Raw genomic sequence first — 57,671 nt, 5'->3', positions numbered from 1 at the left:
TCGCGCTGCCGCCGTTCTGCGCCCAGTAGTACGAGGCGCTCGCGTCGTCGCTGGAGCGCAGCATCGTGTCGAGCCGGGCACGGTCGTCCGCGGGCAGGCTGTAGTCGGGGCCCCGGTTCCACAGGTGGTCGAGTGCGATGAGCAGTTTGACGACCGACGCGGACCGGAACTGCATCCGCGGATTGAGCTGTTCGGTGAAGGTCGCGGTCTGCCGGTCGAAGACCGCTACCCCCGCGGTCACCCCGGGCGGCACCTCGACCGTCCGCACGGCGCGCGGCGTGTCCCGGGGCGCGGCCGGCGCCGGCCCGGACGCGCGTGCCGGGGCCGCTGCTGCGCCGATCAGGACCGCCGCCAGAAGACACCACCTCAGGAGTCTGCCTCGTACCGACGTGTGCATCAGGATCCCCCGATCCTCGTGTGCCCGTGGAGCTGTTCGCCTGGGAGCAGTGAAGGTCATCACCGCTGCGCGGTGAACCTCGGACATACGAGGGTCACGCTGTGCCGGGGCACGGCCTACAGGGTTCGGGCGATGAGGAGGGCGACGTCGTCGTGGTCGTCGGGGTGGCGCAGGCCGTACAGGAGGAGGTCGCAGATCTCCTCCAGGGGTCGTTCGGGTTCGTCGAGGAAGTTGAGGAGGACGTCGAGGCGGTCGTCGATGGAGTGGTGGCGGGTCTCGACGAGGCCGTCGGTGTAGAGGACCAGCAGATCGCGGGGGACGAGGTCGGTCGTGGTGGTCTCGAAGGGGACGCCGCCGACGCCGAGCGGGGCGCCCGAGGGCAGGTCGAGGAGCCTGGGCGCATGGCCGGGGCCGGCCAGCGCGGGCGGCATGTGGCCCGCGTTGGCCATGCGGCACTGCCTGGTACGGGGGTCGTACACGGCGTACAGGCAGGTGACGATGTAGTGCTCCAGATCGCAGGTGATCTTGTCCAGGTGCTGGAGCACGGCCCCGGGTTCGAGGTCCAGGTCCGCGTAGGCGCAGGTGGCGGTGCGCAGCCGGCCCATGGTGGCGGCGGCGTCGATGCCGTTGCCCATGACGTCTCCCACGACCAGCGCCGTCTTGTCGTCGGTCAGCGGGATCACGTCGTACCAGTCGCCGCCGACCTCGCTGGTGGCCTGCGCGGGCTGGTAGCGGGAGGCGAGGTCGAGGCCGGTGTGGTGGGGGGCGTGGTCGGGCAGCAGACTGCGCTGCAGGGTGAGGGCGGTGTTGCGCACGCTCTGGAACCAGCGGGCGTTGTCGATGGCCACGGCCGCCCGGCCGGCCAGCTCGGAGGCGAGGACGACGTCGTCCTCGTCGAACGGCAGCGGGTTGCTGGTGCGCTTGAGGTCGAGGGCGCCGAGCACCTCGCCGTGGGCGATCAGCGGCACCGCGAGATACGAGTGGACGCCGGCGCGGGCCAGCAGCGAGCCGGCCTCCGCGTCCCGGGCGATGCGGGGAAGGTCCTGGTCGCCGACGTGCCGCACCAGCACCGGCCGGCCGGTGTGCACGCACAGGGTGACCAGCCGGTCGCCGTCGTAGGCCGCGAGGTCGCCGGGCGGGTCGGCGGCACGCAGCGCCACGGTGGGACGGGCCGCCTTGAGCGCGAGGGCGCGGAACAACTCGGGCCCGTTGTCCGGCCGGCGTGCGCGGCGGCAGGCGAGGGCGGAGTCGAGGACGTCCACGGCGACCACGTCGGCGAGTTGGGGGACGGCGATCTCGGCCAGTTCCCGTGCGGTCTCCTCCACCTCCAGCGTGGTGCCGACGCGCACGGAGGCGGCGGCGATGAGGGCGAGACGGCGCCGGGCCCGGTCGGCCTCCGCGGCCGCACGGTGCCGTTCGGTGACGTCGACGACCGAGGCGGCCGCGCCCAGGACCCGGCCGCCGGGGTCCTCGAGCCGGTAGAAGGACAGCGACCAGGCGTGCTCGTGGTCGGGGTCGGTGGGCGGGCGGCCCACGTGGTACTGGTCGAGCAGCGGCGTGCCGGTGGTGAGCACCTGACGCAGCGCGGACTCGATGGTGTCGACGTCGGGCAGCGGCAGGGTCTCCCTGAGGCGACGGCCCACATGCTCGTCGGCGGGGACGCCGTCGATGCGTTCCAGCGCCGGGTTGACGAGGAGGTAGCGCAGGTCGGGGTCGAGGAGGGCCAGACCGATCGGGGACTGGTTGATCAGCCGCTCGCACAGGGCCAGGTCGGTCTCGACGCGCTGGAGCAGGGTGTGGTCGGCGGCGATGCCCAGGGCGTAGACGTCGCCGACGTCGTCCTGCAGCCGCATGTTGCGGAACTCCATCAGACGGCTGCTGCCGTCCTTGTGCCGGATGGGGAAGGTGCCCGCCCAGCTCCGGCCGGTCTCCAGGACCTCCGTGAACAGCCTCACCACGGCCTTGAGGTGTTCCGAGTGGATGAACAGCCGCGCCGCGTACTTGCCGAGGGCCTCGTCGGCGGCGTACCCGAAGAGCTCCTCCGCCTGCGGGGTCCAGAACACGATGCGTCCGTCGGCGTCGAGGACCATGGCGGACACGCTGAGCATGTCCAGCAGACCGGTGGGCGGGGGCGCGGAACGGTAGTCGCCGCCGTCGGACCGGGTGGGTTCGGCTGTCATCGCGGAACCTCCTCCAGCCCTTCCATGCTCCCTCCCGCCCGCCGTGTGCGGTAGCGGAGCGGGCTTCGGCGGACGCCGGAGGCGCCGTGCGGATCCGGCGGACAAGCAGGACCATGGGGGGTGTGGAGGACGGCGCACCCAGGGATTTCGCGCGAGAAGGTTCCGACGCCCCGATGCCCACCGGAGCGCGCGATCTCCTCGACGCGTCCACCGACGCGGCGGCGGTCGTGTCCGCGGACGGCGTCGTGGTCGGCTGGACGCGCGCCGCGGAAGCGCTGCTCGGCCACCCGGCCTCGGAGGTGAGGGGCCGCTCGGCCGCCGTCCTGGTGGCCATGGACCGGGATCCGGCGCGGGTGGCCGGCGTCGCCCAGCGCTGCCGGGAGGGCCTCGGGTGGAGCGGCCGTGTCGTGCTGCGGCACCGCGACGGCCACGCCGTCGACGTCGACCTGCGGGTCTCCGCGTCGTTCCGCGTCGGCGCGCAGGAGTGCTTTCTGCTCTCCGCACGCGGGCAGAGCCGGCAGTGGACGCTGGGCCAGTCCGTCCTCGACGGGTTCCTCACCCGCTCCCCGGTCGGCATGGCGGTGATGGATCTGCACCTGCGCTATGTGTGGCTCAACGACACGCTGGAACGATTCGGCGGTGTGCCCCGCGCCCAGCGGCTGGGGCGCCGGCTGAGCGAGCTGCTGCCCGGGCTGCAGGCGGAGGCCATCGAGGGGCTGATGCGCAAGGTCCTGGAGACCGGAGCCCCGGTCACCGACTACGAGTACCTCGGCTGGAGCTGGGCCGACCCGCACCGTCGGCGCGCCTACTCCACGTCCTTCTTCCCCCTGGTGAGCGCCGACGACTCGGTCTCCGGGGTCTGCTACATGGTCCAGGACGTCACCGAGCGATGGACCGCCCGCCAACTGCTGGCGCTGGTCAACGAGGCCGGTACGAAGGTCGGCACCACGCTGGACGTGATGCGTACGGCGCAGGAGCTCGCCGACTTCGCCGTCCCGCGCTTTGCGGACTTCGTCGTCGTCGACCTCCTGGAGCCGGTGCTCAGCACCGAAGGGCACGGCACGTGGCTGACGGACGCGGGACCCGCGCCCGCCAAGCCGGCGATGCGGCGCGCCGGGATGGCGTCGGTGCGGGAGGGCTGCCCGGAGGCCGTGGTCCGCATCGGCGACCGGGTGGACTTCGTCCCTCCCACGCACGACGCACAGCTGCTCATCGACGGCGAGCCGATCCTCATCCCGGTCCTCGACCCGTCCGACGACGTGTGGCGGTCCGAAGAGCCCGAACGGGCGGCGAACATCCGCCGGTTCGGACTGCACTCCCTCATCTCCGTGCCGATGCGGGCCCGCAACACCGCCCTGGGCCTCGCCACCTTCGTACGGTCGCTCAACCTCGTCTCGTTCCGGCCCGACGACGTCCTGCTGGCCCGGGAACTGGTGGCGCGGGCGGCGCTGTGCGTGGACAACGCCCGCCGGTACACCCGGGAGCACGCGGCGGCGGTCACCCTCCAGCGCAGTCTGCTGCCGCACGCCCTGGCGGGCGGCAGCGCGCTGGAGGTGGCCTCCAGCTACCTGCCGGCGGACCCCACGGACGGGGTGGGCGGCGACTGGTTCGACGTGATCCCGCTGTCCGGGGCCAGGGTGGGGCTCGTCGTCGGGGACGTGGTGGGGCACGGCATCGCCGCCGCGGCGACCATGGGCCGGCTGCGCACCGCGGTGCAGACCCTCGCCGACATGGAGATGCCCCCCGACGAACTGCTGGCCCACCTCGACGACCTGGTGCTCCGGCTGAGCGCCGAGCGGACCGACGGCACGGCGGCCCAGCAGAGCACGACCGCCTTCCTCGGCGCGACCTGCCTGTACGCCGTCTACGACCCGGTCAGCAGGCGGTGCACGATGGCCCGGGCCGGACATCCGCCGCCCGTCGTCGTCGGCTCCGACGGGCAGGTGTCCTTCCCCGAGCCCCCGGCCGGGCCGCCGTTGGGGCTCGGCGGGATGGCGTTCGAGTCCACGGAGATCGAGCTCGCCGAGAACAGCCTGATCGGCCTCTACACCGACGGCCTCATCGCGGGCGCCGACCGTGACATGGAACGGGGCATGACCCGGCTCGGCGAGGTGCTGGCCCGGTCCGGCGCCGATCTGGGGACGATGTGCGCCTCGGCGGTGCGGCAGCTCGTGCCCGTGCCCCAGCCCGACGACATCGCCCTGCTCCTGGCCCGCACGCATGCGCTGGGCGCCGACCATGTCGTCTCCTGGGACGTGCCCGTGGACCCGGCCGCCGTCGCCGAGGTCCGGGCCCGGGCGACGCGCCAGGTGGTGGCCTGGGGGCTGGCGGAGCTGGCCACGACGTCCGAGCTCATCGTGAGCGAGCTGGTCACCAACGCGGTCCGCTACGCCGCGCCTCCCATCCGGCTGCGGCTCCTGCTCGACTCGCGCCTGACCTGCGAGGTCTCCGACGCCAGCAGCACGGCCCCGCGACTGAGACACGCCCGGATCATGGACGAAGGGGGCCGCGGCCTCTTCCTGGTGGCCCAGCTCGCCCATCGGTGGGGAGCCCGGTACACGGCCGCCGGAAAGATCATCTGGGCCGAGCAGGAGATCCCGTGACGAGGCCTGCTGTCAGCCCGCGGGCCGGCTCGCGCGGTCCGGGGGCAGCAGTCCGCCCACCGGAAGGAGGTCGAAGAAGTGGTGTTCGGCGGCGGGCACGTACCGTACGACCGCCGCGAAGCGGGGCGCGCGTACGGTGACCTGCGCGATCGCCTCGGGAGCCGCCTCCTGCAGCGACTCGGACACCGTGCCGTGCCAGTATCCGAGGTCGCCCAGCGGGTCGCCCGTCCACTCCTGCGGCGGCCCGGACGAGGACAGGTTCACCGGCAGGTACAGCCGCGGCACACCCTTGTCCGCGCAGGCCCGCGCCAGCTGCCGGCCCGTGAGCCCGTCCCCGCCCCGCTCGCCCGGCGCGAAGCGCGTCAGCATCACCAGCAGCGGCTCCTCGCCCACGCACGGCCAGCTCTGTGCGAAGGAGAAGAGGCCCGCGTCCTGCGGACGGGACTCACCGCTGTCCCGCGGCCCGTAGGGGCTTTCCGCGGCGCCCTCGGGGGCGGGCCGCCGGGCGCGGGCGAAATAGGCCCAGCGCCAGCCCTCCGCCTGCCCGTCGGCGTTGCCCGCGGCGGCGCCCTGCGCCCATGGCTTCGGGTAGGCGGGGTCGAGGCGGTGGGGCGTCGGCGGCACGTCCGGGGGGGAGCTGATGCCGGCGTCGTAGCCGTCCTGCCAGGCGCCGACCTGGACCGGTATCAGGACGCCGGGCTCGTCCGCGACGGTGTGCGGGTTGTGCCGGGGCATGACATGTCTCCTCCCGTCTTCGCCCGCCGGCTCACCAGCTGGGCTTGGCGACGTTGCCGTAGGCCCAGTGGGAGCCCTTCGACATCTCGAAGTGCAGATGCGGTCCGGTGGAGTTGCCGGTCGTGCCCACCTTTCCGAGCTGCTGCCCGGCGGCGACCTTCTGACCGGCCTTCACCTGACGCTGCGAGAGATGGCAGTAGGTGTAGACGTGACCGTTGTCCGCCGCCAGCCCGATCCACTGGCCGTATGCGTCGCCGGCGCCGTTCGACCAGGCGACGGTGCCGCTGCGCACGGCGACCACGGGGACGCCGGGATTGGCGGCGTAGTCCTGCCCGGTGTGCCGGCCGACACCGTCGGGCCGCCAGTGGTAGGGGCCGCGCTCGTAGAAGGCGAAGGTGACCTTGTGCCCCGGCACGGGCGACGGCACATGTCCCTTGCCGGCCGGCGGTGCGCCGCCGCCGGACGGGGCGCCTTTGCAGTCGACCTTGAAGCCGGCGTGGTGGCCGAGGGCGGTGAGGGAGGTGCAGCCGGGTGCGCCGTCGGCGTCGGTTCCTTTGAAGCCCTGGGCGATCTGTTCGGCGCGGTAGGCGGCTTTGGTCTGTTCGCCGAAGAGGCCGGTGGCGCCGTCGGGGATCTTGCGTCCTCGGGCGATGAGGGCTTTCTGCACGGTGCGTACGTCCTCGTTCTTCATACCGAACCGGACGTTGGACAGGGCGACCATGAGGGGCTCCTAGTACCCGTGGGGAGCCCGGTGCGGATCCGCCTGTTGGACGAGAGCGGCGAAATTCGAGCCGGACCGGTTCACGTGATAGCGGGCGCGTACGTAGTTGATCGTCGCGGACATGCTCGCCACCACGTCGTAGGGCGTGGTGGCGGTGCCCGCCTGGTGGTACGCGGCGAAGGTGGTCGGAATGCACTGCGTGGCGCCGCGGGAGCAGTTCAGCGGGTGACCGTCGGCGGCCTTCTGCCCGTGCGCGTTGACGTCCGTCGTGTTCACCCGGTACTTCGGGCTGTTGTGGGCGGACTCGCGCTTGGTGATGGTCGTGAGCGCCGGAACCCCGAACTTCGGGTCCATGCCGGTCAGTTGACATGCCGTGCGGGCGTAGCGCTGCATGGCGGCCTCCCCGGAGTCGTCGCCGGGGTCGCGGTACGTGACCTGGGCGAGGCTGAGCCGTCCACCGCCGGCCGGCGGTGCGCCGCCGCCGGACGGGGCGCCCTTGCAGTCGACCTTGAAGCCGGCGTGGTGGCCGAGGGCGGTGAGGGAGGTGCAGCCGGGTGCGCCGTCGGCGTCGGTTCCTTTGAAGCCCTGGGCGATCTGTTCGGCGCGGTAGGCGGCTTTGGTCTGTTCGCCGAAGAGGCCGGTGGCGCCGTCGGGGATCTTGCGTCCTCGGGCGATGAGGGCTTTCTGCACGGTGCGTACGTCCTCGTTCTTCATCCCGAACCGGACGTTGGACAGGGCGACCATGAGGGCTGGGCTCCTCTCGTCTCGTCAGTTCCAGCCGGTGACGGTGAGGCGGATCCGCGCGTCGTCACCGAGGATCGGCCGGGTGGTGGCGGGCAGCCGGATGCCGGCCACCCAGGTGCCGGGCCTGGCGTCCTCGTCGACGAGGACCGAACCGGTCTGCGTGTACTGGCCGATGGGGCCCTCGATGGCGGAGTTCCAGGTGGCCCGCAGCGCGGGAGAGCCGTTCTCGCTGCCGACGTCGACGACGAGGATGTCGTCGAAGTCCGCCGTCTGCTCGATGTGGTCCCGGAAGTCCAGGAAACCGTTGTCGCGGGTGCGCAGGGACAGGATCCGCAGATGAAGCGCGTACCGCATGGAGCCGGAACCGCGGGAACTGGCCAGGTTCTCGCACAGGAAGGTGTGCGCCAGCGGGACGGCCCCGTCGGAGCCCGGGCCGGCCCGCCCGGGAACGCTCTCCACGGGCACGCTCTCCGTCCCGTTCTGCAGTTGGATCGGACACCACTGGGCGCTCTTGCGCTCATGCATCACGATCTGCAGCCCGCGCACCGACAGAGCGACCTCCGCCTGCCACGCCGTGTCCTCGCTCCGGGGAATGCGGTGGTCGACGAGGTCGGCCTCGACCTTGAGGTCGCCGAACAGGAAGCGCCGCAGATTCTGGTAGCCCTCCTCGGAGTTGACGAGCCCGTAGCGTCCGCTGTGGCTGCGGTGCACATACGCGCGGTGGGCGCCGGGGACGTACGCGTTGTCGATCTGCACCAGGCCGTCGCTGCGCGGCCCGACCACGGCGGACGACAGACCGTACGCCACGTCGTAGTCGGCGGGATCGGTGCCGATCAGGCAGAAGACCTGACCGAGCGGGAAGGCGTACGCCTCGTCGGCGGGGGTCATCGAGCGGGGATCCCAGTCCTTCTCCGGCTTCTGCTCGGCGGTGGCCCCCGGCGTCAGGTACTGGTACATCCGCTCGCGGCCGAAGATCTCGGCGCCGTTGACGCCGATCGCGTCCCGCGCCCGCTCCAGCATGCCGAAGCCGAAGTCGAAGGTGATGCCGCCGTGCGGGGTGCCGTAGGTGAAGAGCTTGGCGACGACGTCGGTGGGCTTGATCTTTGCTTCCGGGAGGATTTTCTGGATCAGACAGCGGCAGATCAGGCCGCCCATGGAGTGAGCGACCAGATGGACGCGTTGCGCCCCCGATTTCGCCGTGACCTTCTTGATCAGCTCGTACAGATCCTCCGCGGCGTCCTCCATGCGGAATTCCCTGGGCTTTCCTCCCCAGGTGCTCGCCGACGGGTCGTAGAAGCGGTGGATCCAGATGGTGTCCGCCGGAATGGCGGGCTGGGTGTCCAGGTAGTTCGCCTGACTGCCCTCCACGAGGATCTGGTACTCCTCGTCCATGTGCAGGCGCAGCAGCGGGCTTTCGAACTGGTAGAAGTCCGGTTCGTCGTCCGGGCCGACCCGGACGTGCGTGGAGCCCTCGTTGAATCCGTAGAACGGGTCCGCTACGGCGTTGTCGACGCTCGACTGACCGCCGGCGAAGCCGCGGACGTAGATGACGGGGAGTTTCGGGGACTGGGACATGACGGTCCGCCTGGGGTCGGCGTCCGCCGACGTCCGGAAGCCGTGCGTCCGGGTGGTCGGCGAAGACGGGTGAGACAGGGCATCGCGACCTCCTCGTCCGGGCCGGAGCACGGGATCCGCGAGGTCGGCAAGGACGACGTCGTAGCGAAGCAGTGGCCGCGTCCCACGCTACGGAGCCGCCGTCAGCCGGGCGTCAGCTCGGCGTCATCCCGCCGTCACCGGCCACGCGGGCCGACGGAGTTGCACGGCGTGGTCAGCGGACCGAGACTTGAGGACGAAAGGCCTCCTCGACGGACGGCACGCCCTCGGCGTTGCACCAGCGAATCATCACCCGTGACGCGCTGCCGGCGAGGCCGGGCAGCCAGCCTTCGACGGCGCGCTCACGCACCACACTGTGAGCGAGGCGATCAAGGTGGCGTTCCCTCCTCCCCGGTTGCGGTTGCTCGGCCAGTTCCGGCTGGAGATCGGTGCCGAGACCGTCGAACTGTGCCGCAACGGCCAGCGGCTCCTGGCGTTCATGGGGCTGCGCAACCGGGTCTGCCGCACGGTCCTCGCCGGCACGCTGTGGCCCGAGGTCACCGAGGAGCACGCCCGGGGCAGCCTGCGCACCACGCTGTGGAAACTGCCGCGCGGGGAACCGCCGTTGATCGCGTGCTGCGGCGACGCACTGCTCATCGCCCCGGCCCTGCGGGTGGACGTCCACTCCCTCACCCGGACGGCGCTCGGCGTCGTCCGGGGCTGCGGCCCGCCCCTCGACGCCCGGCCGCCGCTGGGGCTCCTGGCCGGCGAGGACCTGCTGCCGGGCTGGGACGAGGACTGGGTCCTGGTGGAGCGTGAACGCCTGCGGCAACTGCGGCTGCACGCGCTCGACGCCCTGGCCGAGGCCCTGGTCCGGCAGGGCAGACCGGCCCTGGCGATGGAGGCGGCGTGGGCGAGCGTACGCGCGGAACCCCTGCGGGAGAGCGCGCACCGGGCCGTCGTGTCGGCGCATCTCGCCGAGGGCAACGTCAGCGAGGCGGTGCGCCACTACCACGCGTTCCGCCGGTTGTTGAACGAGGAACTGGGCGTCGAGCCCTCGCCCCGGTTCGCCCGGATGCTCCCCGAGCGGCTGAGCCGGTCGCGCTGAACCCCGTTCGCGTTGAACCCGTTCGCGTTGAACCCGTTCACGTCTGCGGCGTCCGATGCCGACAACTCGGGCCCATGGGGCGGGAGTTGCCATACTGTGGAGAGATGGCGCTGCATCACCACAGCGAGAACCCGTGGCGGGTGAGGGTGGACGACGAGGGTGGGACTCCCCGTGGTGCGGGGGTGCTGCTCGACGACAGGCACGTGCTGACCTGCGCGCATGTCGTCCGCCATGCCAAGGCGCACCCCCAGGGGATCGCGGACCACGTGCGGATCAGAAGTGTGGCGTGCGGTCCGGAGTGGACGCGCACCGCCCGGGTGGTCCCGGGATCGTGGGTGCACGAGGAGGACACGCGGCGCGGCGACGTGGCGCTGCTCGCGCTCGACGAGCCCGTCGACTGCGGAACCAGGACCGCCCTGTGGAAGGTGCCCCTCTCCGGCGGCAGGGTGCGGGTCTACGGCTTTCCGCAGGCCGAGCCGTACGGCATGGGGACGGACGCGGAGCTGGCGGGTTCCGGCTGGCGTCAGGGCGAGTGGGGGCTGCTGAAGCGGATACGCGCCGTCGATCCCTGGATCCAGCCCGGCTATTCGGGCGCCGGGGTGGTGGCACTGGACGGCGAGTTCGAAGGGAAGGTCATCGGCCTCGTGGTCGCCGACTACGACGACGGCGACGCCAGGGCGGCCTGGATGATGCCGACCGAGACGCTGCTGACCTACCTGCCCGGCATCCAGAAGTTCGCCGGCGGCCACCGAGCCGACGAACTGGGGCCGTCCGACGGCGAGTTGCCCAAGGACGTGCTGGGCGACCCGCTGCGACTCGCCCTGACCCAGGAACTCACCCGGCTGCTCGACGGAGGATGGTCGGGCACCGTCGTCGTCGGCACCGACGCCTCGGTCGGGGCGGGCTCCTCGTGGCTGGTGCGTCTGGTGCGCACGGCCGATCCGGCCGCCCGGGCGGCCGTCTCCGACGCCGAGCTGACCAGCGCGCCCGGCGGCACGGTCCTCGGGCTCGGCTCCATCGACGCGGCCTACGACGCCTGCGGCAAGTCCGTCGCCGAGGTGCGCGGCTATCTGCTGGGCCGGTTCGGGCTGCGCGCGGAGACCGACCGTGAGGCGGTGAACGAGTTGGTGCACCGTCGGCCGCCCGCGTGTCTGGTGGTGGGCCGCGTCGACCAGGCCGCGGACCCCGCCGCGCTCGTCCGGGACCTGCTGGGGCCGTTGGCAGTCCGGGCCCGGTTGCGCGGCCTGCGCCTGGTCCTGGGCTTCGAGGACCGGCCGCCCGCCGATCTCGCCTATGACGTGTCCCTCGACCCCGCGCCGATCGGCGGGCCGGCCTCCCGGAGCGTGACCTCGGCGGAGGTCCAGTCCGTCGTGGGGCGGCTCGCCGCCGAGGAGGAGGCGGCGGCCCGGCTGTGGGCGCGCTGGGAAGGGAAGTTCTTCGCCGCACGACGGTTGCCGCCCAGTGTCGCGCCCCGCCTGCGGGTCCGGCTGGCCGTCGCCCGCACCACCGAGCCGAACCCCGAACTCACCGCCGTCCACGACTGCGCCGTGCAGGCCCGCGCCGAGGCCGCGGGGTTCGACCATGCCCTGCGGCGGCAGATCCAGACCCACGACGACCTCAGCACGACCCTGGAACTGCACCGCGTCCGCGCCGCGCGGTTCTTCGGCGACGAGGACCGGCGGCTCGCCGACCTCCACGCCCCCGCCGCCCGTGCGCTGCAGACCGTACCGATCGACCTCGTCGCCGCCCGCCGGCTGGTCAAGAGCTACACCGACGAGGTCAACCGCCGGATCGACGAAGGGTGACGCCGTGCCGATGTGCAACCGCGCCGACTGCGGCCTGGGCGAGATCGACGAGCAGGGCTTCTGCCCGAGGTGCGACCGGCAGCCGTTGCCGCAGGAGGCCGCCGCCGCTCCCGCCGCCGCGACCGGACCGGCGCCGGCCGTCGGCGTCGGCGTGGCGCAGGTGCGCCCCGACCCCTGGTACGGCCTCGGCCTGATCGACGCCGACCACGCCCCCGAACCTCCGGACGTACCGCCCCCCACGGCGGGCCCGATCCCCGAGGACCACCGCTACTGCGCCAACCCCGTCTGCGGGAAACCGGTCGGCAGGGGCCACGGCGACGAGCCGGGCCGGACCGCGGGATTCTGCCCCCACTGCGGCACGGCCTTCGACTTCGCCCAGCCCCAGCGCCTCACCCTCGCCGGCCGCTACGACGTCGTGCGCGTCCTCGGCTCGGGGGCCTACGGGGCGGCCTATCTCACGCACGACCGCAACCTCGAGACACAGGTGGTCCTCAAGGTCCTGAACAGGTCGGTGGCCAGGACGGCCGAGCACGAGCGGGACATACTGGTCGGACTCCGGCACGACAGCATCGTCCGCATCCTGGGCTACGAGCCCGAGGGGCCGCACCTGGTGCTGGAGTACGTCCCGGGAGATCCGCTCTCGGCCCGGGAGGGCGACCGGCTCGAAATCCTCCTCGCGCACGGTGTGCGCATCCTCCAGGCGCTCGACTACCTGCACGCCAGGGGCCTGCTGCACTGCGACGTCAAGCCCCTGAACATCATCCGGTTCCGGGAGGAGGGCCCCGCGGGCTCCGCCCGGCCGCTCGACCGGGTCCGCCTCATCGACTTCGGCGCGGTGCGGTCCCAGGAGGAACCCGGGCCGATCGTCGCGTACACCGCGCCGTACGCGCCCCCGCAGGGCGACCCGGAGCACCTGCAGCCCACCCCCGGCTTCGACCTGTACGGGCTCGGGAAGACCTTGCGGGAGGTGTGCCGCTCGCACTGCGCCGATCGCGCCGCCCCCGGAGTCGACTCGCTGATGCTGCTCCTCAATCGCGCCACGGACACCTCCGTGCCCGAGCGGAGATTCGTTTCCTCGCGGCAGTTCGGGGAGCAGCTCAGCGGAGTGATCCGGCAGATCGTGGCGGCGCCGCCGACCCGTCGCCAGGTGGCCCGTCCGTCGGCGCTGTTCGGCTCGATCGCCGACCCGCTGCACGGCGGACTGGGCGCGCCGCGGCCGCTCGACCACTGGGTGCGGGCGGCCGCGACCGACGACGCGACGCTGACCATGCCCGCCCCGTTCTCCTGCCCCCGCCCTCAGGACATGGCGGCGGCGCTCCCCACCCCCCTCTCCGATCCCGACGACCCCCGCGTCGGCGACTCGGCCGGGAACGCGCTCGCCGAGAGCAGGCTCGCCCTGCGCCGAGGCGACGCGGCCCGGGCCGCACAGGCCCTCGCCCGCGCGGACCTGCCCGACTGGCACTGGCTGCACGCCTGGTACTCCGGTCTGATCGCGCTGGCACGCGAGAACGTGCCCAGAGCCGTCGGCCACTTCACCGAGGTACGGCGGACCCTGCCGGGCGAGCTGGTCCCGCAGCTCGCGCTCGGCCTGTGCGCCGAGTTCCGCGACGACCGCGACGCCGCCCGCTCGCACTACGGCACCGTCTTCGACACCACCCCGGCGATCGGCCCCGCGGGCTTCGGACTGGCCCGCGTGCTGCTGTCGGCCGACCGGCGCGCGGAAGCGGTGGCCACCGCCGAGCGCCTGACCGAGGAATTCCGCTACGAACGCGAGGCGCGCGTCGCCGCCGTCCGACTGCTCGTCACGGTCCTCGCCGAGCCGGACTGCACCGCGCCCGCCGAGGACGACCTGACCCGGGCCCGGGCGGCGCTGGACGGCCTCCACGCGGACGACGCCGCGGCCGCCGGCCTCGGCGCCGAGATCCAGTACGCCGAGTTCCTGCGCACCCACGACCGGCTGAAGCTGTCCGAGGCGGTCCGCGGGCTCGGCGCCCACGCCCCCACCGAACGCGCCTACGTCGCCCTGGTGGACCTGGCGAACCGGCTGCGCCCGGTCCCGGCCCGGGGCTGGCAGGGCCGCCGCAGCCGAACCCGTCGTACCCGTTTCGGAGTCACACCCGACACGCTAAGCTCCTGACCCGCTACGCAGGGACAAACAGGGGACGCGCAGCGACACTTGAGGACACAGTCGGGTGGTGCCGGTGGGGGACAGCCCGCCCTTAACAGGGCTCGGTTTCGAAGTGGACGTGGACGCGCCGTCCGACCTGGCCTACGACGAGACGCGCGCCGACGCCCTCGTCACCGTCAGGGCCCGGTCCGTCGCCGACGCGGTCCCGCGGACGGAGGCCGCCGAGATCCTGATCATGGACAAGTCGCTGTCCATGCGGGGCCACGGCAAGCTGGACGAAGCCAAACGCGCGATGTGCGCGGCCGTCGACACCCTGCGGGACGGGACGCTCCTGGGCATCGTGGCGGGCAGCCACAAGGCCGAGGTCGTCTACCCGACCACGGGAGGCCTCGCCCTCGTCGACGCCGCGGCCCGGCAGGAGGCCAAGAGCCGGATCGTCGGCCAGTTCGCCGAGGGCGGCACGGCCATCGGGCAGTGGCTGGCCTGCGCCGACCGGCTGTTCGCGTCGGTGACGTCCCCCGGCGCCGTGCGCCACGCGGTGCTCTACACGGACGGCAAGGACGAGCACGAGACGCCCCAGCAACTGGGCAGCGTGCTCGAGGCGTGCACCGACCGCTTCGTGTGCGACGCGCGCGGACTCGGCGAGGACTGGGACTACGCGGAGCTGCTGCGGATCACGGAGGCGCTGCACGGCACCGCCGAGGCCGTCGTCACCGTGTCCGACCTCACCCAGGACTTCACCCGGATCATGGAGCAGGCGCAGCGGATCGTGGTGGCCCGCGTCTACCTGGGCCTGCGCCTCAACGACCGGTTCCAGCTGGGCTTCGTACGCCAGACACGTCCCGTGGAAGCGGAACTGACGGCACGTCAGATGCACGGGGACGAAATCCACGTCCCGCTCGGCTCCTGGTCGCCCGAAACGCGCCAGTACCAAGTGTCGCTGCGCTTCGACCCCGAGAGACTGACCGTCGAGGAGAACCTGCGCGCCGCCCGCATCACCCTGCACGCCGAACAGCCCGACGGCACCCGCCTGCCGTGCTCCGCACCCGCGGCCATGGTCGTACGCCGGCGGGGAACGCCCGGGTTCGGGATCCCGCCGTCCGCCGACCTCACCCGGGTCGAGAACGAGCACGAGCTCGGCATGGCCATGCGGGCCTGCGCCGACGCCCAGCAGCGAAGGGACTTCGACCGCGCCGACCGCGAGCTGCGCATCGCGGTGGGACTCGCCGAGGAGCTGCGGGACGCCACGCGCATGGGGCTGCTGCGCTCGGTGTCGGTCACCGGCCCCGACGGCCTGCTGCGGGTACGCCGCGACGCGCCCCGCGGACAGGTGCAACGACTGGGCCTCGAATCGACCAGGACCGCGGCCCCGCCGGTCGACGCCGTCGAACTCCCGCCCGCCGACGGCCCGTCCACACGCGACTGCCCGCGCTGCGGGGCGACGACCTCGGCGCGCTCCGCCAGGTTCTGCGAGAACTGCGGCCACCGCTTCGACGAAGCGACGACGGACGGCGCCCCGGTGGACGCCGCATGAGCGCAGCGACGGCGGAGCCCCGACGGTCCCTGCGGGCGACGCTGACCGGCTGGGGAACGCGGGCCCGGGCGGTCCATCCGGTGCGGGTGCTGCGCTGGCTCAGAGCGGGCGTGATCACCATGGTGCTGGCCACGGCACTGCTCTATCTGCTGGTGTCGACGCGGGCCGCCGACCAACTGGCCGCCGCGAGGCGCACCGGCGGCGCCATCGAGGACATCGTCCAGGCACGTGACACGGCCGCGTCGGCGGACAAGGCGCTGGCGAAGGCCGCCGACACCGGCCAGGTCACCCTCATCGGCACGGGCACGGAGTTCGCCAACGACACCGCGCGCGTGAACACCCTCGTCACCTCGGCGGCCGAGGGCAACGCCGCCGGAAACCGAGGGCAGGCCCAATTCCAGTTCATCCAGGGCCAGTTGACCACCTGCGTGCAGCTCGCCAACACGGCGGTGCGCGACTACGCGCGCAGCGGCCGGGCCGGCCTGAACTCCGCCCGGCAGGCCCTGACCGCCCCGAACGCGCGGGAACCCGGGACGGACGACCCCATCCCGGGCACCGGCGGCCTCAAGGCATCGCTCACCGACCTCGAGGACATGCAGGTACAGGCGCTCGACGCCCAGCGTGAGTCGCACTGGCTGAGCCCCGCCTACGTCTGGTCCCTGCTCGTGGGACCCGCGGCCGTCATGCTCCTGTGCGTCCTCGCCACCGGCCGGATCGTCGTGCGCCGCTTCCGCCGCCATGTCAGCCCGCAGCTGGTCGTCGCACTGGCGGCCACCGCGGCGGTCGGGATCGTCACCAGCCTGCTGTGCCGGCACGACGCCCAGGCGCTGAGCCGGCATCCGCTGATCGGACACTGGCTGACGACGACGCTCGCCCTCGGCTTCCTCACGGCCGCCGCCGCGCTCGCCTACCTCGGCTACCGTCCCCGCCTCGCCGAGTACAGGTTCCCGCGCTCATGAGCACGGTCAGGGGAACGGCCAGGAGAACGCTGCCGGCACGCCTCGCGCACTGCGTCCTGGTCCTGGGCCTGCTGCTGGCCGCGGCCGGCTGCGGCGGCGGGCCCGGACACGACCGGGTGACGATCATGATCCCCTGGTCCGGCAACGAGTTCCAGGCGTTCTACTCGGTCGTCAAGTCGTTCGAGGACGACACCGGCATCCAGGTGGACGTGCAGGTCACCCGTGCCCTGACGCAACAGCTCGACGCCGCGGTGGCGGCCGGCGCGCCGCCCGACCTCGCCATGCTGCCGAGCGTCGGAGCCATCTACCGGTACGCGGACCAGGAAGCGGAGAAGGACAGGAAGCTGCAACCGCTCCGGGTCCCCACGGACGCCTATCTGGAGCCGTTCCGCGGGCTGGCGAAGGTGCGGGGCGAGGTCTACGCGGTACCCGTGAAAGTGGACGTCAAGAGCCTCGTCTGGTTCGACCCCACGGTGACCGGACGGCCCTCGCCGGCCGGCCTGCGCAAGACCGGGACCTGGTGCCTGGGGCTGGAGTCCGGCCCCACCTCCGGCTGGCCCGGCGCCGACTGGATCGCCGACATCCTGCTCTCCCAGGGCAACGGCGACGCCTACAAGCAGTGGCTCTCGGGCGCCCTGGAATGGAACTCGCCCCCGCTCAAGCAGGCGTGGACCACCTGGCGCAACCTCGTGGGGACCGGTGTCGAAGGCGCCGCCGTCCGCAACTTCGGCGAGGCCGCCGCGGGCATGGCCACCACACCCCGCACCTGCTCCCTCGCGCACGGCGCGCTGTCCGCCATGGGGTTCAAGAAAGGGCAGAGCCACGACTACGTGCCCTCCTCCTCGACGCGCCGGCTGGAGGTCTCGGCGGACTTCGTCGGCATGTTCACCGACGACAACCCGAGCGCCGAGGCCTTCATCGCCTATCTCGCGGAGACGAAGGCCCAGCAGTCCTGGGTGAACCAGGGAGCAGGCTCCGCGTTCTCCGCCGACAGCCAGGTCACCCGCTACGACGACACCGTCCAGCAGCGGATAGCCGGCATGCTCCGGCCGGACTCCGGTTACACCCTGTGCTTCGGCGCGGCCGACACGATGACCCCCGACGTGTCGGCCGCCTTCTACCGGGCCGTCCTCGACTACGCGACCGCCGGCACGAAGGACCCCACCGCTCTCCTCGACGATCTCGACGAAGTCCAGCAGAAGCTGGGGAAGTCCCCCGTCCCCTCCGACAAGCTCTGTGCGACGCTGACGAACTCGGCGTAGCGCGTGGAAAAAAACGCACGGCGATGTCGAGAACCCGCGGCCCCTCCGTCCCTGCCGTGAACGCGGCCACACGGGGTCGCACCAGCACGGAGGAGAACCACGATGGCCAGTGCCTGCTGCTCAAGCACTACCGCGGCGCTGGACGACTCGTTGCCCCGGCACACCGCGGTGGCGGCCTACCTCCACGAGCGCGACGGCGACCTGGCGACGGCGGCCCGGCTGTACTCGGAGGCCGCCCGCAAGGCGCCCAACCTCGCCGAACGCGACCACCTGACCCGCCAGGCCGCCCGCCTCAACACCCGTCTGCCGTAGCTCAGGCCCTGCCCTGAAGCCGCCAGATCTGGTTCTTCTTCGTGCCGAGGGCGCTCGCGGGGTCGCAGGTCCACTGGTGGATCAGGGCCCGCGGCTGGGTGGAGACGCCTGAGACGTCGACGCACTTGCCGCTGTGCACGGCCACGAGCTGGTAGTCGTGGCTGTTGCCGAGTGCGGAGACGGGGTTGAGCGTGAACATCTGGTTGGTCTGCCCGTTGCAGCCGTACTGGCCGACGGCTGCGCCGTCGGCCGTCGACGCGCCCGCGACGTCCAGGCACTTGCCGCTGAGTTCGTCGACCACGGTGTAGGTGTTCGCCCGGCCGGCGACCGGCTTGAGGTCGAGCATCTGCTGGTAGCCGCCCTCGCAGTAGTACTGCTGGTACTGCGTGCCGTCGGCGGTGCTGAGGCCGGTGTCGTCCAGGCACTGCCCGCTGTTCTGGCTCACGGCGACCGTGGAGACGGTGGTGTTGGACGGGGGCAGCAGGGTGACGGTGTAGCCGTCCTTGGCGTTCGACCAGGGGACGCTGAGCGAGGCGGCGTTGCCGCTGACCGTCAGCGTCGTGTCGGAGACCGTCTCCGGTCCGGCCACTGCGGCGCCGTTGTTGTACGGGACGCGTTGGACGACCGCCCGGACCCGGCTGTTCTCCACCACCGACGTGGTGTTCAGACCGGTGAGGTTCACGGTGACCGTGCCGGTGTTGCCGCTGCTCCCGAGCAGGATCTTGGCGTTCTTGGCGGTGTTGTCCTTGGTGGCCAGACCGTCGGTGCCGGCGCCCGGGACCAGGTTGACGATGTTGCCGGTCTGGGAGCCGTAGTAGCGGTACATGAACCACTCGCCGAGCGGCATGTACTGCCCTGCGCTGTTCTTGGTCAGCAGGTTGGCCTCGTAGTCGTGCAGGTTCGTGCCCGAGGCCCAGTTGCCGCGCAGACCGTCGGCGCCGGCCCGCTCCAGGCGGCCGATGAACCAGGCGCCGCCGCCCGGGGACTGCATGGACAGGGTCGCGTACTCGTTGATCTGGTAGGGGCGGGTGTTGGTCAACCCGGCTGCGGCGAGGGTGGAGTTGGCGCGGCCGACGTCGGTGACCGGGTCACCCGGCTCGTCGTGCCAGCTGTAGATGTCGGGGGCGACGTTGTTGGCCTTGACGTAGGTGAGGTACGTCGTCCACCAGGCGTTGGAGGAGTTCGGCTGGCTCGCGGTGCTGGGGCCGACGATGAGCTGGCCCGGGAACGCGGCGCGGACGCGGGCGTAGAACCGCGACCACATCTGCAGGTACTGGGTCTGCGACGGACCCCAGAAGTTCCTGCCGTCGGGTTCGTTCCACAGGTCCCACTGGACGGTCATGCCGTTGGCGCGGACGTCGTTGATGAGCTGGGTCACGAAGTTGTCGAACAGGGTCCAGTCACCGTTGTCGCCGGGCCAGCCCTGGGTGGTCGTGGCGTCCGCGCCCCACAGGTCGTGCGGAAGCAGCACGAACGTGCCGCCGAGGGCGACGGTCCGCTTGTACTGGGCCAGCGTGGAGTTCCAGCGGGTCTGGTAGCCGGCGAGGCTGGTGCCGTAGCCGCCGTTGTTGAGCTGGGCTCCGCCGGCCCGCATGAGGTGCCACTTGATGTCCTTGAAGAAGTGGTCCTGCGGCAGCGACCCGTCGGGAGTCATCCCGTAGATCATTCCCGAGGCGTGATAGGAGGGGGCTCCGCCGGCGGTGGCGAAGTCCACGGTGACGGAGGTGTCCGCCGCGTGCGAGGCGGTGGCGGGCAGCAGACTCGCCGCCAGGGCCGTCAGCAGGACGGCGGTTCTGGTCAGCAGACGTGGTGAACGGGCGTGCATGTGCGGCTCCGAAAGGTGAGGCGTCAGGACTGCTTCTGCGCGAGGGGGGTGACGGAGATGCGGTCGATGACCGGCGCGTACGGCGAGCGCTGGTCGTACTGGTTGTAGGTGTCGCCGTTGAAGTCGGGCAGCTCCTGCGAGGTGAAGGTGAGCCGGTTCGTGCCCTTCTTGAGCGTGACCGGGACGGTCAGCTCCCAGAAGTCGTCGAAGTGGAAGGTGGTCGGGAACAGGACCCGGCGGGCCGGACCGCCGTTGACCGAGAGGTCGGCGTGCCGGGCGATCGGGTCGGGGTTGTAGTGCGTGGCGGGCGCCTGTTCGGCGTTGGAGTAGCGGATGGTCACGGCGTGCCGTCCGGCCTTCTCGGCGACGACGTCGACGGTGAGCGCGTTGGCCTTGCCGTCGCCGATGTCGGTGACCGCCTTGCCACCGGAGGCGAAGGGGTAGGCGTCGGTCACCTTCGCTGCGCCGCCGACCGTGCCGTCCTCCGCCTGGTAGACCTTGGTCGCCGAGGCGCCGCCGGCCCGCGTGACCCGCAGCCGGTCGAGAACCAGCTCGCGTGCGGCGCCGGTGACGGTGATCTTGTTGATGCCGCCGGACAGGAACATCCGGACCTGGTCGGCGCCCTTCTTGTCGCCCCCGACCTTGGGGACGTCGAGCTGCTCGCCGTTGAGGGAGAGGCTCGCCCTGCCGCCGCCCAAGTGGTCGACGGACACGGTCGATTCACGGTCGGCGGGGGAGTACACCCAGAAGGTCGCGGAGTCGCCCTTGGCCAGTGGTACGGCGCCGGGGCCCGAGGCGCCGCGGCGGGTGTAGCCGGGCCGCGCTCCCGCGAGGGCGGCGTACTCGGCCTCGTAGATCGCCGGCGCGGCCGCCTGCGCGTCCCGCAGCGACAGGTCGATCTTGTCGATGATGGCGTCGCCCTTGGTGACTCCCAGGTCTGCGTCCTTCGCGGCGAGCGTGATGCGGTGCCTGCCGGCGGTCAGCTTCACCGTGGTGTCGGTGTGGCCCCACACCACCCACTTGTAGCCGAGCGGCAGCCGCAGTTCCTGCGGGTCCGCGCCGTCGACGCGCAGGAAGACGTTGGTGGGCCCCTGCTCCTTCACCAGGTCGTACAGGTTGTAGGAGTTGGCGAACACGCTGAGGTCGTACGTGCCGTCCTGCGGCACGTCCACGTCGAAGGCGAGCACGCCGTCGGAGCCGGTGCGCAGGCCGCCGACGTTGTAGGTCCCGGAGGTGGCGAACCCGCCGACGTTCGAGGGGGTGCCCTCGGGCCCGTTCCTGGAGTAGCCGCTGCCGGTGTACGCGGCGTTCTCCGCCTCGTACGTCTTCCGCCAGCTCACGGACGGTTCGGCCGGAACGCCGCCGTGGCCGCCGGGGGAGAGGATCACCTGGTAGGCGGACATCTCGTTCATGCCGGTCATCGGCAGGGTCACCGAGCCGTCCGCGCCGACCGTCAGCTCCCGGTCCGCGAGCCGCAGCGGCTGGGCCGAGTCGCCGACCTGGCCGGTCCAGGGGATCTCCTGCACGGTGGCGTGCACGGTCTTCCCGAACAGCTCGGGGTCGATGTTCTTGAAGACGACGTCCGCGTCGCCGCTCTTGCCGCCGAAGATCGCCCGGGACTGCCTCTTGTCCCCGTCGAGGGTGGCGACTCCCTGGAGGGTGTACTGCTGGTTGGGATGGGGGGCGGTCACCTGCACGGTGTGGCCGGACAGCTGCCCGTAGGCGTTGAACAGCCACCACTGGCCGTTGCCCTTGTTGGCCTCCACGGCCGAGTCGTTGAGGTTGCCGTCGATGTTCCAGTACGCCAGGTCGGCGTCGATCTTCGACTCCTCGATGGCGGAGACCCACTGCACGACCTGGCCGGGCACGGAGAGGTGGTAGTTGTGGCCGTACTCGTTGACGTTGATCGGCAGGGGGCCGACGCCGACGTCCTTCTCCATCTGCCGGTACTTCGCCACGTTCGTGCGGACCGCGGCGGGCGACGACAGTTCGTGCCAGGTCATCACGTCCGGCACCACGTCGTTGGCCTTGGCGTACTGCAGGAAGCCCCTGACCTGGTCGTAGAGGACGCTGGTGTTCGGGCCGGCGATGCGGGCGTCCGGGTCCAGGCCCTTGATGAGGTGGTAGACCTCCTTCCACGCCGCGAAGTAGTACTGCGGGTCGTTGAGCCAGGAGACCCTGTTGTAGCTCCACTCGCCCGTGCCGAACATGTTCCCTTCGGGTTCGTTGAAGGGGACGTAGACGACGTGGTCCTTGTAGTCGCCCATGGTCAGGACCTGCTGGACCTGCTTCTTGATCTTCGCCTCGAAGTCGGCGAGCCGCGCCGGACCGTCCGCGCCCGGCCACTGGTACGGGAAGCCGCGGTAGATGTCGGTCATGTAGACGTAGACGTCCTTGCCGCCGGAGTCCACGAACGGCGGCAGCATCTCCAGGGCGTCCGCGCCCGGGTGCTGGGGGCCGTCCTGGGCCTTCGTCGACACCGTGCGGACGTGCATGCCCTCGAGGACGTTGCGGCTGGGCACGCCGTCGCCGTAGACGCCGTAGAGCGAGCCGGAGGCGCCGCCGTGGAAGGCGCCGGTGTCGGTGCCGAGGTCGATGGTGAGCTGTTCGGGTTCCGCCGCGCGGGCCGTGCCGGTGGCGGCGGGGACGGTGAGCAGGGCGGCGAGCGCGGCGGTGGCGCCGACGCCGGCTCTGGTTCTGCTGCGGGTGCGTCGCACTGAGGTCTCCGTGAGGTGATCCGTCATGGGAGTCGAACCGGTTCGAAGAATGCGTGCCGGAAGCTAGCACCCCCGAAATGGGGCCAGCAATACCCTCGACCAGGATTGGGCGGCAGTCACCTGGAAATCTGCGCAAGCCATTGACAGCGGCTTCCGTCGCTTCTAACTTCCCTTCACGCGAACCGGTTCGACGATCGGTGCGCACGCGAACCGGTTCGATTGGCTCGATGAACCAGACGAACCAGACGAACCGGAAGAAATCGACGAAGGAGTCCCGTGAACATCGGTGAGATCGCCAAGCAGGCCGGTGTCTCGCGGAGCACCGTGTCCTACGCGCTGAGCGGCAAGCGGGCGGTGTCGGAGGAGACCCGGCGCAAGATCCAGCAGGTGATCGACGAGCTGGGCTATCGGCCCAACGCCAGCGCGCGTGCCCTGGCCAACGGCCGGACCAGCACCATCGGCCTGGTCTTCCCGCCGGCCGGGAACCACTACACGGGCATGCAGCTCGACTTCATCGGCAGCGTGGTGGAGGCCGCCGCGGCCTACGACTACGACGTGCTGCTCTCCCCGAGCGGCGTGGACAGCGATCGTTCGTTCCAGCGGCTGCTGGCCGAGCGGCGGGTCGACGGCGCGATCCTCATGGAGATCAGGCTCCAGGACGACCGCGTCGACCACCTGGGGGAGGAGAACTTTCCCGCCGTCTGCATCGGCCGCACGGCCAGCTCGGACGGTGACTGGTGGGTCGGCCTCGACCACACCGCGCTGGCGGCTGCCTGCGTCAACCACCTCGCCGACCTGGGGCACCGCCGGATCGCCTTCGTGAACCGGCCCGAGCACCTGCTGCGGGCCGGCTACGAGTCGGCGCACCGCGGCCTCGACGGCTTCACGAAAGCCGCGGCCGAGCGCGGGCTCACCGTGCGGACGTACTCCTGCGGCGACGACGCTCCCTCCGGGCAGGAGTGCCTGGAGCGGATCCTCCACGAGGACCCGGCCACCACGGCGCTGGTCACCCTGAACGAGGCCGCGCTCGGCGGTCTGTACCGGGGGCTGTCGGTGGCCGGCCGGCACGTGCCACGCGACTTCTCCGTCACCGGGGTCGTGGCCGGCCGGTGGGCGGAGACGGTGACCCCGCAGCTCACCGCGGCGGACGTGCCGGCCGAGCAGTTGGGGCGACTCGCCGTCGAACTGCTCGTCGAGCGGCTCGACCACCCCGACGCCTCACCTCGCCACCACCTCCTCGCCCCGCCCATCTCCCTGCGCGCCAGCACCGGGCCCGCCCCGGCCCCCGCGGCCAACGGCTGACGCCTCGCGGCTCCTCCTCTCCAGCCAGTTCTCTCCCGCCAGTTCTCTCCCGCCCGTTCCCTCCCGTCCGTCTCATTCGCCTTCTCTCTCGCCTCTCCTCTCTCCGCTTCTTCGGCATGCCCATGTCGAAAAATGCTGAAAAACATGCCGAAAACCCGAAGGAACGCCCCATGAACAGAACCACCGGACGGCGGATCACCGCCGTGGCCCTGACCGTCGCAGCCCTCGCCACCGGCGCCACCGCCTGCTCCTCCGGCGGCAGCTCCTCCGCGAAGGGCGACGACAGCGGCACGTACACCATCTGGGACCCGTACCCGCAGTTCGCCAAGGACTCGGCGTGGGCGAAGCTGCTCGACGCCTGCGGCAGCAAGGCGGGCGTCACCGTCAAGCGGACGGCCTTCGACACCAGCGACCTGACCAACAAGGTGCTCCTGGCCGCACAGCAGGACAACTCGCCGGACGTGCTCATCGTCGACAACCCCGTGGTGTCGACCCTGGCCGAGGCCGGCGTCCTCACCACCACCGCAGACAACAAGCTGGACACCTCGAAGGTCGACCCCAACCTGCTCGCGGCCGGACAGTCGGGCGACAAGACGTACGGCACGCCCATCGGCGCCAACACCCTCGCTCTCTACTACAACAAGGCGGTCCTCAAGGCGGCGGGCGTCGACATCGCCTCGGTCAAGGACTGGACGTCGCTGACGGCGGCCCTGGACAAGGTCAAGAAGGCGGGCAAGAAGGGCATCACCTTCTCCGCGATCGGCACCGAGGAGGGCAGCTTCCAGTTCCTGCCGTGGTTCTGGGGCTCGGGCGCGAAGCTCACCGCACTCGACTCCACCGCGGGCGCCTCGGCACTGTCCCTGTGGACCGACTGGCTGAAGCGGGGCTACGCACCCAACTCGGTGATCAACAACACCCAGACCACCAGTTGGCAGGAGTTCGCGAGCGGCGACTACGCCTTCGCCGAGAACGGCACCTGGCAGCTCGCGAACGCCGAGAAGGCCGGCTTCGACTACGGGGTGCTGCCGATCCCGGCGTCCGGCGGCGGCAACGCGGCGGCCCCGACCGGCGGCGAGTTCGTCACCGTCCCGGTCCAGGGCGACACCGGCCGCTACGCCACCACGCAGAAGCTGGTGACCTGCCTGACCAGCACGGAGAACCTCTACGCCACCGACACCACGCTGTCCTACGTGGCCCCCACCGCCGAGGTCCAGAACAAGCAGGTCGCGGCGAACGCCGAGCTCCAGCCCTGGGTCGCGGCGGTCAAGGCGGCCAAGGGCCGCACCAGCGACGACCTCGGCACCAAGTACCCCAAGATCTCCGAGCAGCTGTGGAAGGCGGTCCAGTCCGCCCTCAGCGGCGCCAAGTCCCCCAAGGACGCGCTCACTTCGGCCCAGTCCGCGGTCAAGTGACGGGCGACCGATGAAGCAGACGACCTACCCGCCGGACCGCCGGACCGGGCCGGACCGGAAGGGGGCGGCCGCCGCCGCCCCGCCCCCGGCCCGCCGCACGCCCCGCCGTCGCCCGACCTCCCAGCAGTGGGCCGCCTGGGCCTTCCTCGCCCCGGTCACCCTCTACCTCGCCCTCTTCTACGCCTATCCCCTCTACCGCAACCTCGACCTGAGCCTGCGCGACTACACCGTCCGCTCGTTCGTCCGGGGCGACGCGCCGTTCATCGGCCTGAAGAACTTCGACACCGTCTTGAAGGACCCGACCTTCGGGCCGGCCCTGACGCACACCGTCGTCTTCACCGCTGTCTGCCTGTTCTTCCAGTACGCCCTCGGCCTGGCCCTCGCCGTCTTCTTCAACCAGCACTTCCGGCTGTCGGCGACCCTGCGCGCCCTGTTCCTCGTGCCGTGGCTGCTGCCGCTGATCGTGTCGGCGTCCACCTGGTCGTGGATGCTCAACAGCGACTCGGGCATCGTCAACGCCGTCCTGCACGCCGTCGGCATCGGCCCGGTGAACTGGCTGACCTCGCCGTCCTGGTCGCTGACCTCGGTGATCGTCGCCAACATCTGGATCGGCGTCCCGTTCAACCTCGTCGTGCTCTACAGCGGTCTGCAGTCCGTCCCCGCCAGCCTGTACGAGGCGGCCGCCCTCGACGGCGCGGGCGCCTGGCGGCGCTTCTGGAGCATCACCTTCCCACTGCTGCGCCCGGTGTCCGCCATCACCCTGCTGCTCGGCCTGGTCTACACGCTCAAGGTCTTCGACATCATCTGGATCATGACCAAGGGCGGCCCGGCGGACTCGTCCATCACCTTCGCCACCTGGTCCTACCAGCTCGGCTTCGGCAACCTGCTGCCCGCCTTCGGCCCCGGCGCGGCCGTCGGCAACCTGCTCGTCGTCGCCGCTCTCGTCTTCGGACTGGTGTATCTGAGGGTCCAGCGAAAGCAGGCACTGTCATGACCGCGCCCGCCATGAACCGCCCCGGCCGTACCTGGTGGAAGACGGCCGTCGGCCTTCTCCTCACCGCGATCATGCTCTTCCCGGTCTACTGGATGCTCAACGTGTCCTTCACCCGGGAACAGGACATGCGCAAGAGCCCGCCCGACCTGTTCCCCGTGCACGGCACGCTGGAGGGCTACCGGGCCGTCCTGGACCAGCAGTTGCCCTACCTCGGCACCAGTCTCGTCATCGGCCTGGGCACCGTCGCCCTCACCGTGGCGCTGGCCGCACCCGCCGGCTACGCGCTCGCCAAACTGCGGCCACGCGGCGGCGGCGTCGTCAGCTTCCTCCTCCTGGTCGCGCAGATGATCCCCGGCATCATCATGGCGATGGGCTTCTACGCCATCTACCTCAGCCTCGGGCTGCTCCAGTCGGTGCCCGGGCTGATCGTCGCGGACTCCACGCTGGCCGTCCCCTTCGCGGTGCTGATCTTCACCGCGTTCATGTCCGGCATCCCGGAGGAGCTGCTCCAGGCCGCGAAGACCGACGGGGCCGGGCCCCTGCGCACGTTCCGCTCGATCGTGCTGCCGATGAGCCGCAACGCCGTCGTCACCGTGTCGCTGTTCGCGTTCCTGTGGTCCTGGTCCGACTTCGTCTTCGCCAGCACCCTCGCGGGCGGCGGCGCGCACGAGCCGATCACCCTCGGCATCTACCACTACATCGGCAACAACAACCAGGAGTGGAACGCGATCATGGCGACCGCCGTCGTGGCCTCGCTGCCGGCCGCGGTCATCCTCGTCCTCGCTCAGCGCTACGTCGCCGCCGGAGTGACCGCCGGAGCCGTGAAGGACTGACCGACCACGCGCCCCCATGAAGCGCCGTTCCCGCCGAAGAGCCGATCCCGCCGAAGAGCCGTTCCCGCTGAAGAAACGAGTAGCCCTTTCATGACCGCCGCCCGCCCCGGCCCGGCCTTCTCCCTCCACGACATCCCGTTCAGCACGCACGGATCCTGGTTCGACCTCTCCCCGGTGCTGGCGCAGGGCACGTACGCCGACGACCTCCACCTGGTCTCCCACCAGAACGGCATGCACCCCGTCCTGCGCCTCGTCCCCCTCGAACCGGCGACGGGCGGCCGGGCCGAGACCCGCATCACGGCGACCCCGAGCCTGCTGAGCTGGTCCCACGGGAGCGGACGCGTCGACCTCGCCTACGAGTCGCCCGACACCGTGCGTCTGCGCGGGACGGGGCTCGGCCTGAGCATCACCGCGGCGGCCCGCGCCCTGACGCCCTTCACCGGCACGTACTTCTTCCGCGACCCGGCCGCCGGCGCCTGGGTGTTCACCTCGTACGAGACCGGCCGCCGCTACCGGGTCACCGTCCTGTCCGGCGTCGTGGACGTCGTCGGCAGCCAGGCCCTGGGCGAGGCCGACCGCGGGCTCACGATCACCGCGGACGCGGACGCGGACGGGGACGGGGACGGGGACGGGGACGGGGACGCGGCTGCGGCTGCGGAGGGCGGCTGGGAGGTCGTCGTCGAGGAGTTCGACAGCGCGCGCCGTCCCTACCGCGCCCGGACGGCGTTCGGCGAGGTCGTGGCCTCGGCGGAGCAGGCCTTCGCCGCCTTCGCCGACGCGGTGGCCCCCTGGCGCTCCGTGCACACCCCGGCCGCCGAACTCGCCGTGTACGTCCTGTGGTCGGCGACGGTCCGCCCGGCGGGCCTGGTCACCCGGCCGGCGGTGCTGATGTCCAAGCACTGGATGGACAAGGTCTGGAGCTGGGACCACTGCTTCAACGCCCTCGCCCTGGCGCCCGGAGCGCCGGCGCTGGCCTGGGACCAGTTCTCCCTGCCGTTCGACCACCAGGACGACAGCGGGGGCCTGCCCGACTCGGTGACCCACTCGGAGGTCCTGCACAACTTCGTCAAACCCCCCATCCACGGCTGGACCCTGGCCCACCTGCGCAGACGCCTGCCGGAACCCCTCGATCGCGCCGAACTCGCCGACGCCTACGACCGGTTGAGACGCTGGACGGACTTCTGGCTCACCGTGCGCTGCGCACCGGACGCCGCCCTGCCGCACTACCAGCACGGCAACGACAGCGGCTGGGACAACGCCACGACCTTCGACCCCGAACGCGCGGTCGTCACCGCCGACCTCGCCGCGTTCCTCGTCCTGCAACTGCACGAACTCGCCGCGCTGGCAACGGAACTCGGCCGTGCCGAAGAGGCGCGAGGCTGGACCCGCACCGCCGAGCAGACCCAGGCGGCCATGGTCGACGAACTGTGGACGGGGGACCGGTTCGTCGCCCGGGGCGCCGAGAGCGGCGACACCTGGGGCAGCGAGAGCCTCCTCGACCTGATGCCCATCGCGCTGGGCGAGCACCTGCCCGAGAACATCGCGAAAACCCTGGCCACCCGGATCGAGGCCCACCTGACCCCGTACGGCCTGGCCACCGAACTGCCCGCCTCGCCGCACTACCGCCCCGACGGCTACTGGCGCGGCCCGATCTGGGCGCCCGCCACCGTCCTCGTCGAGGACGGTCTGCGCCGCGCCGGACACCACCGTCTGGCCGACGAGATCAGCGCCCGCTTCCGCCGCCTGTGCGAGACCCACGGCTTCGCCGAGAACTTCGACGCCCTCACCGGCACGGGCCTGCGCGACCGCGCCTACACCTGGACCGCCGCCGCCTACCTCCTGCTCGCCGAAGCCCACGCGCACAGTCGCCGACCATAGGCGCACCGGCACCGGCACCGGCACGGGCACGGGCACGGGTCAGCGGCCGCGGGCGTCCCCGGCGGGCGCCTCCCGTGCCAGGAGTCCGGTGCGCAGCTCGAGCGGGGTCGCCCCGTGCCACCGACGCACCGCCCGCCGGAGAGCGCTCACGTCGGCGAACCCCGCCTGGCGGGTGATCTCGCGGAGCGTCAGTTCCGGCCGTCGTAGCAGCTGTTCGACCTGCTCACGGCGTACCCCGTCGACGATCGCCTCGTAGGTGGTGCCGCACTCGGCCAGGCGACGGCGCAGGGTGCGCTCGCTGGACGCGTGCCTGCGGGCCTGCTCGGGGAACGAGGGCACGGCCGGAAGGCTCTGCGCGATGGAGATCTCCAGCACCTCGAGCAGGTCCTGCTGGTCGCGCCGGGACGCCGTCTCCCTCTCCAGCACCTCCAGCACCGAGGCGTAGGTGATGGGGTCCCGCCCAGGCATGGCCGCGCGGGCCCACCGAGCGGGGATCACCATGCGGTTGCCGGGGGCGTCGAAGCGCAGCGGGCAGCGGAAGAGCTCGTCGAACGGGCGCGTGTCCCGCGGGGCGGGGAAGGCGAACTCGACGGCCTGCGGGGCGAATGCGGCGCCGACGCTCAGCCGGGTGAGGGTGACGACGCTGGAGTACGCCTCCTCGATCAGGAAGACGCCGACCGTCGGATCCAGTGCGGGGTCCGGCAGATCGGCGCGCAACACATAGCCGACGTCCTCCCAGTCGGCCGACCACACCGTCATCGCCCCGGAAAGGTTCTGATAGCGCACGCCGGTCTCGATGGCCTCCTGATGGGTGCCGGCGGCCATCATGGCGAAGCCGAGCAGTCCCCACGCGGTGAGGTGCTGCGCCGCGCCCACGCGCAGCCCCAGGTGCTCGTCCCCGGTCAGCTCCACCGCCCGGCGGATGACGTCACTGCCCTGCCGGTAGGAGACCCGCAGCGCGGCGGAGCCCATCACCGTCGGGTCCAGCCCGACCCGGGTCAGCAGCGGTTGCAGGTCGACGCCGTGCTCCGCGGCGACCCGGGCGAGGTAGCGGAGGATGTTCGGCGCGATGGTGGCCGAGGTGCTGCGGCTCGTTCCCGGAGAACTGGCCGGAGCGGCGGCATCAGGCATCGCGTTCCCTCTCACCAGGGCGTTTCTCGCTTCACTGTAAGCAGCCCGCCCCCGCGTGTCGCCCGCGTGGCCGCCGGAGCCCCCATTTCGGCCTCTGACGCGCTGCACACGGCCTCTCCGCCCTCCCTGGCTTGTGCGGAAACCCGCCCGCCTCAGGGCTGTCCCGGCTTGCCCTCCATGACGCAGGGGGCACCGGTGCGAGAGCGCAAGAAACCGAGGCCGACCATGACCGCACCTCTTCAGACCCCGGCCCGGCGCAGATCCGTGCGCCGGAGCCCGCTTGCGCCGGCGCGACGGACCGTGGCGACGGTGTTCGCCGCCCAGGGAGCGGCGGTGGCCGCGGTGTCCACCGCGGTGCCTGTCGTCAAGGAGCGTCTCTCGCTCTCTCCGCTGACGATGACCGTGCTCGTGGTGGCCGTCGCGTTGAGCGCGGGCGTAGGCAGCTTCGCCGGACTGGCCGTGATCCGACGGCTGGGACTGGTGGCCGCCATGCGGGCCGCCGTCGTGGCCGCCGCCACGGCTCTGCTGCTGATCGGCTGGGCTCCCGACCAGGCCGTGACCGCGGTGTCCTACGGGTTGTTCGGCATGGCGCTGGGCTGCATCGACGTGTCGGCGAACACCCGGGCCGCGGCCGTCGAACGCCACTACGGCCGGAGCGTTTTCGCCTCCTTCTACGCCGCCTGGAGCGCAGCCGGCGTCGCGGCCGCGCTGGTGACGGCGGGCACGGCTGATCTCGGCCGGCCCGCCGAGTACACCCTGACCGCACAGGCCGGCCTCGTCCTGGCCCTGGCCCTGACCGTCCGCGCGCACGAGCTCCCCACCGACCCGCCGTGCGCCGTGTCCGACCAGGGCGAGCCCCAGGGGGAGCCTCGGGGGGAGTCCGTCCTGCTCGGCCGCGGACTGTGGGTCGAGCTCGCCCCCGGCCGCCCGGTCGAGAAGACCGTCTGGATCCGCACCCGCTGATCCCGACGGCGAGCGGGTGTTCCGTACGCGGGGGCCGTCGTCGGAGCCGGCCGGTGCTGAGGGCCGGCCGGTTCATTTCCAACCGGTCACTTCCAGGGAGCCAGGTATTCGCCGATCTTCTCCCGCATGAACACGGAGGACTCCTTCGCCTTCTCCTCCCAGGCGAACACGCAGGCGGTGAGGGTGCCGTCGAAGCCGTTGGCCTTGAGTGCGCGGAAGAGCTCGTCGAAGTCGACCTCGCCCTCGCCCATGTTCAGGTGCTGGTGGACGCGGGCCGTGGCGCCGGGCGGGTTGAGGATGTAGCGGTTGCCCGAGGACGCCGTGTGGTCGAAGCAGTCCGCGAGGTGGACGTGGGTGAGCAGGTCGCCCGCGTACCTGACGATGCCCGGGGCGTCGTTGCCGATGTGGAAGGTGTGCGGAGCGCAGTACAGGAAGCTGACGTTGGGGTGGTTGATGCCGCGGACGAGGTTGACCGCGTCGTAGCCGTTCTCGATGAAGTCGTCCGGATGTGGCTCCAGGGTGAGTTTGACGCCCTCGCGTTCGAACAGCGGCAGCAGTTCGTCCAGGGACTTCCAGAACTGGGCCTCACTGCGGTCCGGGTCCTCGGGACGGCCGTTGAACTCGGAGATCATGCTGTCCACGCCGAGGTCCGAGGCAATCTGGATGGAGCGCTTCCAGTACCGTACGGCGGCCTGCCGGGCGTCCTCGTCCGGGCCGGACCAGCGGAACAGCGGAAGGACGGAGGAGACGCCGACGCCGGCGGAGTCCAGGGCCTTGCGGAACTTCGCGACCGTGCCGTCGTCGACGCGGGGGTGACGGAAGAACGGGATGAAGTCCTCGCGCGGCGAGAGCTCGATCCACTCGTAGCCCAACTCGGCCACCACAGCGGGCAGTTCGAGCAGAGGGAGGTGGCGAATCATGTACGGGTCGAGGGCGATCTTCATGAGGATGCTCCTTGGTGTCAACGGCTCCGGCGGCACGAGGGCCGCCGGAGCCGATCCCCTTTCCCCGGGGGTCTGCGGGGCAGCGGGTGCGCCGGCCGATGCCGACGCCGGCTTCCGTGACGAGGACGACCCGGCCCTCGTAGGGGCAGTCGGGCCAGACGATCACGGCCGCAGCGACTCCTGCAGTGCCGCGTCGGCTGCTTTGAGGACTTCGGCGGCCACGGCGACGCCCTCGACACGGCCGAGTTCGGTGTCCTCGTGCTCGATGTTGACCAGCATGTCCGGGTCGACCTCATGGAGGGCGCGCAGGAACTCGGTCCAGTAGGCGACGTCGTGGCCCTTGCCGAGGGCGACGAAGTCCCAGGCGGACGCCTTGGGCCAGGCGTTGGCCCACTCGTCGCCGCCGAGGTTGGTGCGCGGCTCGTCGGGCGACAGCCGTCGGAAGCTGTTGTCGAGCACCCCGTTGAGGGCGGCGTGCTCGCGGTTGACGCGGACGTCCTTGGCGGCGGCGTGGAAGACGAGCTCGCCGAGGTGGCGGACGACCGCGACGGGGTCCATCTGCTGCCAGAACAGGTGCGAGGCGTCCAGCTCCACGCCCACGTGGGTCGCGCCGGTCAGGTCGATGAGCTTGTGCACGCTCGCGGAGTTGAACACGACGTTCTGCGGGTGCAGCTCCAGGGCGACCTTGACGTCGTGGTCACGGGCGAGCCGGTCGGTCTCGCGCCAGAAGTCCGCGGCGATCTTCCACTGGTGGTCCAGCACGTCCAGGGCCGCGGAGTTCCACGCGTTGACGATCCAGTTCGGGCGGGAGGAGCCCGGCTCGCCGCCGGGCAGGCCCGACATGGTCACGACGCGGTGCTGTCCGAGCCGCTCGGCCAGGCGGATGGAGCGACGGACGTCCTCGGCGTGCCGCTCGCCGATGGCCGGGTTCGGGTGCAGCGGGTTGCCGTTGGCGTTGAGGCCCGCGATGGAGACGCCGGTGCCTTCGAAGAGAGCGAGGAAGTCGTCCCGGGCGGTGTCGCTGACGAGGATGTCGTCGAAGGCCGGCACGTGCACGGGCGGCAGGAAACCACCGGTGTTGATCTCGATGCCGGTCAGGCCCAGGTCGGCGACGACCTTGATCGCTTCCGGAAGCGGCCGGTCGTGCAGGATCGCGTTGTAGAGGCCCAGCTTCATCGTGTGTTTCCTCAGTTCTTCCATGGAGGAGGGGCAGGGCAGGTCGGGGTCACTGCACGGTGACGGCCTCCCCGCCGGCGTCGGCGGAGGCGACGATCGCGTCGATGACGCGCAGGTTGTGCAGTCCGTCGGCGAGGGTGGGGCAGGACGGCAGCCGGTCCAGGCCCGCGATCTGCTCCAGGAAGGCCCGGGCCTGCCAGACGAAGAACTCGTGCTGGCCGTGGCCGACGCTGGGGAAGTCCATGGGCAGGCCGCCGGCGACGTAGGGGTGGCCGGGGCCGACCACCACCCGCCGGTAGCCGTCCACGGGGTCGGAGGCCGCCGAGTCGGCGATGGTGAACTCCGCCGGGCGCGACAGCTCGAAGGTCGCGGCGCCGCTCTTCGCGAACACCTCGAAGCCGAGCGAGTTGGCCAGCCCGCGGGCGATGCGCGACACGGAGAACGTGCCGACGGCGCCGGAGGCGAAGGCAGCGGTGAACGTGGCGATGTCGTCGTTCTCGACGGGCTCGCGCTCCTCACTCACGGCCACGTCGGCCGAGTGTCCCACCGCGGCGCCCAGCGGCACGGGCCGCTCGTGGACCTGGGTGGACAGCACGGCGCCCTGCACGCTTCGCACCGGCCCGCAGAAGTACTCGCCGAGATCGATGAGGTGGCTGCCGATGTCGGACAGCGCACCCGAGCCGGGACGCCCCCGGTAGCGCCAGCTGATCGGGGCGTCCGGGTTGTGCCCGTAGTCGCACCAGTAGTGCCCGTTGAAGTGCTGGACCGGCCCGAGCGAGCCGTCCCGCACCTGATGCCGGATCGCGTTGACGGCGGGGGAGCGGCGGAAGGTGAAGCCTGTCGCGGCCACCAGGCCGGTGCCCTCGGCCGCCGCGACCATGGCCTGCGCGTCGGCCACGGACGGCGCGAGCGGCTTCTCGCACAGCACGTGCTTGCCCGCCGCCAGCAGGGCTTCGACGATCTCGCGGTGCAGATGGTTGGCGACCACGACGCTGACCGCGTCGACGTCCTCGGCCTCGACGATCGCCCGCCAGTCGGTCTCGGCCCGCTCGTAGCCGTAGCGGCGGGCGGCGTCCAGGGCGAACGGCTCGTGGGCGTCGGCCACGGCGACCAGGCGCACCTCCGGCAGACCGGCCTCGTACAGCGTCGCGGCCTGCCGGTAACCGTTGAGATGGGCTCGGCCTGCCATGCCGGCTCCGATGACCGCCACCCCGATCGGCCTTGTGCTCATGATGTTTCCTCTCCGGCGCGTCACGCGCTGCGGTTAGTGAGGGCGCAAGACATTCTTAAAGCGTTTTAAGTGCTGGTACTATCAGCGGCGTCACGCGTAGATGTCAAGGGTGTTGTCGCGAAACCACGGGAGGTCGTGTGGACGAGCTCGGCCCCGCTGCCGCCGCGAGGGGCGACGGCCCGGCGCCGCGCCCCCGGCTGGAGGACGTCGCCGCGCGCGTCGGCGTATCGACGGCGTCGGTGTCGCTGGTGCTGCGGGGCGTGCCCGGCCCCAGCGAGCGCACCCGGCAGCGGGTGCTGAAGGCGGCCGCCGATCTCGGCTACCGGCCCGACCGCACCGCCAGCGCTCTGGCCAGCCGGCGAAGCCGCCTGCTCGGCGTCATGATCGACGTCCACAGCCCCTTCCATGCCGAGCTGGTCGAGCACCTGTACACGGCCGCCGGGGAGGTCGGCTATGACCTCGTCCTGAGCACCCAGACCCGGACCCGCGACGAGAGCACGGCCGTCGAGACGCTCCTGGCCTTCCGCTGCGAGGCGCTGATCCTCCTCGGTCCGGTGGCCCCCGCGTCCGTCCTCGCCGACCTCGACCGCAGGGCGCCTGTCATCTCGGTGGGCCGCCGGATCACCGGGGCCGATCTCGACGTCGTGCGCAGCGCCGACGACGACGGCGTCGGCCAGATCGTCGACCACCTGGTCGGCCTCGGTCACCGCGCGATCGCGTACGTCGACGGCGGCAAGGGCGTCATCGCCACCGACCGGCGGCGCGGATACCGGGGCGCCATGCGCCGTCACGGTCTCGATGGGCAGATCAGGACCCTCCGCGGGGACCACACCGAGGAAGCCGGAGAAAAGGCGGGCCGGCAGCTCCTCGACGCGGGCGAGCTGCCCAGCGCCGTGGCGGCCTACAACGACCGCAGCGCCATCGGCCTGCTCACCGCCTTCCGGGGGGCCGGGGTCGATGTCCCCGGCGCCGTCTCCGTCGTCGGCTACGACGACGACACGTTGTCCCGGCTGAGCTGCTTCAACCTCACCACGGTCAGTCAGAACGCCGAAGAGCAGGCCCGTCGGGCCGTGGCAGCCGCCGTGGAGCGCCTCGACCAGGGCCGTGGCGCGCCCCGCGAGAGCGTCCTCGCCCCCTCCCTCGTCGTACGGGGAACCACCGCCCCGGCGCGGTGATCCTGTAGGGCCGCTCCGCGGGGGCGTATGCCGCTCGCGAGTCATGCGGTACGCAGACCCTTGACACCTTCACGAAACACCACCATGCTCTGGCCACCGCTTAAAGCGATTTAATAGATCGCTGGAAATCATTCCCCACCACCCGATCCACCATTGCTGTGAAGGGTGCCGGGCCACCCTCGCGACTCAGCCCTTCCGACGCTATGACGCGGCCTGCGAAAGCAATTCGGCCCAACGCGCGAGCTGGTGGTGATCGCCGACGCCGGCCCGCTCACCCAAGGGGTCCCGGGCGCCGCGGACGCGCCTGCGACAGGACCCGCCGTACCGCCCGACGCCGTTCGGCCGCGCCGCCGCCGACGCGCAGTGCCCTGACTCGGTTCTCGCACAGTCACCGCCGCACCACTCCGAAACACTCCCGGAACCCGCTCACACCCTCGCCCGGGATCACACGAAGGAGCACCTCAGCACATGGAACGCACGCAGACCCGGCGGCCGTCCGGCCGTCGTCTCGCCACAAGAGGCCTGACCGTGGTGAGCCTGTTCACCGTGGCAGCGACCGCGCTGACCGGGTGCGCCAGCGGCAAGGCCACCCAAGACACGTCAAGCCGGTCGACGGCGACGGCCGGGGGCGGAACGACATCCGGCGCGAAGAGCACCGGCAAGAACTCCCTCTACGTCATCGGCGGCAAGCCCGACGACCCGTTCTGGTCCGCGATCAAGCGCGGGGGCGAGGACGCGGCGAAGCTGGTCAAGGCCGGTGGCGGCAAGGTCACCTTCCTCGGCCCGCAGAACTACGACAACCTCGGCCCCGACGCCGCCAAACTGACGCTGACCGCCCTGTCGCAGAACCCGTCGGCGATCCTGGTGCCGGACTGGGTGCCCGAGAACCAGGACTCCGCGATCAAGCAGGCCATCGCCAAGGGCATCCCGGTGTTCATCTACAACTCGGGCGGCACCGAAGCGGCCGACCGCGTCGGCGCCATGAAGTACATCGGCTCCGACGACTACGAGGCGGGCAAGGCCGGCGGCGTCAAGTTCGCCGAAGAGGGCGCCAAGAACGTCCTGTGCGTCAACACCGTGCCCGGCTCCGCCAACCAGGAGGCCCGCTGCAAGGGCGTCAAGGACGGCGCCACGAGCAAGGGCTCCTCCTCCAAGCAACTCCCGCTGCCCTCCTCCAACTTCGGCAACCCGTCCGCCGTCACGCAAGCGATCAAGGGCGCCCTGCTGAAGGACGCCGGCATCGACGCCGTGGTGACGATCGGCGTCGGGGACGCCGACAGCGCCGCCGCCGCGATCAAGCAGGCCGGCGTCGGCAGCAAGGTCAAGCTGGGCACCTTCGACCTCTCGCAGAGCCAGCTCGACCGGATCAAGGGCGGCAGCCAGCTGTTCGCCATCGACCAGCAGCCGTACCTGCAGGGCTTCTACGTCGTGTCGATCGCCGACCAGTACCTGTCCTACGGCGTGCTCCCGCCGCAGAACCCGATCCTGACCGGCCCGCTGCTGGTCACCAAGGACAACGTCGACGCGGCGATCGCGGGCGCCAAGGCCGGCGTCCGCTGATCCGCCCACCACGCCACGCCCCACATCCGTACCCACGAAGGTGACACCACCCCGATGACAACCTCACTTCCCGACAGGACGGCCAAGCCGGAGCCCGCCGTCGTTCCTCCGAAGCAGTCCGAGAGCCGGCTGGGACGGCTGCGACATCGCCCCGAGGTCGGCGCGCTCATAGGAACGATCGGCGTCTTCGTCTTCTTCGCGATCTTCGGCGGCGCCAAGTTCATGGCCCCGGCCGGAGCGGCGAGCTGGCTGAACATCGCCGCGGAGCTCGGCATCATCGCCATCCCCGTCGGGCTGCTGATGATCGCCGGTGAGCTCGACGTGTCCGTGGGCTCGGTGTTGGCAGGCAGCTCGATGACGCTGGCCATCGTCTCCGGCCACTGGGGCGCTCCGATGATCGTCGGCATTCTCTGCGCGCTCGGGCTCGGTCTGCTGACCGGCCTGCTCAACGGGATCCTCGTCACCCGCACCAACGTCCACTCACTGGTCGTCACCCTGGCCACCCTGTCCGGCCTGGCCGGTCTCACCCTCGGTCTGTCCCGCCTCACCACCGGCACCACGAGCGTCCCCGTCAACCCCGACCCGCTGTCGAAGTCGCTGTTCGGCCAGCTGATCGGCGGTCAGTTCGAGGTGGCGATCTTCTGGTGGCTGGGCCTGGCCGCGCTGGTCACCGTGGTCCTGCAGGGGATGAAGTACGGCAACTGGATCTTCGCCATCGGCGGCGACAAGGAGAGCGCCCGCGCCACCGGCATCCCCGTCGACAAGGTGAAGATCGCCCTGTACATGGCCAGCGGATTCGGCGCCGCCCTGGTCGGCGTGATCCAGACCATCCTCTACAACGGCGCCCAGGTCGCCAACGGCCAGTCCTTCGTCTTCAACTCCATCATCGCCGTGGTCATCGGCGGCGTCCTGCTCACCGGCGGCTACGGCTCCGTAGTCGGCGTCGTACTGGGGACGTTGACCTTCGCGATCGTCAACCAGGGCATCTACTACACCGGTTGGAACTCCGACTGGGCCAGCCTGATCCTCGGCATCCTCATCCTCGCCGCGGTGCTGATGAACAACACCTTCCGCCGCCTCGCCCTGTCCTACAAGCCCCGCACCGCGAAGAAGGCCTGACCATGACCGCACCCGTGCTGCGCCTGAACGGCATCAGCAAGTCGTTCCTCGGCGCCAACGCCCTCACGGACATCTCCCTCGAAGTGAACGCGGGGACAGTGCTGTGTCTGCTCGGCGACAACGGCGCAGGCAAGTCCACCCTCATCAAGATCCTGTCCGGGTTCCACCGGCCCACCACCGGCGCCGTCGAGGTCAACGGCGAACCGGTCACCTTCGACAGCCCCCGCGACGCCTCCGCCCGGGGCATCGCCACCGTCCACCAGTTCGGCGGCACCTTCCCCCTGATGGGCGTCGGCCGCTGCTTCTTCGTCGGCGCCGAACCCACCAAGGGCTGGGGCCCGTTCAAGCTGTTCGACAAGAAGGTCGCCGGTGACATCGCCGTACGGGAGATGCAGTCCCTCGGCATCACCCGCGTCACCGACGGCAACCGGCTCGTGGGCAGTCTGTCCGGCGGGGAGCGCCAGGCCCTCGCCATCGCGCGCGCCGTCTACTTCGGCGCCAACGTCCTCATCCTCGACGAGCCAACGGCGGCGCTCGGCGTCAAGGAGGCCGCTCACGTCCTGCGAATCGTCATGCAGGCCCGCGCCAAGGGCGTCGCGGTCATCCTCGTCACCCACAACGTCCGCCACGCCATGATGGTCGGCGACCACTTCGCCGTCCTCATCCGCGGCCAGAAGGCCGACGACTTCCGCAAGGGCGAACGCACCCGGGAGGAGATCACCGACCTGATGGCCGGCGGCGAGGCCATGGCCGACCTGGAGGCCGAACTGGCGCAGCTGCAGGCCGACGCGTTCTAGAGGGCGAGAACCGCGCATCGTGGAATCCCGCAGGTGGTTGAGATGCCGACGGTAGCGCTCATTCCCGGCAGAGGGGTGACGGCGGTGCCGGTGGTGAACGACAGGGCGCCGTCGCGGTGCGGGCGCCGCCGACGAGCATGTCGAACATGGGGCGGACGGATTCCCGGGTCGCCTCGGCCGCACGCCGATCCGCCCGGCGCCGCAGGTCGGCGGGAGCAGCAGGGGCTCGTTCGTCGTCACGTGCGTAGCACCGTCAGATCACCAAGGCCGTCCGGACGGGACAGGGAGGTCGACCGGCCCCAGGGCGTCCTCGTCGACGGCAGGCCCGGCTGGTTCGGTGAGATACCCGTGCGGGCCCGCTGCGTCGAAGGTCGGATCGCTGACGATGCGCAGCCCGCCGCAACCATCGCCGGGTGATCCTGGTTGTTTCACTCACGCACACGACGCTCCGGCTCGGATGCGGCGGCCTCTACGACGGCGTCCGGGAACCCGCGAAAGCCTCTGCCGCAGTGACGGAAGCCGGCGTGCTGCGCACGGCCTGCTGGGCGCCGCTCACTCCCTCGCCAGCAGAGCGGCCGGGGCGATGCGGGACATGGCCCGGATCGGGACGGAGAGGACGCCGCAGACCAGGCCGACCCCGGCCAGGGTCGCCAGCAGGGCGGCTCCGGTGATCGTCGACAACCGTCCCTCCCACAGTCCCTGACCGACCGTCAGGACAGTCGTCAGTCCGGCGACGGCTCCGGTCAGGCCGCCCAGCAGGGCGAGGCCGGCGCCCTCGTACAGTGCGAGTCGGCCGAGTTCGCGCCTCGACCAGCCGGTGGCGCCGAGCACGGCGAGGTCGGCTGCCCGCTCCTGTTGGGAGAGGACCAGGACGTCCACGGCGCCGGCCGCGCCGAGCAGCAGCGACAGGGCGACGCTGACGTAGTCGGCGGTACGGGCCTGGGCGACGACGGCGTTGCCGAGGAGCGAGCCGGCCACCTCGCCGCGGAAGGCGAGGGTGAGGGAGAGCAGCACGGTGAAGGCGGCCACGCCGAGCGCGAGTCCGGCCGCGCCGAGCACGGTCCGGCCGGGGGCGCGCAGCAGGTTGCGCAGTGCGAGGCCGACGACCGAGCGGACGGCGACCGCCCGGCGGGTGTCGGCGACCAGGGGTGTGACCGCGTCCAACGGCTGGACGCGGGTGGCCCGCCAGGCGGGCAGCACGCCCGCGGTCAGCGCGAGCAGCAGGGCGACGGGCAGTACGAGGGCCGCCTTCGCCGCCGAGGTGGGCAGGCCGAGCAGGGCGCCCAGGCCGTAGGCGAGGAGGGCGCCGAGCGTGCCCGCGGCAAGGCCGATCACCGCGAGTTCGCCGAGGATGAGGCGGAGGATCTCCGGCGCGCTCCAGCCGACGCAGCGCAGAGTCCCGATCTCGGTGCGGCGTGAGCGTACGGAGGCCAGGGCGGCCTGCGCCAGGAAGAGTCCGCAGACCACCAGGACCAGCCCGAACAGCACCGCGCTCTTGGCGTCCACGGCCCGCAGGATCCGCAGGGCGACGCCCTTGGCGACCCAGTACTCGGTGACCTTGACGTTCCTCGGCAGGGTCACGGTCTGCGGGGCGGGGGAACTGCCGACGGTGACGTCCACCTGCAGTTTCGGGTAGGCGGTGCGGATCTGCCCGGCGACGGAGTTGACGCGGGCGCGGGATGCGGGGTCGACGCCGGTCACTCCGGCCACCCGGATGCGGATGGCGCTGACCGGCGCCTTCTCCTGTGCGGTGGGCTTTCTGCGGCTGTGGGTGATCACGTCGAGCGAGTCGAGGGTGGTGAGCAGGGTGGGCGGCGGGCTGAGGTAGCCGCCGAGGTTACGGTCGGGGCGCAGCGGCTGGTCGCCGAGGGCGGTCCGGGAGGCCGCGTCGGCGCCGGTGACCTGCGGGGAGCGGTAGGTCTCCAGCGGGACCTGCGAAAGAGCGGAGAAGCCGCGCAGTCTGTCGGTGTCGTAGCGGCCGACGATGTTCAGAATCGGTGTGGCGCCTCTCCCGGCGTCCTCGTTGTCGCAGTTCTGCCTGGCCATGCATGTCGTGGAGGCATGGGCGGTGACCTCCCGGAACTGGGTGCCCAGGTTCTCCTCCGGAACCTGACTCACCAGGTCTTCGTCCCAGTTGGTCTTCCACAGTCCGGGCGGCTGGGCGGGCCGGGTCCGTGCGATGAGGCCGTCCTTCGCGGCGCGGTAGTCGACGGGGCCGACGGTCCAGTACACCCGCGCCTCGAAGTCGTCGGTGCTCGCGAGGGAGCGGAAGCCCGTGCCGAGGTCGGCGGTCGTCGTGCCCTGGTCCGTTCCCTTCAGGCCGTTGACGTAGTCGTGGGCCTGCGGGCTGCTCAGCTTGGCGGCGAGGCCGGTCGGATCGCCGACGTCGAGCTGTTTCACGGTGGCCTTCAGGGTGCCGGCGGTGAGCGCGCGGCTGCTGAGCATGACTGGGACCTGCCAGTCGTGCTGGCGCTGGGACTCCACCGGGTTCAGGTCGAAGGCGTCGGGCCCCCAGAAGGGCTTGTCCTTGCCGGTGAGCATCCGGCCGGAGGAGACCGTGGAGCCGAGGCCCACCAGTTCGTCCTCCGCGGCCGGGTCTATCGCCGACAGCAGCACCGGGAACGCGACCGGTATCTGGGCCGTGGCCTTGCCGTCGCCTGGTGCACAGGTCATCTGGGAGCGGGCGTCGGGCGTGAACGCGGTCTCGGGGGTGCGGTTCCACTGGAACAGCGGCTGGGGCAGCCGCTCACCCAGGTCGTCGAAGGCAGTCCCCCTCTTGTCCTCGTTGTAGAACCAGCACACCGCGTACTTCTTGGCGCCGGCGATCTCGTGCTGGAGGCCGGGCCAGGTGTTGTCGGCCTCGTTCCACTTCTTGTACGTGACGATCGGGTTGCGGGTGAGGTAGACGTACTGGTCGGCCATCGGGTAGCCGCCGAGCCCGGCCTTCAGCGTCGGTGTGAGGCGCATGAGCTGGGCGGGGGCGTCGCTGTCGCGGAAGGCGGAGACGTCGACCGGGACGGTGCTCTGCACCATGAGGTAGCCGACGTTGGCGACGGGTGCGGCGGTCTCGACGCCGGCGAGGGACTTGATTCGGTCGTACTGGCCGCGGGTGATGCCGCCGAAGACGCCGGACAGGAAGTTGGCCTCGACCAGGCCCTGATCCTTCTCGACGTCGGTGCCGGTGCCCGGCGGGCGGACCAGGATGTCGTAGGCGGAGCGGGAGCTGTCCTCGACGAGGCCGGTGGTGTGGGCCTGGCTGGTGGTGACCGTCGAGGTGAGCAGGGTGAAGCTGGTGGCGGCGACCAGGATGCCCGAGGCGAGCGCCAGGGCACGGGAGCGGCGACGCCGCAGCTGGGACAGGATCATGGCGATCACGGGCGCAGCCCCCCGAGCCGGTCGAACACGCCGTCGTCCGGGGTGAGTCGCTCGTCGGCGGCGATCCGGCCGTCGTGCAGCCGGACGATCCGGTCGCAGCTCACGGCGACCTCGGGGTCGTGGGTGGTGAGCAGTAGCGTCATGCCGTAGCGCTCACGCAGGGAGAGCAGCAGGTCGATGATCTCCCGGCCGGTCGCACTGTCGAGGTTTCCGGTCGGCTCGTCCGCGAGGAGCAGTCCGGGGCGGTTGATCAACGCCCGTGCTGTCGCGACCCGTTGCTGCTGGCCGCCGGAGAGTTCGGACGGCAGCGCGTCGGCGCGGGCGGTGAGGCCCACCGCCTCCAGGAGTTCCATGGCCCGGGCGCGTCGGTCGAAGTCCACCCGACGCGGCAGCACGGGTGCGAGGACGTTGTCCAGCACGGTGAGCGCGGGCAGCAGATGGAAGCGCTGGAAGACGAACCCGATCCTGCGCCGGTGCGTGTCCAGTCGACGTGCCGTCAGCTCCTCGCCGTCGACCTCGATCGTCCCCGCGTCGGGCCGGTCCATGCCGCCGACCAGGTGCAGCACCGTGGATTTCCCGGAACCCGACGGGCCGGTGACCGCGACCGCCTCACCGTCGCCGATCTCCAGATCGACGGCGTTCAGGGCGATCAGCCCCGGGTACCGGCGCGTCACGCCCGTTAACCTCACACCCACTGCCGCTCCTCCTACATTGTGGCAATGCAGCGATACATTGTCACAATCCAGGAGGTGTGTACATTGCCGCTGCAACACGCCGTGCTCGCCCTGCTGACCGAGGGAGACAGCCACGGTTACGAGCTCAAGGGACGCTTCGAGGAGGCCATCGGCCCGCAGTGGGGCGGCCTCAACATCGGCCACCTCTACCAGATCCTCGACCGGCTGGTCCGCGACGGATTCGTCACCCGGTCCCAGGTGGCCCAGCCGGACCGGCCCGACAAGACGCTCTACCGGCTCACCCCGGCCGGGCAGAGCGAGGTGCGCGACTGGGCCACCGGTGCGTGGGTGCGCACGGGCGGGTTCCGCGACGAGCTGTTCCTGAAGCTGTTCGGCGCCTCCGCGCTCGGCGCCGAGGCGCTGGACGCGTTCGTCGCGGCGCAGCGCCAGACCTATCTCTCCGAACTGGCCGGCCTGACCCGGCTGCGGCGCACCCACACCGGCGACCCGCTCATCTCGCTCCTCCTCGACGCGGCCATCGGCCACACCAAGGTCGACCTGGAGCTGGTCGAGGGCGCGGCCCGGCGGCTCACGCCGACGGCCCGTGCGGAGGCCGGTGCCGATGCCGGCGAGGATGCTGCCGAGGTCAACCGCCGTCGCCCGGCCTGAGCGGGCTCACCTGCGGAACCGACGCCTTGCCCGTGTCGGAGACCTTGCCGCCGCTCCAGGCCGCCTTGATCGACGCGGTCTCGTCGGGCGGGGTGACGAGGACGGCCGCAGGGGTCACGGTGGTCACGCCGGTGGCCGCCGGATTGGCGAACGTCAGCGCCGACCAGGCACTGGCATGGGGCTTCAGCGTCACCGTCGGCTCTTCCTGGCCGGTGGCCCGCCCGGGGTCCGGCGTGACCGCCTCGCCGGCGCCGTCGACGAAGGCGATGCCGGGGAAGCCGTAGACCGTGCAGGTGCGGGTCGACTGGTTGGTCAGGACGACGGCGAAGTTCTCCTGACCGGCTCCGGGACGGTTCGGGCCGATGGAGGCGCGCAGGTCTGCGGTGCGGCAGCGAGTGGACGGCGCGGTCGTCGCGGGGGACGAGGAGGGCCGGGCCGGGGCCGCTGACGTTGCCGGCGCCCTCACGTCCGGCGGGGTACTGGCGACCGGATCGCTGCCGGTGGCGCCTGCGGACTTGTCGGCGCTCGTGCATGCGGTCAGTACGACGGCCAGGGCGCCGACCGCTGCCAGAGCCACGGCGGCTCGGCGGCGTCCAGGGTGTCTCGGTTGGCTGGGCATGCTGCTCCTGACTCGGTTGCGCGCGGCGGTCCGGATCACGAGGCCGCCGCAGGTCAGGCTAAGGAGGAGCCCGGGCGAAGGGTTGACCGTCAGCGCACGGCAGAGGGCCCGGCAGTGCACGGGCCGGCCACCGCCCGGCCGTCTTCACCCCTGCTGTCCCGGCGCGGAGAAATCCGGCGGACCGCAAGACCGTACGTCACATGACGGATGGCGCCGGCGGCCGAGGACCCGAGAGTGAATGCAGGAGACAGTCGTCTTCGCCCCGGCTGCCACCGATGTCCCGCCAGGGCTCCCCGGCCTGCACGACCCTGACGAGGAGTCATGATGTCCGTCGTAGTCTCCACGGTGCCGTTCGCGCCTTCCGAACGGGCGGATTACTGGCACAGCCTGATCTCCAACACGTTCATACCGCTGGACGTGACGCTTCATGAGCGTGAACCCTCGGTGGGGACGATCAGCAGCGAGCGGCTCGGCCCCTTGCAGATCTCCGTGGTCGGAGCCGGCCCCCAGACGGTTTCGCGCCACAGACGCCTGATCGCCAAGGGCGGAGAGGACTACTTGACCATCACCTTGCAGCAGCGGGGTACGGCGAGGCTCACCCAGGACGGACGCGACGTTCTGGTCAATCCCGGGACCTTCACCTGCTGTGACACGGGACGGCCCTTCACGAGAGAGCATCCCGACGACTTCCGCTTCACCTGGTTCGGTGTGCCGAAGAAGGAGCTGGGCATGTCGGACACCGATCTGCGGACCATCACCGGAACTCTGTTCAGCGGCAGTTCCGGTACGTCCGGACTCGTCGCCGGATATCTGGCACGCCTGGCCGACCAGGCGGCCGGATTCGACCTGTACACGGGGCGGCGACTCGCGATGACCGCCGTGGATCTGCTGACGGTACTGGTGCGCGAACGCCAGGACCGACTGGACCCTCATGCTTCGGAAACGGCCCGGGGCATGCTGGCACGAGTCAAGGCGTACATCCTTCGGCACCTGGCCGACCCCGAGCTCTCACCGGAGAGGATCGCGGGCGCGCACCACATATCGGTCCGGTACCTCCACCACCTCTTCCGCTCGGAAGGGATCACGGTAGGCCGTTGGATCCACCGCGAGCGCCTGGAGAGGTGCCGACGTGATCTGTCACGGCCCACGGGGGCGGCGCCGGCCGTGTCGGCAGTGGCGCAGCGCTGGGGATTCGTGAGCGCTTCCCACTTCTCCCGGGTCTTTCGCACCGCCTACGGCATGTCACCCCGGGAATGGCAGGCGAGCACTCGCCACACGTGAGCAGAGGCCTGTGCTCCCTCTCCGGCGCGCCGGCCGTGTGGGCCCGTTGTCCTGGGACGGTGCTGCCCCGCACGAAATGGATGGCAGGATGTCTGCCGTCTGCCTCGTCCGTCGCGACCGGCAGGGGTGGTGCGCACAGGGACAAGGGAGAGCATCGTGGCCGAACCGTTCAAGGATGATCCCCGGAGACCCGGTGCCGACGCGGCGACCGTGGCCCGGCACGGGGGCTAGGCGCAGCACCATGCACTCGTTCGAACCGCATGTGCCCCCCTTGGGCCGGCAGGCCGAGATCGCTCGCCTCCTTCAGGTCGTCGAGGGCCGTGGCGAACCGCGGACGCTGATCCTGCTCGGCGAGGCCGGCACGGGCAAGTCGCGGCTGCTGGCGGTCGCCGTCGATCACGCACGGGACGGCGGGGCGCTCGTGCTGGCGTGCCAGGGCACGGAGGCCGAGTCGCGACAGTCCTTCGCGTCCCTGCACCAGTTGCTCCTCCCCGTTCTGCCCGAGGCCGCCACGCTGGCCGACCATCTGCGCAAGGCACTCGAGACGGCGTTCGGCATCGCTCCCGCGGAGGGACCGTCCGACCCCACGCTGCTGCGTGTCGCGGTCCTGACGCTCCTGACCGAAGTCTCCCGCCGGCAGCGTGTCCTGCTGACGATCGACGACGTCCAGCACTTCGACCGGGACTCCCTCGAAGTGCTCAGCTTCGTGATGCGACGCCTCACCGCCGCCGACGTGCCGGTGCTGCTGGCAGCACGCGGGCAGGCACTGCCCGAAGGGGTTCCGGAGGCCGTGCCCGCCGTGCTGTTGGGGCCGTTGTCCGAACGGGCCGCGGCCGAACTCGTGGACGCACAGCCGCACGTTCCCACCGGCCGGACGCGGATCGAACTGCTGCGGCAGGCCGACGGAAATCCGCTGGCCATCATCGAACTGTGCCGCGCGGCCGGTACGGGTGGCGCGGGCGTTCTGCCCGGCGGCGGACTGCCGCAGACCGAGCGTATCCATCAGCTGTACGCCGCCCGTCTGCGCGGGCTGCCGGAAATGACCCGGCGACTGGTCCTTTACGCGGCGGCGTCGCAGTACGAAGACCTCGACACGATCATGGCGGCCGCGGGCGCCGAGCCGGATCTCTGGGCGTGGGCCCCCGCCGAGGAGGCCGGCCTCGTGACCGTCGTGGACGGGCGGGTGGTCTTCCGCCACCCGCTGGCCCGCGCGGGTTCCTACCACACGGCGCCCGCCTATCTCCGGCAGCAGGTGCACCGGGACCTGGCCGCGGCCCTCACGGCCGACCCGGCGCGCCGCGCCTGGCACCTGGCCGCAGCATGCGTCGGCCAGGACGAGTCCGTGGCCGCGGCCCTGGAGGACACCGCCGAACTCGCCGAGCGGCGCGGCGGTTTCTTCGCGGCGGCCGAGGCCCTGCAACGGTCCGCCGAGTGCAGTCCCACGACCGCCGACCGGGCGCGCCGCTACGCGAAGGCGCTGAGGGCCGCCCTGAACGCCGGTGACCTCTCATGGGTCGGCGAACTCTACGACAAGATCACCGCACTGACCGAGGACCGGGACCTGTTGGGCATGGCGGCCAATGCCGCGGGCATGGCCCTGTCGCTGTTCGGTCATCAGCGCGAGGGGTTCGAGGTGCTGATGAGCGCACTGGAGTCGAATCCACCCAGGGACGCCACGATCAGGGTCGTTCTGACCAGCGTGCTCGGTGCAGTCGCGTTCCAGTCCGGCCTGCCCGAGGTCAGGCGCCCGATGGCCGCGCTGCTGAACGGGGTGGAGGTCGGGAAACCCGGCACCGACTACGCCCAGCTGAAGACGACCGACGCCACCGATGCGGTGCTGGCCGTGACCAGGGCCGCAGCCGAGCCGACCGACGCCCCCCAGCTGTTGCAGAGCATCCGTCGGCGGCAGGGCTCGCCGGAGCCGTTGTTCGACGTCGCGGAGATGACCCGGCTACTCGCCGTCGGCGGGGTGGCCTTCTACGCCGACGAGTCCGATCTGTGCGTGGAGTCCTTCCGCCGGGTCTACCCCGTGCTCAGCGCGTACGGTGCCATGGGCTCCGCCGCGCCCACGCTCATGCCGATGGCCGCGACGCTGATCGACGCCGGACGGTGGGCGGAAGCAGACCAGCACCTGGAGAAGACCGAGGCGCTGGCGGCGGTTCACAAGTGGAGGCATCTGCAGATCGACATCGAGGCGCTGCGGGCGACCCTGCGGGCCCTGCGCGGGGAGCCGGCGTCCATGCCGGCGGACCAGGCATGGACGGCACTCGCACTGGAGGAGAACCGCGCCACCCACGCACGACTCCTGCGGGCCGCCGGTGCCTCCGCCACGGCGTCCGGCGACTTCGACGCCGCGTTCCGGCACTTCCGGTCCCTGTTCGGCGAGGACGGGACGGCGCTGCACTACTTCCTGTCCCCCCGCTCGGTCGCCGATCTCGCCGCGGCCGCCCAGCGGACGGGCCGTCAGGAGGAGGCGGCACACGTCCTCGAGGTGGTGCGCGCCGCGTTGGGGGAGCGCCCGACGACCCGGATGACGCTGCTGCTGCACCACGCCGCCGCGCTGACCGGCGACCCGAAGGACGCCGAACACCACTTCCGGCTCGCCACGGTGAACCCGGTGGGCGATCAGTGGCCACTGGCCCGGGCGCAGGCGAGACTCCACTACGCGCAGTGGCTGCGCAGACGGCGCCGCCCCCTGGACGCCCGCCCCCTCCTGGCCACGGCGCTGGAGACGTTCACCCGGCTCGGCGCGTCCGGCCTGGCCGAGGAGGCCCGCGCCGAGTTGCGGGCGACCGGCGTGGCCACCGCCCGCGCCCAGGCCGACCCGCTGGCGGAACTGACCGCCCAGCAGCGCCAGATCGTGAGGCTGGCGGCACGAGGGCTGCGCAACCGGGAGATAGCGGAGCAGCTGATGCTCTCCCCGCGCACGGTCAGCACCCACCTCTACAACGTCTATCCGAAGCTGGGTGTCAGCAGCCGCAACCAGCTCCGCGACCTGTTCGACGATCTGTGATCCCACGGCGGGTCGCACCGGCGCGGCCGCTCCTGCGGTGTCACCGCAGTCCCTTCGGGTAGAGGAGGGGCGGTGACGTCCGGCGGACGGCCCGCCGTGACGAGGGAAGGGAAATGTGAGCCGTTGAATTCCGAACCCGCAGGGGGCCGAGGCGGGTCAGAACGCCCTGCTGTCGTCCTCGATCCCCTCGTGCAGCGGCTCGTCGACGCTTCCGCCGCCCCGCCCTACCTGCACCAGATCGGACCGGCCGACGGACGGCAGGCACTGCTGGAGATGCAGGGTCACACGTTCGACGACTTCGGTCTGGACGCCGAGTTCCGGGTGGCGCCGGTGGGGCCCCGCGGGCTCGTCGGCTTCTGGTTGTTCCGGCCGACGCGGCCGACCGGTCCTCTTCCCGTCGTCGTGTACCTGCACGGCGGACGGTGGATGCTGGGCGACGCGCGGACCCACGCGCACTTGATAGGCGAGCTGACGGCCGCGAGCGGCGCCGCCTTCGTGGTGCCCGAGTACACCCGCACCCCGGAGGCCCGCTACCCGGTCGCGTTGGAGGAGTCGTACGCGGTCCTGACCTCGGTGCTGGAGCAGGCCGACGCCCTGGATCTGGACGGCCGCAGACTGGCGCTGGCCGGCGACTGCGCGGGCGCGACCATGGCCGCGGCGCTCACCATGATGGTTAAGCAGCGAGGCGGCCCCCGTATCCGCGCACAGCTGCTGTACTACCCGATGACCGACCCGCGCTCCGCCACCCCGTCGCGGGACGAGTTCGATTCCGGCTACCTCCTGACGCGTGAGGCTCTGGACTGGTACTGGGACCAGTACACCGACGACGCGAGCGAACTCGCCGAGCCCACGGCCGCGCCGATGCGAGCAACCACGGCGGACCTCGCGGGACTGCCTCCCTCCCTGATCGTGACGGCGGAGGCGGACGTCGTACGGGACGAGGGCGAACAGTACGCCCGCCTGCTGCGACAGGCCGGCGTCCCGGTGACCGCCGCCCGCTACCTGGGAACCGTGCACGACTTCGTGTCCCTGACTCCGCTGCGGGACAGCCCGCCGACCGTGGCGGCGATCAGGCAGGGCGGCCACTTCCTCAGGGACGCCCTCGCCGACCGGAGCTGAACGGCCGGCGGATTCAGGTCACATCCGGGCGTACGGCTGAGCGGACAGCGTCTCGAACGGGAGCCGGACGGTGGTGGCCGTCCCGGTGTCCGCGTTGGACGTGCGCAGGGCGCTCAGCTCCTCCGGCGTCAGCGCGCGCCGCACCAGGCGGAACTCGTCCAAAGAGCCCTTGAGTCGGTCGTGGCCGTCCGGCCTGGCCCCCAGATGGATGCCGAGCACGGCGAAGCCGTCCTCGTACGTCACCGAGCCGGCCGGAGCCGGGGCCTCGCCGGGCGGCCCGCCGTCCACCGACAGGCTCAGCTTCCCGCCCGAGCGCTGGAGCACCACGTGGTGCCAGGCGCCGTCCCCGAAGGCGTAGGCCGCGCTGCCGTCGCCCGCGTAGACGGTGGTGGTGGCCGTGTCGGTCTGCAGCACCGCGGCGAGCCGGTCCTGGCCCGGCTGGGCCCGCAGCCACACCTGCCGTTCGGCGCCGCCGACGCCGTACGCCCAGAAGACGACCTGGTTGGCGCTCGTCAGGCCGGCCGTGTAGCGCAGCCATGTCGCCACGGTGAAGTCACGGGAGCCGAGGATCTCGTCCGCGCCGTACGGCAGCTCGACGGAGTCGTCCGTGCCGTCCAGGGGAAGTCCCGCCCCGAACCTGCCGCCCCCCACCGCGGGCCGGGCTCCGCCCCGCACGAAGGCGTGGTTGCAGTGCACCGAGGAGTCCGGGGTGGCCGGGCCCGCCGCCGGCCTGACCACCTGGTGGGCCTCGGTGTTGCCGTTCTCCATGGACCACGACAGGGCGGGCCTGTCGGCCGGGTAACCGCCTGAGGAACCGACGACGGACTGCGCGATTCTCGTCAACTCGTCCGTCGTGAACGCCCGCTTGTAGAGCCGGGCCTCGTCCAGGGAGCCGGTGAACACATCGAGGTCGCCCGGCTTGGAGCCGACCCTCAGCCCCTCCGGCGTCGTGGTGGAGGTGAGCGCGCCGGACAGTCCGGTCGCCTCGGCGGACGTGGTCGCGTCGACGCTCAGCCGCAGCGTGCCACCGCTTCGGGTGACCGCCAGCAGATGCCAGGCGCCGTCCCCGAAGGCGGCCGAGGGCCCGGTGTCCCCGAGCGCCACCTGCACCGATCCCGCGGGTGTCTCGGCCCAGGCGAGCAGCCGCCGCTGGGACGGCTGCGCCCGCACCCACAGCGAGGGCGCGCCCGTGACCGACCCGTAGGCCCACAGCAGCGCGGCGTTCGCGTCCGCCCCGGTCAGGGTGTGCCGGAACCACAGGGTGTAGGTGAAGTCGCCCGACCCGACGTCGAGGGCCGGCAGATAGGGGACCTCGACGCCGGGACGGGACGCCGACACGGAGATCGCGCCTTTGCCGACCCGGCCGGCCACCTCACCGGGCACCCCGCCGAGCAGGGTCCCGTCGGCGCAGTGTCCCGAGACGTCGTCCTCGATCGCGACCGAGGTCAGCGCGGGTACATCGGCCGTGTCGACGACCTGGAACGGCAGCCGCACACCGAGCGAACCGTCCGCGGAAGGGGCCGCGTTCGCCGTGCGCAACTCGGCGAGCTGGGTGTCCGTCAGCGCGCTGCGGTACATGCGGAACTCGTCCAGGCCGCCGCTGAAGGGGTCACCGGCCGCGGTGTCGGGCTTGGCCCCGAGCCGGATCCCGTCGACACCGTCCGCCCGGTCGGCGCTGACCGACCCGGCCACCCCGGCGGCCTGCGCCGACGACGTGCCGTCCACCGAGAGCGTGATCCGTCCGCCGCCGCGCACCAGCGTCAGCTGGTGCCAGGCGTCGTCGCCGAAGGCGGTGGACGGGCCGGGGTCGGTCAGGGCGACGGAGGCGCTGCCGCCGGTGCCCTGCACCCAGGCGTACAGCCGGTTCTGGCCGGGCTGTGCACGCACCCACACCTGCGGTTTCGCCGCGCCGTACCCGTAGGCCCACATCAGTACCCGTTGCTGGGTCTCGTCGGGCTGCGCCCGGTACCTGAAGAACAGCGAGTAGGTGAAGTCGCCGTCGCCCGGGTCGATCCCCGGCGTGTACGGCACGTCGGCGTGCTCACCGGTGGCGTCGAGGGCCAGGCCCTGGCCCCAACGGCCGGTGCCGAGCGCCGAACTCCCGGCGAGATAGGCGTCGTTGGCGTCCGGTGTGCTGTCAGGGGTGGTGCGGCCCGCGGCCTGGGAGGCCTGCGGGTGCACCGCGCCGGTGAAGGCGCCCGGCACACCGGCCGCCGCCGGGGTGAAGCGGTTGAAGTAGACGTTGGCCGCGGAGAAGCCGTCGCCGCCCTCGTAGACCAGGCCGATCTCGCCGTCGGTCAGCTCGACCAGGTCCGAGTAGCCGGCCCGCTCGGCGTTGATCTGCGCGGCGTCGTGCCAGGTGGCGCCGCGGTCCGTGGAGTAGCGGATCCGCATGTTCTGTCGGTCCGTCGGGTGCGAGGGCGCCGAGAGGACGAGCGTGTCACCGGGCGTGGCCCGGTAGGTCTGCTCCAGCGCCAGGACCGACGCCTGCACCTCGGGCGTGGTCAGCGAGGGCACGACCTGCTGCGCGGGCACGGTCGCGCCGGAGTCGGTGCTGACGGCGTGCGTGCGGTGCCCGGACGAAGCGCCGTTGTTGTTACGGGCGTTGATGTAGACGTTGCCGTTGTCGAGTTCGGCCACGGTCGGCTCGCCGGGCAGCATCCCGGGTCCGAAGGAGTCGGCCGTGGCGCTCGCGAACCACTCGTCGCCGTCGTCGCTGTAGAGCACGCCGACGAGCTGGGGATCCTGACCGGGCTGTGGTGGGGACTCGTACGCCCCCACCACCAGCCGGCCCGCCTTGTCGCCGCGCTTGAGCTGGATGCCGTGCGAGGGGCCGGTGCCGAACCAGCCGTCCTGCGGGTTCGACAGCCGCGGCAGCGGCTTCGGCGCGCCGAAGGTCAGCCCGTCGTCCGTGCTGCGCTGGACCCGCGGCAGCCGTTTGCCGCCCGGCTCGGCCGGTTCCGACGTGGAGAGCAGATGGACGTCGCCGGTGCGCAGGTCGGCCACGGGGGAGGGGTTGCCGCGCGTGTAGGGCGTCTCCGGGTCGGTGTCGCTACCGGCGAGCACCACGCGGACGGGGCCCCAGGTGCGGCCGCCGTTGGTGGAGCGGCGGACGACGACGTCGATCGCACCCCGGTCGGCGCAGGAGGGCGAACGGCGGCCCTCTGCGAAGGCGAGCAGTGTGCCCGCCTTCGTCCGGACGATCGTGGGTATGCGGAAACAGCCGTATCCGGCGGTTCCGGAGCGGAAGAGGATCTGTTCGGTGCCGATGAGGCCGTCGGCCGACGGCTGTGTACCGCCGGCGGCGGCGGGCGGAGCGACGGCTCCGAGGAGGATCAGGGGCAGGGTGACGAGGGCGGCGCCGAGGGCGCGTAAGCGTAGCCGGGACACGGCGGTGCAGACCCTTTCTGGTGAGGTGAGGACCTGGCCTCAGCAGACCGCCGCCCTGCCTGCCCCGTTTCCGTGCCCACAGGACGGAAGGAAGCAGGGCAGAACGGGCGGAGGTGGAGGCGGGGGCCTGCCGACCGGCGGGCCGCCAGGCCTCCTTTACGGTGTGATCACTTGGCCGGCGGGGCGGGCAGCTCGCTGCCCTGGAAGTCCGGCGCGTCGGCCTCGGCGCGCAGGGCGCTGAGCGAAGAGGTCTGCTGGACCTGGTAGATGCGGGTCTGGTTGTCGGCGGTACGGAAGGTGTAGGCCCAGGTCGGGCCGGTGGCGTTGGTGTAGGTGAAGGCGGTCGGCTCGGTGGCCGAGGCTTCGAAGCTCACCTGCTGCCAGGCGCGCCAGGCGCCGCTGCCCTGGGTGGTCTCCCCGGTGTTGTGGATGGAGCCGTCCGTGCCGCGGACGACGATCTCGGTGAGGCCGGTCAGCGGGGAGATGACGGCGCTGGGGGAGCCCTGCGCGGTGATCCCGGCGATGGTGTCCCACGTCCCGTACGCACCGCCCTCGGCGGACTGGGCGGTGGTGACCACGTTGCCGCCCGCGTCCGTGGCGAAGACGCGTATGCGGTAGCCGGGGTAGACGACGACCGACGGGGCGCCGGCGATGGCCTGGGCGCCGACGGCGGTCCATGCCGAGAGGGCGCCGTCCTCCTTGAAGAGGGCGGTGGAGAGGGTGCCGTCGGTCTTTCTGCCGAAGAGCTGGATGCCGTCGCGCACGGTCACGGCGGTGAGGGGGCCGGTGAAGCCGGTGCCGGAGAGCGGCATCCAGCCCATGAAGTCGACGTTGGCGCGCTGCTGGATGCGATACCAGGGCTTGCCGCTCGCGTCGAGGGCGAACTGGGTCATGAGACCGGCGGGGGTCTTGCCGGTGACCGCATGCTGCTGCATGGCGCCGGCCAGGTCGATCCAGTTGCCCCAGTCGGCACTGCTCACGGCGGTCTGGTTGCGCTGCCAGACGCTGCCGGAGGTGTTGTGGGCGGTGACGACGACGCGGCCGTCGGTGTGCTGGGAGAGCGAGGGCCGGCCGGTGAAGGCCTCCTGTCCGGAGATCACCGTCCACTGGGCGCCGTTGATGTCGGCCGGGTCGGTGCGGCCGTGGACCAGGCGGCCGATGTTGTCGGTGTAGGCGAGCTCCAGCTTGCCGTCGGAGGCCTGCATGACGGAGTTGGGGGTGTACGACTCCAGCGGCACGGGCGTCGCCGCGGGCGTGTGGTTGACGTTGAGCCTGCAGATGTCGGGCGCCGCCGAGACCGAGACGTAGCCGGCCCAACCGGACGCCTCGACCTGCTTGTTGTAGACGGCCCAGTCGCGGATGTCCTCGTCGAAGCGGTAGTACGTGACCGCGCCGCCGCCCTTGACGCGGAACAGCGTGTCACCGCCGTACGACGGCATGAACTTGGTGTCGCTCCAGTCGGCGGCGGACTCCAGCACATGGCGCTCGATCCAGCGCTGGCTGGTGTAGTCGTAGCGCGAGCGGTAGAGCTTGCCGTCGGTCGCGTCACGACCGTAGACGACGCCGCGGTCGCCCGCGTAGATGGCGTCGTAGTTCCAGCCCTTGTCGACGATCTTGCCGCTGCCCTCGACGAACGCGTCGGCGGTCGCGTCGTAGCGGTACCACCGCAGGTCGTTGGTGGCGCCGGAGAGCGTCCACAGGTAGCCGCCGCGGTCGATGGTGATGTCGTCGATCCGGTCGGCGGCCCTGAACTGGGCGAAGCTGGAGCTGATCTTCCGGTGGTGGACGTCCCAGGTGTTGCTGGAGCTGATCCGGTGGCTGTAGTACAGCCCGTCCGACTTGATGCCGTAGAAGGTCGCTCCAGGGCCGGCGAGCATATGGCCGTAGCCGGTCCAGGTGGTGTCGATGGTGCTGCCGGCGGGCAGGGCGTTGCCGACCGCCGGGTCCGGCATGTCGGTTCTGTTGAGCTTGCCGGCGGAGTCAAGCGTGTATGTGACCCCGTTGGATCCGCAGGTCAGTGATACGGCGGCCGCTGCGGGAGCGGAGGGCAGCGCGCCGGTCAGCGGAAGGGCGGTCGCCAGGGCCGCGGCCAGAGCAGTGGCGGAGATCAGTGCGCGAGGTGAAATCCGGTTCATGACATGGACGTTAAGCGTCCGACGGTGAACGCTGCCGTTTCAATCAGGTGAACAAACATCTTCAATAAGGATCTTGGAGGTGAACTGATGGACTCAACTGGCCATACGTTCATGACTAGTTGACGGAACAGTCCCTGACGCCGGTGCCCGGTGAACGGCAGGTGAGGGCCCGGGGAGGTGGGCTGCCCCTCCCCGGACGCGGTGATCACATGCGTCGCGCCAGATGGTGTCAGTCAGCCGTGGGCAGGCTGAGTCCGGTGAAGTCCGGGGCCTCCTGCGCGGCCTTCAGCGTGGAGAGGGCCGCGCTTTGCTGGACCGCGTAGAACCGGGTCTGGTTGTCCGCGGTGCGGAAGGAGTACGCCCAGGTCGGGCCGGTGGCGTTGGTGTAGGTGACGGCCGTGGGCTCAGTGGCGGAGGTCTCGAAGCTGGACTGCTGCCAGGCGCGCCACACTCCGCTGCCCTGGGTGGTCTCCCCGGTGTTGTGGATGTAGCCGTCCGAGCCGCGGACGACGATCTCGGTCAGGCCGGTCAGCGGGGAGATCACGGCGCTGGGGGAGCCCTGGGCGGTCAGCCCGGCGACCTGCGTCCAGCCGCTGTACGCTCCGCCTTCGACGGACTGGGAGGCAGTGACGACGTCGCCGTTCGCGTCGGTCGCGAAGAGGCGGATGCGGTAACCGGGGTAGACCACGGCGGACGGGGTGCCGGAGACGGCCTGCGCGCCGAGCGACGTCCAACTGGACAGCGTGCCGTCCGCCTTGAACAGCGCGGTGCTCAGGACGCCGGAGGCATTCCTGCCGAACAGCTGGAGGCCGTCCCGCACCGTCACGGCCGTGAAGGGACCGGAGAAGCCGGTGCCGGACAGCGGCAGCCAGCCCAGGAAGTCGCCGTTGGCCGCGGTCTGCAGGCGGTACCAGGGTGCGCCGTTCGCGTCGGCCGCGAACTGCACCAGCTGCCCGGAGGGCAGCTTCGCGGTGGTGGCATGCTGCTGCATCGCTCCGGCCTGGTCGTTCCAGGCCGCCCAGTCCGCACTGGACTTGGCGAGCTGGTTGCGCTGCCAGATGCTGCCCGAGGTGTTGTGCGCGGTGACCGAGACGCGTCCGTCCGCCTGCTCGACGAGCGACGGCTGACCGGTGAAGGCCTCGTTGCCGGAGATGGTGGTCCACTGCACGCCGTTGACGTCGGACGGGTCGGCCATGCGTCCGTGGACGAGCCGTCCGATGTTGTCGGTGTAGGCGAACTCGACGGACCCGGTGGAGGACTGCATCACCGAGCTCCGGCTGTACGACTCGAGTGGGATGGCGGGGGACGCGGGCGTGTGGCGTGCGACGGTGCCGCAGTTGTCCGGTGCGCCCGAGACGCTGAGCAGGTTCTGCCAGCCGGAGGTGCCGATCTCGACCCGGTTCACCGGCCAGGTCCTGGTGTTCTCGTCGAACCGGTAGTAGAGCAGTTGGCCGGTGGAGCTGTGGACCGCCATCAGGGTGTCGCCGCCGTTGGACGTGATGCTCTTGAACTGGTGCCAGTCGCTGGAACTGACCAGCACATGGCGCTCGATCCAGCGCTGGCTCGTGCTGTCGAAGCGGGAGCGGTAGAGCTTGCCGTCCGACGCGGCACGGCCGTAGATCACACCGTCGTCTGCGGCGGTGATCAGGTCGTAGCGGTTCCAGCCCGTGTCATGGAGGAAACTCGTGTCGGCCGGCGTCCAGGCGCCGCCCGAGCCGTCGTACCTGTACGAGTAGAGGCTGCCGTTGTCGAGCAGCACCCACATGCGTCCGGAGCGGTCCACGGTCACCTGGTTGCGGTCCGCGGCATCGGCGAGCCAACCGAACGCGGTCGTGATCTTCCGAGGACTCACCGCCCAGGCACCGGTGCTGACGTCACGCCGGCCGTACCAGGTGCCGTCCGACTTGAGCAGGTAGAACTTGCCGTCCGGGCCGGAGATGACCAGCGGATAGTTGTTCCAGCTGGAGCCGATCGTGGTGGGGCTGAGGTATCCGCCGGCGCCGTTGACGGGCGACTTGAGCTTGTACTCCAGCAGGGAGCCGGCGCTGTTCACGCCGTACGTCGGGCCGTTGGCCCTGCAGGTCGCGGCATCGGCGGCGTGCGCCGTGCCCGGCGCGGCGACGAGCAGCGGCAGTGCCGCCGCCGCGGCGGCCGCCATGGCCGTGAGGCGAGCGGATCTGCCGCGCGAGAAGAAGGTCATGGTGCGTCCTTTCAGAGGGGGTGTCAGCGGGCCGCGCTCGGGGTTCGTGCCCACCCTC

39 protein-coding genes and 1 pseudogene (1 of these 40 only partly in view) are annotated in these 57,671 nt (G+C 71.3%); 22 read left to right on the top strand and 18 right to left on the bottom strand.

What is annotated here, in order from left to right:
• Window positions 1-397, bottom strand: partial view of a hypothetical protein gene (locus tag ACIBAF_RS07025; RefSeq protein ID WP_399462091.1) — the beginning only. Its footprint begins 797 nt before the window's first position; only the first 397 of its 1,194 coding nucleotides appear in the window; its start codon is at window positions 395-397; the stop codon falls past the left edge of the window.
• Window positions 398-513: 116 nt separating this feature from the next.
• The gene (locus ACIBAF_RS07020) at window positions 514-2,577 is read right to left on the bottom strand and encodes a SpoIIE family protein phosphatase (protein ID WP_399462090.1); all 2,064 of its coding nucleotides are present in this window, start codon (window positions 2,575-2,577) and stop codon (window positions 514-516) included.
• Between the two features lie 113 nt (window positions 2,578-2,690).
• On the opposite strand from ACIBAF_RS07020, the gene ACIBAF_RS07015 reads away from it, so the two are divergent.
• The gene (locus tag ACIBAF_RS07015; protein WP_399462089.1) at window positions 2,691-5,180 is read left to right on the top strand and encodes a SpoIIE family protein phosphatase; all 2,490 of its coding nucleotides are present in this window, start codon (window positions 2,691-2,693) and stop codon (window positions 5,178-5,180) included.
• Between the two features lie 12 nt (window positions 5,181-5,192).
• Here the strand turns inward: ACIBAF_RS07015 and ACIBAF_RS07010 are convergent, their stop codons facing one another.
• From ACIBAF_RS07010 to ACIBAF_RS06995, 4 genes are read right to left on the bottom strand one after another with little or no spacing between them, the layout of a single operon-like run.
• The gene (locus ACIBAF_RS07010) at window positions 5,193-5,915 is read right to left on the bottom strand and encodes a hypothetical protein (RefSeq protein WP_399462088.1); all 723 of its coding nucleotides are present in this window, start codon (window positions 5,913-5,915) and stop codon (window positions 5,193-5,195) included.
• Between the two features lie 31 nt (window positions 5,916-5,946).
• Entirely contained in the window at window positions 5,947-6,636 is a 690-nt protein-coding gene (locus ACIBAF_RS07005) for a peptidoglycan DD-metalloendopeptidase family protein (protein WP_399462087.1), read from the bottom strand.
• 9 nt (window positions 6,637-6,645) lie between these two features.
• Window positions 6,646-7,380, bottom strand: a complete 735-nt coding sequence (locus ACIBAF_RS07000) for a peptidoglycan-binding protein (RefSeq protein WP_399462086.1) — start codon at window positions 7,378-7,380, stop codon at window positions 6,646-6,648.
• 24 nt (window positions 7,381-7,404) lie between these two features.
• Complete coding sequence (locus tag ACIBAF_RS06995) at window positions 7,405-8,955, bottom strand: esterase/lipase family protein (RefSeq protein WP_399462085.1); 1,551 nt, start codon at window positions 8,953-8,955, stop codon at window positions 7,405-7,407.
• Between the two features lie 394 nt (window positions 8,956-9,349).
• Between ACIBAF_RS06995 and ACIBAF_RS06990 the strand changes: the two genes are divergently transcribed.
• From ACIBAF_RS06990 to ACIBAF_RS06960, 7 genes and pseudogenes are all read left to right on the top strand, one after another.
• Window positions 9,350-10,081: a BTAD domain-containing putative transcriptional regulator gene (locus ACIBAF_RS06990; protein ID WP_399462084.1), complete on the top strand. Its 732-nt coding sequence runs from the start codon at window positions 9,350-9,352 to the stop codon at window positions 10,079-10,081.
• Window positions 10,082-10,185: 104 nt separating this feature from the next.
• Entirely contained in the window at window positions 10,186-11,886 is a 1,701-nt protein-coding gene (locus ACIBAF_RS06985; RefSeq protein WP_399462083.1) for a trypsin-like serine peptidase, read from the top strand.
• 10 nt (window positions 11,887-11,896) lie between these two features.
• Window positions 11,897-14,023 (top strand): tetratricopeptide repeat protein, encoded by a 2,127-nt coding sequence (locus ACIBAF_RS06980; protein ID WP_399462119.1) that lies wholly within the window; start codon window positions 11,897-11,899, stop codon window positions 14,021-14,023.
• Window positions 14,024-14,132: 109 nt separating this feature from the next.
• Window positions 14,133-15,548 carry a VWA domain-containing protein gene (locus ACIBAF_RS06975; protein ID WP_399462082.1) on the top strand — a complete coding sequence of 472 codons (1,416 nt, stop codon included), beginning with the start codon at window positions 14,133-14,135 and terminating at the stop codon, window positions 15,546-15,548.
• Complete coding sequence (locus ACIBAF_RS06970; protein WP_399462081.1) at window positions 15,545-16,507, top strand: hypothetical protein; 963 nt, start codon at window positions 15,545-15,547, stop codon at window positions 16,505-16,507. Before ACIBAF_RS06975 ends, ACIBAF_RS06970 begins: the two co-directional genes overlap by 4 nt.
• Window positions 16,504-17,769, top strand: coding sequence for an extracellular solute-binding protein (locus ACIBAF_RS06965; RefSeq protein WP_399462080.1), 1,266 nt, complete (start codon window positions 16,504-16,506; stop codon window positions 17,767-17,769). The genes ACIBAF_RS06970 and ACIBAF_RS06965 overlap by 4 nt, the downstream gene beginning before the upstream one ends.
• Before the next feature lie 132 nt (window positions 17,770-17,901).
• Window positions 17,902-18,081: pseudogene (locus tag ACIBAF_RS06960) on the top strand (RNA polymerase subunit sigma-24); the annotation flags it as partial.
• 1 nt (window position 18,082) lies between these two features.
• On the opposite strand, the gene ACIBAF_RS06955 reads toward ACIBAF_RS06960, so the two are convergent.
• Both ACIBAF_RS06955 and ACIBAF_RS06950 read right to left on the bottom strand, forming a co-directional pair.
• A complete protein-coding gene (locus tag ACIBAF_RS06955) occupies window positions 18,083-19,906 on the bottom strand; it encodes an RICIN domain-containing protein (RefSeq protein WP_399462079.1) in 1,824 nt (607 codons plus the stop codon).
• A gap of 23 nt (window positions 19,907-19,929) precedes the next feature.
• Complete coding sequence (locus tag ACIBAF_RS06950; RefSeq protein ID WP_399462078.1) at window positions 19,930-22,623, bottom strand: cellulosome protein; 2,694 nt, start codon at window positions 22,621-22,623, stop codon at window positions 19,930-19,932.
• A 276-nt stretch (window positions 22,624-22,899) separates the two neighbouring features.
• Between ACIBAF_RS06950 and ACIBAF_RS06945 the strand changes: the two genes are divergently transcribed.
• The 5 genes from ACIBAF_RS06945 to ACIBAF_RS06925 all read left to right on the top strand — a co-directional run bounded on the left by ACIBAF_RS06945 (window position 22,900) and on the right by ACIBAF_RS06925 (window position 29,042).
• Window positions 22,900-23,925, top strand: a complete 1,026-nt coding sequence (locus ACIBAF_RS06945) for a LacI family DNA-binding transcriptional regulator (RefSeq protein WP_399462077.1) — start codon at window positions 22,900-22,902, stop codon at window positions 23,923-23,925.
• Between the two features lie 170 nt (window positions 23,926-24,095).
• Window positions 24,096-25,337, top strand: coding sequence for an extracellular solute-binding protein (locus tag ACIBAF_RS06940; protein ID WP_399462076.1), 1,242 nt, complete (start codon window positions 24,096-24,098; stop codon window positions 25,335-25,337).
• A 10-nt stretch (window positions 25,338-25,347) separates the two neighbouring features.
• Window positions 25,348-26,331, top strand: coding sequence for a carbohydrate ABC transporter permease (locus tag ACIBAF_RS06935; protein WP_399462075.1), 984 nt, complete (start codon window positions 25,348-25,350; stop codon window positions 26,329-26,331).
• An 11-nt stretch (window positions 26,332-26,342) separates the two neighbouring features.
• Window positions 26,343-27,164 carry a carbohydrate ABC transporter permease gene (locus ACIBAF_RS06930; RefSeq protein WP_399462118.1) on the top strand — a complete coding sequence of 274 codons (822 nt, stop codon included), beginning with the start codon at window positions 26,343-26,345 and terminating at the stop codon, window positions 27,162-27,164.
• A 90-nt stretch (window positions 27,165-27,254) separates the two neighbouring features.
• On the top strand, window positions 27,255-29,042 hold the full coding sequence (locus ACIBAF_RS06925) for an amylo-alpha-1,6-glucosidase (RefSeq protein WP_399462074.1): 1,788 nt from the start codon (window positions 27,255-27,257) through the stop codon (window positions 29,040-29,042).
• A 39-nt stretch (window positions 29,043-29,081) separates the two neighbouring features.
• Here the strand turns inward: ACIBAF_RS06925 and ACIBAF_RS06920 are convergent, their stop codons facing one another.
• Window positions 29,082-30,173: an AraC family transcriptional regulator gene (locus ACIBAF_RS06920; protein WP_399462073.1), complete on the bottom strand. Its 1,092-nt coding sequence runs from the start codon at window positions 30,171-30,173 to the stop codon at window positions 29,082-29,084.
• Window positions 30,174-30,350: 177 nt separating this feature from the next.
• Here ACIBAF_RS06920 and ACIBAF_RS06915 point away from each other — a divergent pair, with 177 nt between their 5' ends.
• Complete coding sequence (locus ACIBAF_RS06915; RefSeq protein WP_399462072.1) at window positions 30,351-31,136, top strand: MFS transporter; 786 nt, start codon at window positions 30,351-30,353, stop codon at window positions 31,134-31,136.
• A gap of 86 nt (window positions 31,137-31,222) precedes the next feature.
• On the opposite strand, the gene ACIBAF_RS06910 is transcribed toward ACIBAF_RS06915, so the two are convergent.
• The 3 genes from ACIBAF_RS06910 to ACIBAF_RS06900 form a co-directional block, all read right to left on the bottom strand.
• A complete protein-coding gene (locus ACIBAF_RS06910) occupies window positions 31,223-32,080 on the bottom strand; it encodes a sugar phosphate isomerase/epimerase family protein (protein ID WP_399462071.1) in 858 nt (285 codons plus the stop codon).
• 162 nt (window positions 32,081-32,242) lie between these two features.
• On the bottom strand, window positions 32,243-33,256 hold the full coding sequence (locus ACIBAF_RS06905; RefSeq protein ID WP_399462070.1) for a sugar phosphate isomerase/epimerase family protein: 1,014 nt from the start codon (window positions 33,254-33,256) through the stop codon (window positions 32,243-32,245).
• A 49-nt stretch (window positions 33,257-33,305) separates the two neighbouring features.
• On the bottom strand, window positions 33,306-34,487 hold the full coding sequence (locus ACIBAF_RS06900) for a Gfo/Idh/MocA family protein (RefSeq protein WP_399462069.1): 1,182 nt from the start codon (window positions 34,485-34,487) through the stop codon (window positions 33,306-33,308).
• A 137-nt stretch (window positions 34,488-34,624) separates the two neighbouring features.
• Between ACIBAF_RS06900 and ACIBAF_RS06895 the strand changes: the two genes are divergently transcribed.
• From ACIBAF_RS06895 to ACIBAF_RS06880, 4 genes are all read left to right on the top strand, one after another.
• Window positions 34,625-35,662 carry a LacI family DNA-binding transcriptional regulator gene (locus ACIBAF_RS06895; RefSeq protein ID WP_399462068.1) on the top strand — a complete coding sequence of 346 codons (1,038 nt, stop codon included), beginning with the start codon at window positions 34,625-34,627 and terminating at the stop codon, window positions 35,660-35,662.
• A 468-nt stretch (window positions 35,663-36,130) separates the two neighbouring features.
• Window positions 36,131-37,222 carry a sugar ABC transporter substrate-binding protein gene (locus ACIBAF_RS06890; protein WP_399462067.1) on the top strand — a complete coding sequence of 364 codons (1,092 nt, stop codon included), beginning with the start codon at window positions 36,131-36,133 and terminating at the stop codon, window positions 37,220-37,222.
• A gap of 54 nt (window positions 37,223-37,276) precedes the next feature.
• Entirely contained in the window at window positions 37,277-38,341 is a 1,065-nt protein-coding gene (locus ACIBAF_RS06885) for an ABC transporter permease (protein ID WP_399462066.1), read from the top strand.
• 2 nt (window positions 38,342-38,343) lie between these two features.
• Window positions 38,344-39,138 carry an ATP-binding cassette domain-containing protein gene (locus ACIBAF_RS06880; RefSeq protein WP_399462065.1) on the top strand — a complete coding sequence of 265 codons (795 nt, stop codon included), beginning with the start codon at window positions 38,344-38,346 and terminating at the stop codon, window positions 39,136-39,138.
• A gap of 552 nt (window positions 39,139-39,690) precedes the next feature.
• On the opposite strand, the gene ACIBAF_RS06875 is transcribed toward ACIBAF_RS06880, so the two are convergent.
• Together ACIBAF_RS06875 and ACIBAF_RS06870 are read right to left on the bottom strand one after the other, a co-directional pair.
• Window positions 39,691-42,504 carry an FtsX-like permease family protein gene (locus ACIBAF_RS06875; RefSeq protein WP_399462117.1) on the bottom strand — a complete coding sequence of 938 codons (2,814 nt, stop codon included), beginning with the start codon at window positions 42,502-42,504 and terminating at the stop codon, window positions 39,691-39,693.
• Window positions 42,505-42,509: 5 nt separating this feature from the next.
• Entirely contained in the window at window positions 42,510-43,187 is a 678-nt protein-coding gene (locus ACIBAF_RS06870) for an ABC transporter ATP-binding protein (RefSeq protein ID WP_399462064.1), read from the bottom strand.
• 84 nt (window positions 43,188-43,271) lie between these two features.
• Between ACIBAF_RS06870 and ACIBAF_RS06865 the strand changes: the two genes are divergently transcribed.
• Window positions 43,272-43,856 carry a PadR family transcriptional regulator gene (locus ACIBAF_RS06865; protein WP_399462063.1) on the top strand — a complete coding sequence of 195 codons (585 nt, stop codon included), beginning with the start codon at window positions 43,272-43,274 and terminating at the stop codon, window positions 43,854-43,856.
• Here the strand turns inward: ACIBAF_RS06865 and ACIBAF_RS06860 are convergent.
• The gene (locus ACIBAF_RS06860; protein ID WP_399462062.1) at window positions 43,834-44,433 is read right to left on the bottom strand and encodes a DUF4232 domain-containing protein; all 600 of its coding nucleotides are present in this window, start codon (window positions 44,431-44,433) and stop codon (window positions 43,834-43,836) included. The genes ACIBAF_RS06865 and ACIBAF_RS06860 overlap by 23 nt on opposite strands.
• Before the next feature lie 363 nt (window positions 44,434-44,796).
• On the opposite strand from ACIBAF_RS06860, the gene ACIBAF_RS06855 reads away from it, so the two are divergent.
• From ACIBAF_RS06855 to ACIBAF_RS06845, 3 genes are all read left to right on the top strand, one after another.
• Entirely contained in the window at window positions 44,797-45,756 is a 960-nt protein-coding gene (locus ACIBAF_RS06855) for a helix-turn-helix domain-containing protein (RefSeq protein ID WP_399462061.1), read from the top strand.
• A 241-nt stretch (window positions 45,757-45,997) separates the two neighbouring features.
• Complete coding sequence (locus tag ACIBAF_RS06850) at window positions 45,998-48,769, top strand: helix-turn-helix transcriptional regulator (RefSeq protein WP_399462060.1); 2,772 nt, start codon at window positions 45,998-46,000, stop codon at window positions 48,767-48,769.
• A 189-nt stretch (window positions 48,770-48,958) separates the two neighbouring features.
• Complete coding sequence (locus tag ACIBAF_RS06845; RefSeq protein WP_399462059.1) at window positions 48,959-49,888, top strand: alpha/beta hydrolase; 930 nt, start codon at window positions 48,959-48,961, stop codon at window positions 49,886-49,888.
• Window positions 49,889-49,906: 18 nt separating this feature from the next.
• On the opposite strand, the gene ACIBAF_RS06840 is transcribed toward ACIBAF_RS06845, so the two are convergent.
• From ACIBAF_RS06840 to ACIBAF_RS06830, 3 genes are all read right to left on the bottom strand, one after another.
• Window positions 49,907-53,278, bottom strand: a complete 3,372-nt coding sequence (locus tag ACIBAF_RS06840) for a LamG-like jellyroll fold domain-containing protein (RefSeq protein ID WP_399462058.1) — start codon at window positions 53,276-53,278, stop codon at window positions 49,907-49,909.
• A gap of 167 nt (window positions 53,279-53,445) precedes the next feature.
• Window positions 53,446-55,413 (bottom strand): tachylectin-related carbohydrate-binding protein, encoded by a 1,968-nt coding sequence (locus tag ACIBAF_RS06835; RefSeq protein WP_399462057.1) that lies wholly within the window; start codon window positions 55,411-55,413, stop codon window positions 53,446-53,448.
• Window positions 55,414-55,642: 229 nt separating this feature from the next.
• Window positions 55,643-57,613 (bottom strand): tachylectin-related carbohydrate-binding protein, encoded by a 1,971-nt coding sequence (locus ACIBAF_RS06830; RefSeq protein WP_399462056.1) that lies wholly within the window; start codon window positions 57,611-57,613, stop codon window positions 55,643-55,645.
• Window positions 57,614-57,671: the final 58 nt, after the last annotated feature.

It is taken from the genome of Streptomyces sp. NPDC051677, assembly GCF_044453465.1.
Classification (GTDB): domain Bacteria; phylum Actinomycetota; class Actinomycetes; order Streptomycetales; family Streptomycetaceae; genus Streptomyces.
The sequence above is the reverse complement of the archived record's forward strand: the minus strand, read 5'-3'. Positions and strand labels throughout refer to the sequence as shown.

Excerpts from the sequence above, each read along its gene's own strand:
- ACIBAF_RS06980 (WP_399462119.1), top strand. The coding sequence starts at position 11,897 with ATGTGCAACCGCGCCGACTGCGGCCTGGGCGAGATCGACGAGCAGGGC.
- ACIBAF_RS06965 (WP_399462080.1), top strand. The coding sequence starts at position 16,504 with ATGAGCACGGTCAGGGGAACGGCCAGGAGAACGCTGCCGGCACGCCTC.
- ACIBAF_RS06905 (WP_399462070.1), bottom strand. The coding sequence starts at position 33,256 with ATGAAGCTGGGCCTCTACAACGCGATCCTGCACGACCGGCCGCTTCCG.
- ACIBAF_RS06890 (WP_399462067.1), top strand. The coding sequence starts at position 36,131 with ATGGAACGCACGCAGACCCGGCGGCCGTCCGGCCGTCGTCTCGCCACA.
- ACIBAF_RS06850 (WP_399462060.1), top strand. The coding sequence starts at position 45,998 with ATGCACTCGTTCGAACCGCATGTGCCCCCCTTGGGCCGGCAGGCCGAG.
- ACIBAF_RS06915 (WP_399462072.1), top strand. The coding sequence starts at position 30,351 with ATGACGCAGGGGGCACCGGTGCGAGAGCGCAAGAAACCGAGGCCGACC.
- ACIBAF_RS06995 (WP_399462085.1), bottom strand. The coding sequence starts at position 8,955 with ATGTCCCAGTCCCCGAAACTCCCCGTCATCTACGTCCGCGGCTTCGCC.
- ACIBAF_RS06920 (WP_399462073.1), bottom strand. The coding sequence starts at position 30,173 with ATGCCTGATGCCGCCGCTCCGGCCAGTTCTCCGGGAACGAGCCGCAGC.
- ACIBAF_RS06885 (WP_399462066.1), top strand. The coding sequence starts at position 37,277 with ATGACAACCTCACTTCCCGACAGGACGGCCAAGCCGGAGCCCGCCGTC.
- ACIBAF_RS06930 (WP_399462118.1), top strand. The coding sequence starts at position 26,343 with ATGAACCGCCCCGGCCGTACCTGGTGGAAGACGGCCGTCGGCCTTCTC.
- ACIBAF_RS07020 (WP_399462090.1), bottom strand. The coding sequence starts at position 2,577 with ATGACAGCCGAACCCACCCGGTCCGACGGCGGCGACTACCGTTCCGCG.
- ACIBAF_RS06835 (WP_399462057.1), bottom strand. The coding sequence starts at position 55,413 with ATGAACCGGATTTCACCTCGCGCACTGATCTCCGCCACTGCTCTGGCC.
- ACIBAF_RS06925 (WP_399462074.1), top strand. The coding sequence starts at position 27,255 with ATGACCGCCGCCCGCCCCGGCCCGGCCTTCTCCCTCCACGACATCCCG.
- ACIBAF_RS07005 (WP_399462087.1), bottom strand. The coding sequence starts at position 6,636 with ATGGTCGCCCTGTCCAACGTCCGGTTCGGTATGAAGAACGAGGACGTA.
- ACIBAF_RS06935 (WP_399462075.1), top strand. The coding sequence starts at position 25,348 with ATGAAGCAGACGACCTACCCGCCGGACCGCCGGACCGGGCCGGACCGG.
- ACIBAF_RS06900 (WP_399462069.1), bottom strand. The coding sequence starts at position 34,487 with ATGAGCACAAGGCCGATCGGGGTGGCGGTCATCGGAGCCGGCATGGCA.
- ACIBAF_RS07015 (WP_399462089.1), top strand. The coding sequence starts at position 2,691 with ATGGGGGGTGTGGAGGACGGCGCACCCAGGGATTTCGCGCGAGAAGGT.
- ACIBAF_RS06910 (WP_399462071.1), bottom strand. The coding sequence starts at position 32,080 with ATGAAGATCGCCCTCGACCCGTACATGATTCGCCACCTCCCTCTGCTC.
- ACIBAF_RS06955 (WP_399462079.1), bottom strand. The coding sequence starts at position 19,906 with ATGCACGCCCGTTCACCACGTCTGCTGACCAGAACCGCCGTCCTGCTG.
- ACIBAF_RS07010 (WP_399462088.1), bottom strand. The coding sequence starts at position 5,915 with ATGCCCCGGCACAACCCGCACACCGTCGCGGACGAGCCCGGCGTCCTG.
- ACIBAF_RS06875 (WP_399462117.1), bottom strand. The coding sequence starts at position 42,504 with ATGATCCTGTCCCAGCTGCGGCGTCGCCGCTCCCGTGCCCTGGCGCTC.
- ACIBAF_RS06940 (WP_399462076.1), top strand. The coding sequence starts at position 24,096 with ATGAACAGAACCACCGGACGGCGGATCACCGCCGTGGCCCTGACCGTC.
- ACIBAF_RS06970 (WP_399462081.1), top strand. The coding sequence starts at position 15,545 with ATGAGCGCAGCGACGGCGGAGCCCCGACGGTCCCTGCGGGCGACGCTG.
- ACIBAF_RS06985 (WP_399462083.1), top strand. The coding sequence starts at position 10,186 with ATGGCGCTGCATCACCACAGCGAGAACCCGTGGCGGGTGAGGGTGGAC.
- ACIBAF_RS06830 (WP_399462056.1), bottom strand. The coding sequence starts at position 57,613 with ATGACCTTCTTCTCGCGCGGCAGATCCGCTCGCCTCACGGCCATGGCG.
- ACIBAF_RS06855 (WP_399462061.1), top strand. The coding sequence starts at position 44,797 with ATGATGTCCGTCGTAGTCTCCACGGTGCCGTTCGCGCCTTCCGAACGG.
- ACIBAF_RS07000 (WP_399462086.1), bottom strand. The coding sequence starts at position 7,380 with ATGGTCGCCCTGTCCAACGTCCGGTTCGGGATGAAGAACGAGGACGTA.
- ACIBAF_RS06880 (WP_399462065.1), top strand. The coding sequence starts at position 38,344 with ATGACCGCACCCGTGCTGCGCCTGAACGGCATCAGCAAGTCGTTCCTC.